52 protein-coding genes, 2 tRNA genes, 1 pseudogene and 1 riboswitch are annotated in these 50260 nt (G+C 47.6%); of the genes and pseudogenes, 4 read left to right on the top strand and 51 right to left on the bottom strand.

Going from position 1 to position 50260, the window contains the following annotated elements; translation table 11 throughout:
• The 6 genes from BLQ59_RS11520 to lepA form a co-directional block, all read right to left on the bottom strand.
• The coding region (locus BLQ59_RS11520) for a sugar transferase (protein WP_143005348.1) at positions 1 to 1067 on the bottom strand (1067 nt) is incomplete at its 3' end.
• Between the two features lie 93 nt (positions 1068 to 1160).
• On the bottom strand, positions 1161 to 1328 hold the full coding sequence (locus BLQ59_RS11515) for an Arc family DNA-binding protein (protein WP_074572016.1): 168 nt from the start codon (positions 1326 to 1328) through the stop codon (positions 1161 to 1163).
• A 201-nt stretch (positions 1329 to 1529) separates the two neighbouring features.
• On the bottom strand, positions 1530 to 2495 hold the full coding sequence (locus BLQ59_RS11510) for a serine hydrolase (RefSeq protein WP_081342550.1): 966 nt from the start codon (positions 2493 to 2495) through the stop codon (positions 1530 to 1532).
• A gap of 20 nt (positions 2496 to 2515) precedes the next feature.
• Entirely contained in the window at positions 2516 to 3430 is a 915-nt protein-coding gene (locus BLQ59_RS11505; protein WP_074573028.1) for a polysaccharide deacetylase family protein, read from the bottom strand.
• A gap of 74 nt (positions 3431 to 3504) precedes the next feature.
• Complete coding sequence (hemW, locus tag BLQ59_RS11500; RefSeq protein WP_074573027.1) at positions 3505 to 4644, bottom strand: radical SAM family heme chaperone HemW; 1140 nt, start codon at positions 4642 to 4644, stop codon at positions 3505 to 3507.
• A gap of 12 nt (positions 4645 to 4656) precedes the next feature.
• Positions 4657 to 6453: a translation elongation factor 4 gene (lepA, locus tag BLQ59_RS11495; RefSeq protein WP_041914535.1), complete on the bottom strand. Its 1797-nt coding sequence runs from the start codon at positions 6451 to 6453 to the stop codon at positions 4657 to 4659.
• 163 nt (positions 6454 to 6616) lie between these two features.
• On the opposite strand from lepA, the gene rpsT reads away from it, so the two are divergent.
• Both rpsT and BLQ59_RS11485 read left to right on the top strand, forming a co-directional pair.
• Complete coding sequence (rpsT, locus tag BLQ59_RS11490) at positions 6617 to 6883, top strand: 30S ribosomal protein S20 (RefSeq protein ID WP_026761325.1); 267 nt, start codon at positions 6617 to 6619, stop codon at positions 6881 to 6883.
• 129 nt (positions 6884 to 7012) lie between these two features.
• Positions 7013 to 7762 (top strand): DeoR/GlpR family DNA-binding transcription regulator, encoded by a 750-nt coding sequence (locus BLQ59_RS11485; RefSeq protein WP_074573026.1) that lies wholly within the window; start codon positions 7013 to 7015, stop codon positions 7760 to 7762.
• Positions 7763 to 7809: 47 nt separating this feature from the next.
• On the opposite strand, the gene rpmF is transcribed toward BLQ59_RS11485, so the two are convergent.
• The 7 genes and pseudogenes from rpmF to BLQ59_RS11450 form a co-directional block, all read right to left on the bottom strand.
• On the bottom strand, positions 7810 to 7989 hold the full coding sequence (rpmF, locus tag BLQ59_RS11480; RefSeq protein WP_014423332.1) for a 50S ribosomal protein L32: 180 nt from the start codon (positions 7987 to 7989) through the stop codon (positions 7810 to 7812).
• Between the two features lie 27 nt (positions 7990 to 8016).
• The gene (locus tag BLQ59_RS11475) at positions 8017 to 8517 is read right to left on the bottom strand and encodes a YceD family protein (RefSeq protein ID WP_074573025.1); all 501 of its coding nucleotides are present in this window, start codon (positions 8515 to 8517) and stop codon (positions 8017 to 8019) included.
• A 55-nt stretch (positions 8518 to 8572) separates the two neighbouring features.
• Positions 8573 to 9034 (bottom strand): RpiB/LacA/LacB family sugar-phosphate isomerase, encoded by a 462-nt coding sequence (locus BLQ59_RS11470; protein WP_074573024.1) that lies wholly within the window; start codon positions 9032 to 9034, stop codon positions 8573 to 8575.
• A 261-nt stretch (positions 9035 to 9295) separates the two neighbouring features.
• Positions 9296 to 9829 (bottom strand): annotated as a pseudogene (locus BLQ59_RS11465) (ATPase); the annotation flags it as partial.
• 4 nt (positions 9830 to 9833) lie between these two features.
• Positions 9834 to 10328, bottom strand: a complete 495-nt coding sequence (gene coaD / locus BLQ59_RS11460) for a pantetheine-phosphate adenylyltransferase (protein ID WP_074573023.1) — start codon at positions 10326 to 10328, stop codon at positions 9834 to 9836.
• Positions 10325 to 10909: a 16S rRNA (guanine(966)-N(2))-methyltransferase RsmD gene (rsmD, locus tag BLQ59_RS11455; protein ID WP_074573022.1), complete on the bottom strand. Its 585-nt coding sequence runs from the start codon at positions 10907 to 10909 to the stop codon at positions 10325 to 10327. Before rsmD ends, coaD begins: the two co-directional genes overlap by 4 nt.
• 69 nt (positions 10910 to 10978) lie before the next feature.
• On the bottom strand, positions 10979 to 11827 hold the full coding sequence (locus tag BLQ59_RS11450; RefSeq protein ID WP_074573021.1) for a MerR family transcriptional regulator: 849 nt from the start codon (positions 11825 to 11827) through the stop codon (positions 10979 to 10981).
• A gap of 96 nt (positions 11828 to 11923) precedes the next feature.
• On the opposite strand from BLQ59_RS11450, the gene BLQ59_RS11445 reads away from it, so the two are divergent.
• Complete coding sequence (locus BLQ59_RS11445; protein WP_256324665.1) at positions 11924 to 13324, top strand: MATE family efflux transporter; 1401 nt, start codon at positions 11924 to 11926, stop codon at positions 13322 to 13324.
• 60 nt (positions 13325 to 13384) lie between these two features.
• Here BLQ59_RS11445 and BLQ59_RS11440 read toward each other — a convergent pair.
• The 26 genes from BLQ59_RS11440 to pseG all read right to left on the bottom strand — a co-directional run bounded on the left by BLQ59_RS11440 (position 13385) and on the right by pseG (position 36235).
• Positions 13385 to 13459, bottom strand: a tRNA-Glu gene (locus BLQ59_RS11440).
• A 2-nt stretch (positions 13460 to 13461) separates the two neighbouring features.
• Positions 13462 to 13536, bottom strand: a tRNA-Glu gene (locus tag BLQ59_RS11435).
• A gap of 39 nt (positions 13537 to 13575) precedes the next feature.
• Positions 13576 to 15030 carry a glutamate--tRNA ligase gene (gene gltX, locus BLQ59_RS11430; protein WP_074573020.1) on the bottom strand — a complete coding sequence of 485 codons (1455 nt, stop codon included), beginning with the start codon at positions 15028 to 15030 and terminating at the stop codon, positions 13576 to 13578.
• A gap of 35 nt (positions 15031 to 15065) precedes the next feature.
• Positions 15066 to 15689, bottom strand: a complete 624-nt coding sequence (gene dhaL, locus BLQ59_RS11425) for a dihydroxyacetone kinase subunit DhaL (protein WP_074573019.1) — start codon at positions 15687 to 15689, stop codon at positions 15066 to 15068.
• Between the two features lie 166 nt (positions 15690 to 15855).
• A complete protein-coding gene (locus BLQ59_RS11420) occupies positions 15856 to 16767 on the bottom strand; it encodes a serine acetyltransferase (RefSeq protein ID WP_074573032.1) in 912 nt (303 codons plus the stop codon).
• Between the two features lie 97 nt (positions 16768 to 16864).
• The gene (locus BLQ59_RS11415; RefSeq protein ID WP_256324664.1) at positions 16865 to 17623 is read right to left on the bottom strand and encodes a HesA/MoeB/ThiF family protein; all 759 of its coding nucleotides are present in this window, start codon (positions 17621 to 17623) and stop codon (positions 16865 to 16867) included.
• 4 nt (positions 17624 to 17627) lie between these two features.
• A complete protein-coding gene (locus BLQ59_RS11410; protein ID WP_074573018.1) occupies positions 17628 to 18233 on the bottom strand; it encodes a thiamine phosphate synthase in 606 nt (201 codons plus the stop codon).
• On the bottom strand, positions 18214 to 19479 hold the full coding sequence (thiH, locus tag BLQ59_RS11405; RefSeq protein WP_074573017.1) for a 2-iminoacetate synthase ThiH: 1266 nt from the start codon (positions 19477 to 19479) through the stop codon (positions 18214 to 18216). Before thiH ends, BLQ59_RS11410 begins: the two co-directional genes overlap by 20 nt.
• Before the next feature lie 12 nt (positions 19480 to 19491).
• On the bottom strand, positions 19492 to 20271 hold the full coding sequence (locus tag BLQ59_RS11400; protein ID WP_074573016.1) for a thiazole synthase: 780 nt from the start codon (positions 20269 to 20271) through the stop codon (positions 19492 to 19494).
• A gap of 19 nt (positions 20272 to 20290) precedes the next feature.
• Positions 20291 to 20485 (bottom strand): sulfur carrier protein ThiS, encoded by a 195-nt coding sequence (thiS, locus tag BLQ59_RS11395; protein WP_074573015.1) that lies wholly within the window; start codon positions 20483 to 20485, stop codon positions 20291 to 20293.
• A gap of 60 nt (positions 20486 to 20545) precedes the next feature.
• A riboswitch (TPP riboswitch) is annotated at positions 20546 to 20660 on the bottom strand.
• Positions 20661 to 20710: 50 nt separating this feature from the next.
• Positions 20711 to 22486: a methyl-accepting chemotaxis protein gene (locus BLQ59_RS11390; RefSeq protein ID WP_074573014.1), complete on the bottom strand. Its 1776-nt coding sequence runs from the start codon at positions 22484 to 22486 to the stop codon at positions 20711 to 20713.
• A gap of 164 nt (positions 22487 to 22650) precedes the next feature.
• Entirely contained in the window at positions 22651 to 23874 is a 1224-nt protein-coding gene (locus BLQ59_RS11385) for a dicarboxylate/amino acid:cation symporter (protein ID WP_074573013.1), read from the bottom strand.
• Positions 23875 to 24029: 155 nt separating this feature from the next.
• A complete protein-coding gene (locus BLQ59_RS11380) occupies positions 24030 to 25751 on the bottom strand; it encodes a proline--tRNA ligase (protein ID WP_074573012.1) in 1722 nt (573 codons plus the stop codon).
• A complete protein-coding gene (gene ispG / locus BLQ59_RS11375; RefSeq protein WP_074573011.1) occupies positions 25738 to 26820 on the bottom strand; it encodes a flavodoxin-dependent (E)-4-hydroxy-3-methylbut-2-enyl-diphosphate synthase in 1083 nt (360 codons plus the stop codon). Before ispG ends, BLQ59_RS11380 begins: the two co-directional genes overlap by 14 nt.
• A gap of 3 nt (positions 26821 to 26823) precedes the next feature.
• Positions 26824 to 27861 (bottom strand): RIP metalloprotease RseP, encoded by a 1038-nt coding sequence (gene rseP / locus BLQ59_RS11370; protein WP_074573010.1) that lies wholly within the window; start codon positions 27859 to 27861, stop codon positions 26824 to 26826.
• A gap of 15 nt (positions 27862 to 27876) precedes the next feature.
• On the bottom strand, positions 27877 to 29028 hold the full coding sequence (locus tag BLQ59_RS11365) for a 1-deoxy-D-xylulose-5-phosphate reductoisomerase (RefSeq protein WP_074573009.1): 1152 nt from the start codon (positions 29026 to 29028) through the stop codon (positions 27877 to 27879).
• A 12-nt stretch (positions 29029 to 29040) separates the two neighbouring features.
• The gene (locus BLQ59_RS11360; RefSeq protein ID WP_074573008.1) at positions 29041 to 29868 is read right to left on the bottom strand and encodes a phosphatidate cytidylyltransferase; all 828 of its coding nucleotides are present in this window, start codon (positions 29866 to 29868) and stop codon (positions 29041 to 29043) included.
• A gap of 15 nt (positions 29869 to 29883) precedes the next feature.
• On the bottom strand, positions 29884 to 30693 hold the full coding sequence (locus BLQ59_RS11355; protein WP_074573007.1) for an isoprenyl transferase: 810 nt from the start codon (positions 30691 to 30693) through the stop codon (positions 29884 to 29886).
• Between the two features lie 84 nt (positions 30694 to 30777).
• Positions 30778 to 30948: a DUF362 domain-containing protein gene (locus tag BLQ59_RS11350; protein ID WP_014423751.1), complete on the bottom strand. Its 171-nt coding sequence runs from the start codon at positions 30946 to 30948 to the stop codon at positions 30778 to 30780.
• Positions 30949 to 30951: 3 nt separating this feature from the next.
• Positions 30952 to 31164 (bottom strand): aliphatic sulfonate ABC transporter, encoded by a 213-nt coding sequence (locus tag BLQ59_RS11345; RefSeq protein ID WP_074573006.1) that lies wholly within the window; start codon positions 31162 to 31164, stop codon positions 30952 to 30954.
• Complete coding sequence (frr, locus tag BLQ59_RS11340) at positions 31164 to 31721, bottom strand: ribosome recycling factor (RefSeq protein WP_014423749.1); 558 nt, start codon at positions 31719 to 31721, stop codon at positions 31164 to 31166. Before frr ends, BLQ59_RS11345 begins: the two co-directional genes overlap by 1 nt.
• The gene (gene pyrH / locus BLQ59_RS11335; protein ID WP_074573005.1) at positions 31721 to 32446 is read right to left on the bottom strand and encodes a UMP kinase; all 726 of its coding nucleotides are present in this window, start codon (positions 32444 to 32446) and stop codon (positions 31721 to 31723) included. Before pyrH ends, frr begins: the two co-directional genes overlap by 1 nt.
• A gap of 118 nt (positions 32447 to 32564) precedes the next feature.
• The gene (glf, locus tag BLQ59_RS11330) at positions 32565 to 33665 is read right to left on the bottom strand and encodes a UDP-galactopyranose mutase (RefSeq protein ID WP_371118305.1); all 1101 of its coding nucleotides are present in this window, start codon (positions 33663 to 33665) and stop codon (positions 32565 to 32567) included.
• A 9-nt stretch (positions 33666 to 33674) separates the two neighbouring features.
• Positions 33675 to 34703, bottom strand: coding sequence for a pseudaminic acid synthase (gene pseI / locus BLQ59_RS11325; RefSeq protein ID WP_074573004.1), 1029 nt, complete (start codon positions 34701 to 34703; stop codon positions 33675 to 33677).
• Entirely contained in the window at positions 34687 to 35184 is a 498-nt protein-coding gene (locus BLQ59_RS11320) for a GNAT family N-acetyltransferase (RefSeq protein WP_074573003.1), read from the bottom strand. The genes pseI and BLQ59_RS11320 overlap by 17 nt, the downstream gene beginning before the upstream one ends.
• Positions 35185 to 35194: 10 nt before the next feature.
• A complete protein-coding gene (gene pseG / locus BLQ59_RS11315; RefSeq protein WP_074573002.1) occupies positions 35195 to 36235 on the bottom strand; it encodes a UDP-2,4-diacetamido-2,4,6-trideoxy-beta-L-altropyranose hydrolase in 1041 nt (346 codons plus the stop codon).
• A 194-nt stretch (positions 36236 to 36429) separates the two neighbouring features.
• Between pseG and BLQ59_RS11310 the strand changes: the two genes are divergently transcribed.
• Complete coding sequence (locus tag BLQ59_RS11310; RefSeq protein ID WP_176756795.1) at positions 36430 to 36861, top strand: hypothetical protein; 432 nt, start codon at positions 36430 to 36432, stop codon at positions 36859 to 36861.
• Positions 36862 to 36916: 55 nt separating this feature from the next.
• Here BLQ59_RS11310 and pseF read toward each other — a convergent pair whose 3' ends face one another.
• The 12 genes from pseF to BLQ59_RS11250 all read right to left on the bottom strand — a co-directional run.
• On the bottom strand, positions 36917 to 37603 hold the full coding sequence (gene pseF / locus BLQ59_RS11305) for a pseudaminic acid cytidylyltransferase (RefSeq protein ID WP_074573000.1): 687 nt from the start codon (positions 37601 to 37603) through the stop codon (positions 36917 to 36919).
• A gap of 15 nt (positions 37604 to 37618) precedes the next feature.
• Positions 37619 to 38815: a UDP-4-amino-4,6-dideoxy-N-acetyl-beta-L-altrosamine transaminase gene (gene pseC / locus BLQ59_RS11300; RefSeq protein WP_081342549.1), complete on the bottom strand. Its 1197-nt coding sequence runs from the start codon at positions 38813 to 38815 to the stop codon at positions 37619 to 37621.
• A gap of 19 nt (positions 38816 to 38834) precedes the next feature.
• Positions 38835 to 39488: an LbetaH domain-containing protein gene (locus tag BLQ59_RS11295; protein ID WP_074572998.1), complete on the bottom strand. Its 654-nt coding sequence runs from the start codon at positions 39486 to 39488 to the stop codon at positions 38835 to 38837.
• A 15-nt stretch (positions 39489 to 39503) separates the two neighbouring features.
• On the bottom strand, positions 39504 to 40553 hold the full coding sequence (locus tag BLQ59_RS11290; protein ID WP_074572997.1) for a polysaccharide biosynthesis protein: 1050 nt from the start codon (positions 40551 to 40553) through the stop codon (positions 39504 to 39506).
• Positions 40554 to 40555: 2 nt separating this feature from the next.
• The gene (locus BLQ59_RS11285) at positions 40556 to 41980 is read right to left on the bottom strand and encodes a lipopolysaccharide biosynthesis protein (protein WP_074572996.1); all 1425 of its coding nucleotides are present in this window, start codon (positions 41978 to 41980) and stop codon (positions 40556 to 40558) included.
• Positions 41981 to 41992: 12 nt separating this feature from the next.
• Positions 41993 to 43642, bottom strand: coding sequence for an adenine nucleotide alpha hydrolase family protein (locus BLQ59_RS11280; RefSeq protein ID WP_074572995.1), 1650 nt, complete (start codon positions 43640 to 43642; stop codon positions 41993 to 41995).
• An 83-nt stretch (positions 43643 to 43725) separates the two neighbouring features.
• Positions 43726 to 44967, bottom strand: coding sequence for a CDP-glycerol glycerophosphotransferase family protein (locus BLQ59_RS11275; RefSeq protein WP_074572994.1), 1242 nt, complete (start codon positions 44965 to 44967; stop codon positions 43726 to 43728).
• Between the two features lie 76 nt (positions 44968 to 45043).
• Positions 45044 to 46042 (bottom strand): glycosyltransferase family 2 protein, encoded by a 999-nt coding sequence (locus tag BLQ59_RS11270; protein WP_074572993.1) that lies wholly within the window; start codon positions 46040 to 46042, stop codon positions 45044 to 45046.
• A 160-nt stretch (positions 46043 to 46202) separates the two neighbouring features.
• Positions 46203 to 47414 carry a DUF6418 domain-containing protein gene (locus tag BLQ59_RS11265; protein WP_143005344.1) on the bottom strand — a complete coding sequence of 404 codons (1212 nt, stop codon included), beginning with the start codon at positions 47412 to 47414 and terminating at the stop codon, positions 46203 to 46205.
• A gap of 145 nt (positions 47415 to 47559) precedes the next feature.
• Complete coding sequence (locus BLQ59_RS11260; RefSeq protein WP_074572991.1) at positions 47560 to 48903, bottom strand: GumC family protein; 1344 nt, start codon at positions 48901 to 48903, stop codon at positions 47560 to 47562.
• 32 nt (positions 48904 to 48935) lie between these two features.
• Positions 48936 to 49703, bottom strand: a complete 768-nt coding sequence (locus BLQ59_RS11255) for a DUF4422 domain-containing protein (RefSeq protein ID WP_074572990.1) — start codon at positions 49701 to 49703, stop codon at positions 48936 to 48938.
• A gap of 1 nt (position 49704) precedes the next feature.
• A partial coding sequence (locus tag BLQ59_RS11250) for a sugar transferase (protein ID WP_176756794.1) occupies positions 49705 to 50260 on the bottom strand: 556 nt, incomplete at its 5' end.

Raw genomic sequence — 50260 nt, 5'->3', positions numbered from 1 at the left:
TTTTTCCATTCTTCAGCGGCAACAGGATTCTTTGCCAGATAATCTCTGAGGATTTCATCGCCATTGACATGCATGGAACGGAATTTGTAGCATTTGAAATTCCTGCCATCTTTGCCAATACGATCTGCATTGTAGAATACACTGCCTTTGGAATCCAGCTTGATGCAAATCGCAAGCGCTAACAGAATCGGACTGATTGCCAATCCGCCGATAGTAGTCAAAATCAGGTCAAAGGCTCGCTTGTAAATCCGATTACGACGCAGGGCCAGATTATTCTTCATATGCAGCATCAGGATTTCTTCGCTGAACAGAGACTGTGCTTCTACATCGGCCATTGGGGTACCAATGAGATCCGGCACATAGGACAGATGCCTTACATGCGGCTGGACTGTGGTGATCAGATGCTGGAGTTTATCCCGTTCCATACCTGGTGCTGTGATGATCACCGTTTTGGCATTAATGTTTTTTATGATCTGCTCCGCCTCAGCCACAGTTCCCAACAAGTTGTAGCGCTGGGGAATTTTATCCGAAACGGGATGATCGTCAATGAAACCGGCGATATGATAGCGATAGCCCAAGTCATCCTTGAAGAAATGCAGGGCGCGTTCGGCGGTTTTGCCGGCACCAATCATGATTACGTCCTCGTAAAGATGATGACGGTGTTTCAGATAAAAGCTGACGGCCAGTCGTTCGCAGTAAATCGTGATTAGCATTAATAGCCAGAAAACTATGAAAAAAGAGCGCGGCGCCTGCCAACTCGTGAAGAAATACAGCGCTGCCACACAGGCCAGCATGGCATAGGATATGCCGTAGAAGATGCTGCGCACGGTGTAGATAAATGGCTGCATGGTATTGTAGATTCTTGACTGGGCGAGAAATAACAGGAACGTCAAGGGCAGCCAAAAGTATAGATAAGCCCTGTGGATTGACAGGTCATAGATTGACGTTGACATTTGACCGGTCAGAATGACGGCCACATAATCAGTCAGCAGGAACAGAACCGGTGCCAGATAACGCCTCGCCTTTTGCCTTATGGAATTTTGGTTAGTATCTGCGGTCAATGTCATATAATTCCTTTCTGATATGATTGCCACCTCATCCACCGCTGAAGCGGTTCCCCTTCCCCTCAAGGGGAAGGCTTTTTTTTCAGCCTTGTTTGATTATTTCTCGGCTTTCATGTTGCTGAGGGCGTATTCGCAGCATTGGCGGACGAGGTTGTTTACCGATACGTGCTCGGACTCGGCCACTTTGGTGAGTTCCTCCAATAGGCTTTGCGGGAGGCGGAATGTTTTATTGATCATTTCTTCGGTCTGTCGGACTTGGAACATGGGATTAATTCTTCCTTTCATTTATTTCTTTTTACACACTCCATTATATTAGCACATATGCCCCCCCCCACAAGACATTATGTAAAAAAATATCAACTTAATCCACAAAACACACTTTTGTTGGATGTTTTTTACAAATAAAAAGACTTGCAACACTTTTCTACAGTGTTGCAAGTCTTTTTGCAATATTTATTTCATTATTCAGTTCTTTGTTGTCCCAGCATAATAGCGAGCCAGCTGCTGCATCTTGTCAATGGTATCGACACGGCCTTCCGTGCCGTTGTTGATGATGACGAGGATGAAATCTTCATCCTTGCCAATGAAGATACCGCCATCGGTATAGACGCCAGTGACTTCGCCAGTCTTGTGGGCAATCGTGTAGCCGTTCAGGGCTGACCCCAGACATTCCTTGTCATGCTGCTGCTTCAGGACGCTCAGCATGAATTCATCTTCCTCAGGGCCTACAAGCTGATGATAGTAGAGTTTGGTCAGCAGATGACCCAGATCCCTGACCGAGGACAGGTTTTTGCGCCCGCCGTTGCTGAGCATCATCTTATGCGCCAGCACGGTATCGCTGTAGCCGGACTGGGCGATGTATTGATTGATGTTCTTCATGCCCAGCTTGTCGATCAGGATATTGGTGGCGGTATTGTCGCTGTCGGTGATCATGACCGTCAGCAGCTGCCGTATCGTGCGCTGCTGGCCGATGTCATACCAGGTTGTGACACCAGCGCCGCCCACCACGTCATTCTTCCTGATGGTTACCTTGTCCTCCAGGGACAGTCTGCCGTCATGGACATCCTGCATGGTCTTGGCCATGACAAAGAGCTTGATGATGCTGGCCGGAGACATCTGCCTCTGGTTGTAAAGGAAAGGCTCGATCTCCCGGTCCGGGCGCAGGAAATAAACCGACATCTGATTTTTGCTCGTGCCGATGATGCGGGCCGTATTGGCCTGCAGATCCCCCTCGTCAGCCGCCCGGTCCGTACGTATGCTTTTTTTCTCACCCATAGCGAAATTAGCAGCCGCCTGGGCTGCCAATTTCCCATCGCCATGATGCATCCATAGAGCAGCGGACACTATGCCGCCCACTTCTAAAGTCGCCACCACTGCGAAAAAAGTAAAAATCCGTTTGAATGTCACGGAATGACGAACCTTCCTTTTCATTGTATATACCTAAAGTTTATTTACCATGGCTGTGGCGTGATTGGCGTCACCACACCAAAACGATAGCCCTTCGCCGCAAGATTTTCGATGATTCCCGGCAAGGCATTCACGGTTTCTTCCTTGCCACCGTTGCAGTGCATGAGGATCAACGCCATATTGTCCTTGAGATGCCCCTGTGTCCTTCTATCCACATATTGGAGCTGCTGATAAGCATTGGGCTTTTTCGGCGTAGCATCTTCCGTCAGCACATTCCAGTCATGCTCCACATAGCCTAAGAGATTCAAGGCCTCATAATAATCGTTGGCAAACATGCCCACAGTACCGCCCGGGGCACGGATGATAAAGGGACGCACGCCGATGGTATTCATGATGATGTCATCAGTATGCTCCATCTCCTCGATAAATCTCTCTTTATTGGCATAGAGATTATGATAATCATGGTCATAGCTGTGATTGCCGATGGCATGGCCTTCGGCAAAGATCCGCTTCAATACGTCCGGATGCTTCTCCACCATGCCGCCCAGCACATAGAAGGTACCATGGACACCATAATTCTTCAGGATATCCAGGATGGCCGGCGTATTCTTGCCATCAGGACCATCGTCAAAGGTCAGATAGGCCACCTTTTCCGCCGTATAACGCGGCAGGGCCGGCAGCATCGTGGGCAGGCCTTTCTCCTGCCGCTGCTTTAGGGTATAACGGTCATAGACCGGCTTATCCAAATGGATATTGTCATAGGTCAGATTGCTATAATCCCCTTTGGCCAGGGTATAGGCCGGGGACTCCACTCCCGGTTCCTCCACGGCCTCCGAAGCCGCCGTAACTGCCGGCTCCGTTGCCTTGACCTTCGCCAGCCAGGCCGCTCCTGCTATACCGCCTAATACGGCTATTCCCACCAAGACACCGATTATCCTGGTAAAACTCTTGCTTTTCACCTTACAGCGCCCCCAAATCAAATTCCCAATTCATAATTCTCGAATACCTTCCCATTATACCCCCTAAACAGCAATCAGTCCAATATGAATTCCGCAAAGACCACATTGCCATATTTAAATCCCTGATTTGTCAGACGGCAGCCATTGTCATCGACCTGCAGCAATCCCTGCTGTGCCAGTTTTGCCATAGTCTCACCATAGATTTCCTGCAGGGAAACCTGAAACTTTTGCGCAAAATCCCGGGCCGCAAGGCCTTCGACCGTGCGCAAAGCCAAAAAGGCAAATTCTTCCATGGCGTGCTGGCGGGTTGGCTCTTCCTCCAGCTTCCAGATCTCATCCCCCGCCTTTATCCCGGCGATATATTCCTGGATATCCGCAACAGCCGCATAGCGTTTCCCCTCCAGATAGGAATGGGCCGCCGCGCCGAGGCCTAAATAGGGCACATCATGCCAATAGCTGCGGTTATGGCAGCTTTCATAGCCGCGCTGAGCAAAGTTGGACACTTCATAGCGCAAATAGCCATGCTGTGGCAGGACATTGGTCATATAGTCATACATGGCTTCGGCCTCTTCCTCGGCAGGCAGGTCCAATTTACCCAATTCCTGCTGGCGGGCAAAGACCGTGCCTTCCTCCACCTGCAGGCCATAGATGGAAATATGCTGGACACCCAGGTTCAGCGCCTGCCCGACACTGGCCTGCAGCTGTTCCATCGTTTGCTCCGGCAGGCCGTATATCAAGTCCAGGCTGATATTAGCAAAACCTGCTTCCTGCGCCAACCGGATTGCTTCTAGAGCTTCCGCACTATTATGGATGCGCCCGATCCGCCTGAGCAGCCCGTCGTCAAAACTCTGTACGCCAAAACTCAGCCGATTGACGCCATTTGCCTTCAGCATCTGCAGATACTGCGCATCGACTGTGCCGGGATTGCATTCCACCGTAAACTCCGCAATCTCCGCACCGATGAAATTTTCCACAGTCTGCAGGATCTGCGCCATATTTTCCAAGGGCAGTGCCGTAGGCGTACCGCCGCCGATATAAACAGTCGCAGGCCTGCCCCACTTTTGCCGATAGGAAAAGCCCTGTATCTTGATCTGCTGACACAGGGCTTCCACATAGGCTTCCATCAGATTTTCCCGCCCGGCATAGGAGGGAAAATCACAATAGAAACACTTCTGCCGGCAAAAGGGAATATGGATATAAACTCCCCATTGCATAACGATCTTCCTTTAATCTATCTTCAAAATGGCCATAAAGGCTTCCTGCGGCACTTCTACCGAGCCAACCGCCTTCATGCGCTTCTTGCCTTCCTTCTGTTTCTCCAAAAGCTTGCGCTTACGGGAGATATCGCCGCCATAGCACTTGGCCAGCACGTCCTTGCGCCGTGCCCGCACGTTCTCACGCGCAATGACCTTGGAACCGATGGCTGCCTGAATCGGAATCTCAAACATCTGCTGCGGGATGATTTCCTTGAGCTTGGAGGCCAACTGGCGGCCGCGGCTCTGGGCTCTGTCCTTATGCACGATGGTCGAAAGCGCATCCACGGGATCACCGTTCAGCAGGATATCCACCTTCACGAGCTTGGACTCCTGATAATCTGCCAGTTCATAGTCCAGCGAAGCATAGCCCTTGGTCGCGGACTTCAGGCGGTCAAAATAGTCGAAGATGATCTCGTTGAGCGGGATATGATAGGTAATCATGACGCGGTTGGTGTCGAGATAATCCATATTCTTGAACACGCCGCGCTTGTCCTGCGAAATCTCCATGACCGCGCCGACGAAATCATTGGGCACGATCACCGTAGCCTTGACGAATGGTTCCTCGATATGCTCGATTTCCGTCTGCGGCGGCAGTTCGGCCGGGTTGCTGACGTTGAGTACCGAACCATCCGTCTTGAACACATGGTAGATAACGGAAGGCGCCGTGGTGATGAGCTTCAGATGATATTCACGCTCCAAGCGCTCCTGAATGACATCCATATGCAGGAGCCCCAAGAAGCCGCAGCGGAAACCAAAGCCCAGGGCCACGGAAGTTTCCGGCTCGAACACCAAAGCTGCATCATTGATCTGCATCTTTTCGAGCGCGTCCTTGAGGTTGTCATAGTCGGAGCTTTCCACGGGGTACAGGCCGCAGTAAACCATCGGCGTCACACCGCGGTAGCCGGGCAGCGGCTCGGCCGCCGGCTTGTCGGCAAAGGTGATGGTGTCGCCCACCCGCACATCGCGGACATCTTTGAGAGAGCCTGCCACAAAGCCAACCTCACCCATATTGAGCTCGCCCACATCCACAGGCTGGGGCTTGAAGCAGCCCACATCCGTGACTTCAAAGGTCTTGCCCGTAGCCATCATCTTGAGTCGCATGCCCTTCTTGATCTTGCCCTGCTTGACGCGCACATGGGCGATAACGCCCTTGTAGGAATCAAAGAAGGAGTCAAAGATCAGCGCCTGCAGCGGAGCATTCTCATCCCCTTCCGGTGCCGGAATGCGTTCTACAATAGCATCGAGGATCTCTTCAATGCCGATGCCCGTCTTGGCCGAAGCCAGTACCGCATCCGTGGCATCCAGGCCGATGGAGTTTTCAATCTCTTCCTTCACGCGGTCGGGATCAGCGCTGGGCAGATCAATCTTGTTGATGACCGGCACGATTTCCAGATCGTTTTCGAGGGCCATATAGACGTTGGCCAAGGTCTGCGCCTCAACGCCTTGCGCCGCATCCACGACAAGCAATGCTCCTTCGCAGGCAGCCAGGCTGCGGGAAACCTCATAGGTGAAGTCCACATGGCCCGGGGTGTCGATGAGGTTGAGCTGATACATCTCCCCGTCCTTGCCCTTGTAGTCAAGGCGCACGGTCTGAGCCTTGATCGTGATGCCGCGTTCCCGCTCGAGGTCCATATTGTCGAGGACCTGCGCTTCCATTTCACGCTGTGTCAGCGTTCCGGTATATTCAATCAAGCGGTCCGCAATGGTGGATTTGCCGTGGTCGATATGGGCAATGATCGAGAAATTGCGGATATTCTTGTTCTGCATGGTCATTTTCCTTTCGCACTTCTTTCCATATAACAGTCATTATAACGCATTTTCCCCCTCCCCTGCAAGAAATATAGTCAGCACAACGCAAAAAACTATTGCTTTTTGGCAAAGGGCGTGCTAAAATAGCTAGGTAACGAATCATTTGAGGGGGGTGAACTACTTGCCGAATATTAAAGCATCTATTCTTAGTGTAAAATCTGACGCTAAGCGCCGTGCGAAGAACGCTGCTGAGAAGTCCCGTGTACGCACTGCTTCCCGTCGTGTTCTCGACGCTGTTGAGGCTGGAAACGTTGATGAAGCGAAATCCCTCCTCACAGCTGCTTGCAAGACCATTGACATGGCTGCAGCTAACCACGTGTTCCACAAGAACTGTGCAGCTCGCAAAAAGTCCCGTCTGGCTCGCAAAGTGAACGCACTCGCTAAGTAATTTTCTCAGATGAGATAGAAAAAAACCGTCCCTCGGGGCGGTTTTTTTGTGCGCTTTTATCGCTTTCATTTGAAATGCCTGCCGATTATGTTATACTTACGTTAGAGAAAACGACAGGGGATGATTTTTATGCATATTCGTCATAGCAAACTGCTGAGCCTCGTGAACCAGCACAACCGCATTGCGGTGACGGAACTGGCCAAGGCTTTGGATGTTTCGGAAGTGACCATCCGCAAGGACTTGAATATATTGGAAAAAAAGGGACTGCTGCGCCGGGAACACGGCTATGCCCGGCTGACCACCAGCGACGATGTGGGCAACCACCTTTCCTTCAACTACGAAGCGAAGCTGCGCATTGCCCGCCGGGCGGCCGAAAGCGTGCACAATGGGGAAACCATCATGATCGAGTCCGGCAGCTGCTGTGCGCTGCTGGCCGAGGAAATCGCCGCCAACCGCCGCGATGTGACCATCATCACCAACTCGGCCTTTATCGCCGATTACATCCGCAAATACCCGCAGGTGCGCGTAATCCTTTTGGGCGGGGAATACCAGAAGGAATCGCAGGTCATGGTCGGCCCCATGATCCGCAGCTGCGTGCGGGATTTCTACGTCAGCAAGTTCTTTGTGGGCACGGACGGTCTCAATGACCTCGGCTTTATGTCCAACGACCTCATGCGGGCCGAAGCCACCCGCGTCATGGCCGAGCGGGCCGAACAGACCATCGTGCTGACCGAATCGGCCAAATTCAAGACGCATGGCACGGTGAAGCTGCTGCCCTTTGAACAAGTCTCGGCCCTCTACACGGACGACCTGGCAGACAGTGAAACCATGAGCCAGCTGCATGGCAAGGGAATTCATGTGTATCCGGTTGGGGAATAAAAAAGCAGTGAGAAAGTATCTACCTTTCTCACTGCTTTATTTATCGCTTATTCAGCTGCAGCAACGACTTCTTTGCCGTCATAGTAGCCGCATTCCGGGCATACATGATGGGGCATCTTCGGTTCGTGGCACTGCGGGCAGGCTACGAAGCCAGGAGCCTCCAGCTTCCAATTAGCACGACGCTGGTCGCGGCGGGCCTTGGACATTTTTCTCTTTGGAACTGCCATTTCGGATACACCTCCTTGAAACTTTCTTTAGTCTTTGTTCAATAACTGCTGTAATGCTGCCATGCGCGGATCAGGTACGAAACGGTCACAGCCGCAGTCCCCTTCATTCAGGTTATGTCCGCACTTTGGGCAAAGCCCCTTACAATCGGGCTTGCATATATTACTGAGGGACTGGGCTGCCAGCAGGGTGTCATGCACCAGGTCCTCGATATCGAGCAAATCCCCGCTGAAGACATTGATGGAGTCATCCTCGCCTTCATCACGCGTGAAGTCCTCGGAAAACTCGTGCACCTGTTCTTCACGGCAATCTGCCAGACAACGATTGCAGACAAAGGTCTTGACCACTTCGATCCTGCCGCTGACGCGCCAGCGCATCCCCGTGTAGACCACCGTTCCCGTCACCTTGATGGGACCTGCGAACTGATAGTCATCACTTTCGGCATCAATCTCTGCCGCCGTCACGGAAAAATCAAATGGCAGCTCCCTGCCTAAATCAGTTTGTAATTCAGCAATATTAATATTCATCATTTCAGCATCAACCTCACATAATTATAGCGACCGTATGGGGCTTTGTCAATGCTTATTACTTTACTGCCACCGTAAACTCGGCATCAATTTTCTTGACCTTCTCCACGCGGCGCACATATTTCTCAGCCGTCAGCGGATCTGTATGCATCCAGGTCTTCACCGTCTCCATGGCGATAGCGCCGCCGATGATCTTGCCGCCCAGGCACAGCACATTGGAGTCGTTGTGCTGGCGGGCCAGCGCTGCACAGAACGGATCCTGGCAGACCACAGCGAAAATCCCGCGCAGTTTGTTGGCAATCATGGCACTGCCATAGCCGACGCCATCCACAAAGATGCCACGGTCACATTCGCCCTTGGCTACTGCCGCAGCTGCCGGCAGAACGAAATCCGACAGGTCGCAGGATTCCTCATCATAGGTACCGAAATCCTTGACCTCATGGCCTTCACTCTCCAAATAAGCCTTGATCTCCTCTTTAAGCCGCGTCCCGGCATGGTCGTTAGCCATTGCAATTTTCATAATAAAACCTCCCGTTACAATCCTAAACGATATTATGATTGTAACGAGAGGAATTTTATTTGTCAATATTTTTACAAAACATCAGCCGCATCCCCGGCCTCTATGCCTCTATCACTCGGACTTGGCGGAGATGAATCGCTGCTGTTGCTGCTGCAGCTGGTGTGGCTCCTGCTCCTGCAACTGCTCCTGCATCTGTTGCTGCATCTGTTGCTGCATCTGCTGCTGTCTCTGCAACAATTGCTGCTGCTGTTGCTGCTGTTCCTGCTGCTGGCGGGCAGCCTGCTGATTCATCTGCGCTTTGGCCTGCTGCAGGACATTGAGTGCCTGCTGGAGGCCGGCCTCAGCCTGACGTACGCCCTGGAAGGTACCGTTCACATGGCTGATGAGCTGGTCGAACACCTGATTGGCATAGGCATCGGCATTGTTCTGAAGCTGCGTGGCATTGGCCTGGGTGCGTTCCATGATCTCGCGCTCCTGATCCTGGGCCTGCTGCACGATAGCCCGGGCCTTTTCCCGTGCCTGCTTGACGATCTCGCTTTCCTCGATGACGCTTGCCGCATATTCCTTGGCCTTATTGCGGATATCCTCCGCATCTTCCTCAGCGGATTTCAGGATCTGGTCGCGGTCGCGCATGATCTCATCAGCGCGGTTCAGCTCCTTGGGCAGGTCATTGCGGAGTTCCTCCACATAATGCACCAATTCGTTGTCGTTGATTAAAGTCTTTTCCGTAAAGGGCACCCGGGAGGCGCCCACCACCATATTCTCGATTCTATCCAAAGTCTCGCGTACTGACATACTGTTACTTCCTTTCCCCATCTGCTTTTTTTCTATCTAACATCGCCTGTTCCACACAGGCAGGTACCAAACCATTTATACTGCCGCCAAAGCGGAAAACCTCCCGCACACCGGAAGAACTCACATAAGACAGGTCCGGCCGCGTCAGCAGGAACACGGTATCGATTTCAGGATTCAGATGCTTGATCATATAAGCTTCGTTCTCCTCGTATTCCAGATCCTTCACCGACCGCACGCCCCGCACGATAATCTTTGCATCCTGCGCCGCCATGAAGTCGGTGATCAAGCTGTCAAAGGCCATCACCCGCACATTAGGCAAGTGCGCAACAGCCTCCTCTATCAGCTGCACCCGCTGTTCCACCGGGAAAAATCCCCTCTTTTCCACATTGCGGAACACACAGATGATGAGCTCATCAAACATGGTGCTGGCCCGTTCAAAGACATCCAGATGCCCCATGGTCACCGGATCGAAACTGCCCGAACATACCGCCCGCTTCATACTTCGTCCTCCTCTGCTTCCATATAGGAACGCCATTGGAAAAAACTGATCTGCGTGGTATGCCCATAACGGCGGTTATGCACCAACTGCAGCCGGGATAATTCCGGATAGTCATTTTCATCAGCGCCATGTTCCACCACGAGGATTCCCTCTTCTGCCATCAGGCCATCAGAACCATCAATCTGTACCAAAGCCCGCTGCCAAAGCCCCTGATGATAGGGAGGATCGCAGAAAACCAGCGTGAAACCAGCCTGCGCTGCGGACTGCCGGGATAATTCTGCAAAGACATCCCCGCTGCGGACCGTGCCCTTGTCAGACAGCCTCGTAAGTTCCAGATTCTCCCGGATCAGACCGGCGGTAGCTTTGTCCACAAATACTGCCGACGCTGCGCCCCGGGAAAGTGCTTCCAAGCCCAGGTTGCCGGTACCGGCAAAAATGTCCAGCACCTTCCGTTCCTGTACCAGATTCCCTAAGATATTGAACAGGGATTCTTTCACCCTGTCCGCCGTAGGCCTTGTCACCTCGGCCCCCTTAGGCGTCTTCAAGCGGCAGCCCCGGGCCGAACCGGTAATTATGCGCATTCACTCACTCCCTACTAACGAAACATTATCATTTTAGCATATTTTTCTGTAATAGTGAACTATGCACCGTTAAATTTTCCCTTGCACGGGCACAGCTATGCGAGTGATGAATTCTGCCGGATTGGCCGTGCTCATATCCTCGCGCAGGCTCTCTTCAAAGGAAGGACCAGCTGCCTCGAGATCATGTGCCTGCATATATTGGCGCAATCTTTCATAGGAAGCTGTCGTATCCATATAATCTCCGGCGAAACAGGTCACGACATACCGCCCTGCCGGCCTTAGGCAGCGCTGCGCCTTGGGCAGCCTGCGCCATTTCCTATCCGTTGCCACATAGAAATGACTAACCACCTGTTCAAAGCCTGGCCGCATGAAATCCTCCCTGGCCACCATAGCCCCAAAGGTATACCCGATTAAAAGGCCGGCTTCCATCGCATCCCGCATATGCGTGGCAAATTTCTGCTCCACGCCTTCCCAATCTTCCTGCAGATAAAGCTGCCGCAAATCGTCTGAAATCATCAGTCTTTGCTCAGGCAGTTCCTGTTCTGTCACGATATCCAGCTGCACCTGTCGGGCCTGCTCCAAGACCTGCCGCTGATTGGCGACAATCTGTTTCATGCGCCGGAGTTTGGCAATTTCCTGATTCAGCCATGCTTCCTGCTCTGCCAGCAGCCGGGCAAATCTTTCCGGCGTACGCCCTTCCATATACTCTTTGATTTCTGCAAGTTCCAGCCCCATATCCCGGAACATGCGTATCATATAGAAGGGATAGAACTGCCGTGAGGAATAAGCCCGATAGCCATTGGCCTCCACCGAGTCCGGACTGAAGATGCCCTCGCTGTCATAATAATGCAGCGTCCGTTTGTTCACCCCGGTCATCCGAGCGAATTCACCGATATGGAATGTCATATGCCGTGCCATGAAAAATCCCCCTTGACATTACAGTTACTGTATCCTTTATGCTTAATATACAAGATGCGAATCCAGTATTCAAGCAGATTATTATGAGAAAGGAAAATGTTTATGCGTAAGAATACCCGTAATCCATTATCTTATCACCACAGTATGTGGTCACTGCTGAAGTTCGCGGCCCCCTCCATCGGCATGATGATCGTGATCTCTCTCTACACCGTCACCGATGGCATCTTCATTGGCCGCTACGTTGGCAGTGACGCTCTGGCGGCATCGAATATCGTCTATCCGGCGTTCAATCTCGTATTGGGGCTGGCCATTATGCTCGCCGCGGGCGGTTCGGCACTGGTTGCCAAAACCCTGGGCGAGGGTAATCGCGAGCTCGCCAGCCGGCGGTTCACCCTGATTACCATCAGCGGCGTGGTACTGAGCCTCATATTGGCACTTACGCTCTGGCTCTTCATGGAGCCTCTGCTCGCCTTCCTTGGGGCCAGTCCTGCCCTCTATGATGAATGTGTGAACTACATCGTGACGCTGCTGCCCTTCTTCCCGGCAGCAGCCATGATGATGATATTCAACGCCCTCTTCATCGCTGATGGTCGCCCCATCCAAGGCTTTGCCGTCTCGGTCGTATCCGGTATCCTCAATGCCTGCCTCGACTATCTCTTCATGGCCAAAATGGGACTGGGCATCGCGGGAGCTGCGCTGGGTACAGGCCTTGGCGAAACAGCTGCGGCCATCATAGGCCTTCACTACTTCGCCCGCCGCAGCCGCATGATCCGGTTCATGAAACCCACACTGGAATGGCGCATGTTATTGCAGGCCATGTACAATGGCTCCTCGGAACTGGTCACGGAACTTTCCGTAGGTGTGACCACCTACCTCTTCAACATCATCACCTTTTCCTGGGCTGGCGCCGATGGCGTAGCCGCAATCTCTGTGATCCTCTATGCAGAAATGCTGCTGACCTCTATCCTCGTCGGTTTCAATAACGGCATTGCGCCCATCTTCTCCTATCAGTACGGCGCGAAAAATTACCGCGAACTATTGCGGCTGATGCGTCTGGCCCTTCTGAGCATCGGCATCTTCTCCCTGATTTCCTTTGCCGGCTCCCGCCTCCTGGCCGAACCGCTGATCCAGCTCTTCCTGCCAGACGGTGGCTCAGCCTACAGCATCACCGTCAATGGCTTCCTGCTCTTTGGCTTCAGCTTCCTGCTGTCGGGGTTCAATATCTTCACCTCGGGTTTCTTCACGGCCATTGCCGATGGCAGGACCTCCGCCATTGCCTCCTTTGCCCGCAACTTTGCTGGCATCGTGATCTTCCTGCTGCTCCTGCCAAAGCTTATCGGCTTCAGCGGCGTCTGGCTGGCTGTACCGGCGGCAGATCTTACAGCAGTCCTGCTCTCAGCCTTCCTGCTCTACGAGCAGCGGCATAGTTTCCTGACCTTGCAGCAGAAAGCCCAGCGACGCCAGTCTCTGCAGCGCCAGCGTCAGCTGAGCTGCTGATCCTCACAAATATATAGCCAAAAAGCCCCATCCTTTCGGATGGGGCTGATTCTATGCAATTGGTGACACCTACGGGATTCGAACCCGTGAACCCGGCGTGAGAGGCCGGTGTCTTAACCACTTGACGAAGGTGCCGCTGGTGACGCCTACGGGATTCGAACCCGTGAACCCGGCGTGAGAGGCCGGTGTCTTAACCGCTTGACGAAGGCGCCATGGTCAGTCGATTATCGCTGACTCAAATTATTATAGCACTATGCCGTAAGGTTGGCAAGACTTTTTTTGAGACGGTCCAAAGAATTTTCTTTGCCGAGCACGGAGAGGATTTCCGTAGCGCCGCCCGGCGTTACGGATTTGCCGGCTACACCGATGCGCAGCACCCACATCACGAGGCCCTTCTTGAGTTCCTGGGCAGCAATGTATTCTTCGAGTTTTGCGTAAAGGCTGTCATTATGCCAATCAGCTTCGCTGACATTTTCCAGCAGCTCGATGAGTTTTGGCATCAGTTCTGCTGCCTTCTCCGGATTGACCTTGTTGCGCTTATTGTTGTAAAGGTTAGCATCGAATGCCGGCATCTCCACGAGGAAGTCAATCTCATCCTTGACGTCGCTAAAACGCTGTACGCGGGTTTTCAGCAGGGCTGCAACCGTCTGCCAGTTTGCCTCAAGGTAATCCGGCAGGTCTTCCACGAAATCGTGAGCACGGTTAGCGAATTCTTCGTCGCTCATCGCCTTGAAGTATTCGCCATTGATCCAGCCCAGCTTGTCATAGTCGAACACAGCCGGGGATTTGGACAGGCCATCGAGACCGAAATGGGCAATCAGTTCTTCCATGGAGAAGATTTCCTGATTGGTGGTCTTGGGGTTCCAGCCCAAGAGTGCCACATAGTTGGTGATAGCTTCGGGCAGGTAGCCGAGTTTCACGAGATCATCGAAGCTCGTAGCACCATGACGCTTGGAGAGCTTGGACACGGAACCGTCTTCATTCTTGCCCATAACCGGTGCCAGATGGATAAAGGTCGGCACTTCCCAGCCATAAGCTTCATAGAGCAGGATGTACTTCGGCGTGGACGTGATGAACTCCGCACCGCGCATGATATGGCTGATGCTCATGAGATGGTCATCGATGACGTTGGCGAAATTATAGGTCGGCATGCCATCGCGCTTCAGCAGCACCTGATCCTCAAGTTCCGAGTTAGGGATCGTGATATTGCCATGGAGCACATCAAAGAACGTCGTGGAACCGTCCAGTGGCATCTTCTGGCGGATAACATAGGGATCGCCATTCTTGAGATGCTCTTCAATCACAGCCGCATCGAGATCGCGGCAGGTACGGTCATAACCGCCGAATTCGCCAGCGGAATGATCCTCATCCGGATTGCAGAAGCAGTAGTAAGCATGACCGGTCTTCACGAGCTCTTCGGCATACTTCTTGTAGATATCCATGCGCTCACTCTGCACATAGGGACCGCAATCGCCGCCAATATCCGGGCCTTCGTCCGGCACGATATGGGCCATTTCCAAAGTACGGTTGATGAAATCCACAGCGTCGGCCACATAACGGGTACGGTCGGTGTCTTCGATACGCAGGATAAAATCACCCTTCTGCGCTTTAGCGTAGAGATAACCATAGAGCGCCGTGCGCAGATTGCCAATATGCATATATCCCGTCGGGCTAGGTGCAAAACGGGTACGAACCTTCTGACTCAATGAAACTTCCTCCTAAAAAATAACTATGATAAAGCTTAACGCTTCAGGAACTGATACAGGGCACGGTACATCAGCATGGTGCTGACAGCACCGGGATCTTCGACGCCAATGCTGCGCTCACCCACGAGACTCGCGCGGCCTTTTTTTGCCGGGATTTCTTTCGTGTAGTTCACGCCATCACCAGCGGCCTTGGAAGCTTCCTGCAGCACTTCAAAGAGATTCTTGTCCTCGACATTTTCCGGCAGGAAGCAGTCATGGATGGGAATCAGGGCATCGAGGATGGTCTTGTCGCCCTGCTCTGCACGGCCCCGCTCCTGGATGGCGGCAATGGCTGCAGCCAGCAATTTTTCAAAGCTCTTGATGTTCATGCGGGTTTCTTCGTCGCAGACTTCGCTGGCTTTGACAAAGGCAGCGCCATAGAGCGGGCCGGCTGCGCCGCCCACGTTCTGGATCAGGCTCTTGCCAATCTTTTTCAGCACGGGGCCAATCTGCGTCGTATCATCCATATCATCCAAAGCTTCCTTGGCAGCCCGGAAGCCGCGGGCCATATTCAGGCCATGGTCGCCATCGCCGGCCTTGGCGTCAATATCCGATAAATAATCTTTCTGCGCAATAATCGCTTCAGCTACGGCATCAAAGGCGTCTTTAATTCTCGACATAACACACATACTCCTTGCATAAAGTAAATTAGAATAAAAATTAAAAAACTCATTGATGGGGAAACAATGAGTTTATAAATACACACCTAACCATTATAACACGCTGAGAACAAAGCGCAAGTGTGAATTGACAGAAATATAGGAAGAAAATCTATTTATTTGTATATCACAAATCACAGCTGCCCATATTATAGCGCAGCTCCTGATTCTTCACGCTGACACGGGTTTCCGGCGGCACCGAATGCGTCAGGAACACGTTGCCCCCGATGACCGAGCCCTTGCCGATCACCGTGTCACCGCCGAGGATTGAAGCCCCGGAATAGATGGTCACGTTGTCCTCGATGGTCGGATGGCGCTTCTTGTTGAAGAGCTTGCGGCCGCCGGAGGTCGAAAGCGCGCCCAAGGTCACGCCCTGATAGACCTTCACATGCTCGCCGATTTCCGTCGTCTCTCCAATCACGATGCCCGTACCATGGTCAATCATGAAGTATTTGCCGATGGTCGCCCCGGGATTGATATCTATGCCCGTCTTGCTATGCGCCAGCTCCGTCATGATGCGGGGAATCACCGGTACACCCAGTTTATAGAGCTCATGGGCAAAGCGGAATACCGTCACCGCATAGAGACCAGGATAAGCAAAGATGATCTCATCGGCACTCTCTGCTGCCGGATCTCCATCGAACAGGGCCTCCACGTCCGTAGCCAGGTATTCGCGGATCTTGGGAATCTGCCGTAAAAATTCCAGTGTAATACGCTGAGACTCTGACCGCGTAGCATCCAGCGTCTCTTCATCCAGTTTCATGCCATAACGCAGGGCAATGGCAATCTGCTTGTTCAGACGGAAGGCGATATCCTCAATGACCATGGACAGGTTATTGCGGATATCGTAGATGCGGTAGTGCGGATCTTTCACATAGCCGGGATAAGCCACCCGGTTCATCTCCCCAATCAGCTCATAGATCACCTTCGTATCCGGCTGGTTGAATACATCCAGTTTGTCGATATGGCGCGCCTTGTCATAGTCTGCCAATATGTCCTGCGTAATATCCTTGATATCCTGACCGATAATATCCTGCATAAAGTTCTCCTTTTTGTTGCCATGCATATACGAAAATGGCTTCAAACACTGCCGCAGCAGAATTTGAAACCATCCTGTTTTCTCTCATATTATCGTATCATTCCCGCCCTGACCTGTCAATATCCTGACAGACACAATGAACACGCTGCGGGACCATTATCGTACGAAATGACATCGCCAGAGAATCATAAGTCACAAGACGCCCGGTCAAAAGTTCTCCGATCCCGAGCAGGAACTTGATAACCTCCGTGGCCTGCAGGCTGCCAATCACGCCGGGCACCGATCCTAAAACGCCGTTCTTGCCGCCATTTGTTTTGGGTGCCTCCGGGAACAGACAGCGCAGGCAGGGACTTCCCGGCACATAGGTCATAAGCTGTCCCTGATACCGCAGGATTCCCCCATGGACAAAGGGCACCTGCATTCTTACGCAGGCATCATTGATGGCAAATTTCGTCAGCGGATCATCCACGGCGTCCACCACCATATCGAAATGTTCGCTTTGCAAAAGATGCTGCAGGGATTCCTGCGTTATTCTTTCTGCATAGACAGGCACCTGTACCGCAGGATTAAGTGCCTGCAGACTTTCCCTGCCGCTGTCGATCTTGCGCCGCCCCAGATCTGCCGTCGTATGCAAAAGCTGACGTTGCAGATTGGACAGCTCCACCTGATCAAAGTCCGCCAAAGCCACCGTGCCAATCCCGGCCGCAGCCAGATAAAAGGCCGCGGGCGACCCCAGGCCGCCCGCACCGACCACGAGCACCCGGGCAGCTTTTAATTTCGCCTGTCCCGCTTCGCCAAAATCCGGCAGCATGATCTGCCGCGCATAGCGTTCCTTTTCTTCTGTATTCAACTGCACAGACTCACCTCCACCAATCCGATTCCTTCATCATACCACTCATCACACAGGCTCCGGCAGCACCTGCTGCCAACACCTCCGGCAAGCGTTCCGGCGTGATGCCGCCAATCGCATAGACCGGCATATTTCCTGCCGTCTGGCAGGCCGACCGCAGGAAGTCCAAACCTCTGCCCGGCAGCCCCCGCTTGCAATCCGTTGCGTAGATATGGCCGGCTACGATATAGGAACAGCCTAAAGCAATTGCCTCCTGCACCTCCACCACGCTATGACAGGAAGTTCCCAGCACGCGCCAATCCTTCCGCTGGCCGGCGGATAACTGTCGTAGCTGCGGCAGGGGAAGGTGCAGGCCAGCCGCATGCAGCTCCATTGCCACCTGCGGGAAACTATGCAGGTACAATGGCACTGCATGCGGGCGGCAGATTTCCTGCACCGCCTGCGCCAGTTCCCGGTATTCCCTGGCACTTAGATCCTTTTCCCGCAGGATTATGGCCCGGGGCTGGCGGCTGGCCACCGACTCTATCTGCCGCAAAAAATCTCCCGCACAAAGCCGGCGATTGGTCACGGCAATAATCCTGTGCCAATCCATCTGCTCATACATAGACATAATCATTGAGCACCGGCTGGAGCCCCTCGCTGCTCATATCTGCATACATCGTGTCGATGCTGCGGTTATCGGCAATCTCAAACTGCTCATCACCATGTGTTCCCTCCTGATGGCCTTCATACTTCTCCTCATGGTCGCCAATACCCGTGGACACCCCGGCAGAAATCTTCGTGGCGCAGATTTTGGCGATGCCGTTGCGGAATGCAGCCGACTCGCGCGAAGACACCGTGATGCCCACATAGGGCAGGAAGATGCGGTAGGCGCAGAGCACCTGACAGAGTTCCCGCTCGCCTACGCCCTGCGGTGTGATCTTGTCATTGTTGACAATGGGCCGCAGGCGCGGGCAGGACAGGGAAAATTCCGCCCATGGATAACGCCTTTGCAGATGCCAGACATGCAGCGCCGTAGCCAGCGCATCCTTGCGGAAATCTGCCAACCCCAACAGCGCCGAAAAGCCCACGCCCCGCATGCCGCCGCGCAAAGCCCGTTCCTGCGCCGCAAAGCGGTAGGGGAACACGCGCTTATGTCCCAGGAGATGCAGTTTCTCATACTGCTCGAGATCATAAGTTTCCTGAAAGACCGTCACATAATCGGCACCACATTCGTGCAGGTAACGGTAATCTTCCGTATTGACCGGATAGATTTCCAGCCCCACATTGCGGAAATACTTCCGCGCCAGCTGGCAGGCCTTGCCGATATATTCAATGCTGCTCTTGACCTTGCTCTCCCCAGTCAGGATCAGGATTTCCTCCATGCCGCTTTCAGCAATCACCTGCATCTCATGCTCAATCTGCTGTTCATCAAGCTGCAGGCGCTGGATATCGTTATAGCAGTTGAAGCCGCAGTACACGCAGTAATTCTCGCAGTAATTGGCAATATAGAGCGGCGTAAAAAGATAGACCGTATTGCCAAAGTGACGGCTGGTCTCCTGCCGGGCACGCCTTGCCATCTCCTCCAGGAATGGCGCTGCCGCCGGTGACAGCAAAGCCTTGAAATCCTCCTGCGAGCAGGTCGTATGGTCAAGTGCCCTCCGCACATCAATTGCCGTATAGCGGTTGTAATCATAAGCCTCCATTTCCGCGAGGACTTCTGCCTCTACCGTGGAATCGAGCTGCTCCATTTCCGGGAAATAAGCCAGGGGACTCTTGCGGCTCGCCGGATTGTTCTCCAATTCATGCTTACGCTCTAGAGCCTTTTCGCTCAGCCGCGCCGAATCCACCAGAAAACTGTTTGCTTCCTTCGCTTCTGTCATCGTAATCCCCCCTTAATCATGCAGGAACCCGGTCAGGGGATCGGAAGCCTCAGCCCCGCGCACGAGCACCCGTCCTAATCCGGACAGATATGCTTTACGCCCAGCGGCAATGGCCTCCTTGAACGCCGCCGCCATCAGGGGCAGATTGCCCGCCGTGGCCAGCGCCGTATTGGCCATGATGGCCGCCGCTCCCATCTCCATCGCTTCACAGGCCTGGGACGGCGCTCCAATGCCCGCGTCCACGATAATGGGCAGGTCGATTTCATCGATCAAGATCTGAATGAATTCCTTCGTGGCCAGTCCCTTGTTGGAGCCAATCGGCGCCGCGAGCGGCATCACGGCAGCCGCCCCGGCACTGACCAAATCCCGGGCCACATTGAGATCCGGATACATATAGGGCAGCACAACAAAACCCTCCTTGGCCAAAATTTCCGTGGCCTTGATGGTTTCACTGTTATCCGGCAGCAGATACTTGCTGTCCCGCATGATTTCGATCTTGACAAAATCCCCACAGCCCATGGCCCGGGCCAGCCTAGCAATGCGCACGGCCTCTTCGGCATTGCGTGCTCCGGACGTATTCGGCAGAAGCGTCACCTGCTTCGGTATGTAGTCCAGGATATTTTCCTTATCCTGCGTGTTGGCCCGGCGCACGGCTAGTGTCACAATCTCGGTCCCAGCATCTTTTACGGCCGCCTCAATAAGTTTCAGCGAATACTTGCCCGATCCTAAGATAAAACGGGAGTGAAATTTATGTCCTGCTAATTCCCAACAGTCTTCCATATTATTTTCCATCGTATCAGCCTCCATAAGATCAGCCACCGCCCATAAAGCAGACGATTTCCACTACATCACCATCATGCAATATAACCTGCGGATATTGCGCTGCGGAGATAATCTCCCCATTATACTCCACAGCGATCATCCGCCCGCCATAGCCTGCCGCCTCCAGCCATGCCGCAATACTCCTGCCGGCAGCCTGCTCCGCTTTGCCATTGATTGTCACCATATATTCGCCCCCTTTTGCACCACAAAAAAGGACTGCCCGTTCCGGACAGTCCCTAAAAAACACAGTTCACTTGCACATCCCTACGTTGGCATTATCCAAATCAGGTTATGGGTCGGGACCTTGAGCCCCCTCTCAGCCTGCTGTGCTCTCGCCGCAAGCTCCCCTTGCTATGAAGTTCTACCTCCATTATACGCCCTAAAGCAGAAAATGCAAGTTCCAATACGCTTAAATCTTGAATCTCTCCACGGAGGACTCCATGCCATTGGCCATTTCCGTAAGACGGCGGCTGGCGCTGGCAATCTCGTTCATCGTGGCCGTCTGCTCTTCCGTAGCCGCCGATACTGTTTCCGCCTCGGAAGCCACATTGCGGCTCATCTCACTGATCTTGTTGACCGCTTCATGGATGGTCGTGGTATTGCGGGCCAAACCTGCCACCGTACGCTCCATCTCCGCCGTCTCTTCCACAACCTGCTCGACCATACCGGCAATATCTTTGAAGCTGTTACCTGCACCATTCACGGCACCCACACCATTTTGTACCTGGGAAACGCCATCCTGCATGACCGATACGGCATTGCGGGCCTTATCCTGAATGGAACCGATCAGGCCGGAAATCTCTCCGGCCGAAGAGCTCGACTGCTCGGCCAGTTTCCGGACTTCATCGGCCACGACCGCGAAGCCACGGCCATGCTCGCCAGCACGGGCAGCTTCAATCGCCGCATTGAGCGCCAACAGGTTCGTCTGCTCAGCAATCTCGGAGATCGCATCCACAATGGCGCCGATCTTATCGGACTCTCTGCCCAATTCCTCAATAACCTGTGCCGACTGGCTCACGGACTGCTCAATGAGTTCCATCTGCCGCACAGCACCGGTCACAGCCTTTTCCCCGCTATCAGCCTGGCCTTTGGCTTCAGCTACCACTTTCCCGGCATGTTCGATGGTCTTCTTGAAGCGTTCCATGCTCTCAGACAGGCTCTCGATATTGGTGCTGGCATTCTCAACTTCCGTGAACTGCTCACTGCAGGAGCCCGCCACGTTGACAATGCTGTCCGCTACAGAACCGCTGACTTCTGCCGACTGTTCCGAACTGTTGGTAAGCTGCTGGCTGGAAGCTGCCACCTGCTGGCTGGAATCGATGATCTGCCGCATCATCTCGCTGACATGGGACTGCAATGTATGCAGGGCCCGGCTCATTTCCCCGATCTCGTCCGTACGATGGAATACTTCCTCCAGGGAGTTGTCTTCGCGCAAATCACCGGTGGCCATGACGCCGAGGCGTTCGGTAACGATATGCAATGGCCCGACGATGGATTTAGCCGCCAGCATCCCTAATGCCGAGAAAATCACCAACAGGATAAGATTGACGATCACCGTATTGATCAGCGTAGATTTGAAAGCTTCATCTGCCGCAGCCTGTTCCTCGGCTACCCGGCTGTCAATATAGTCAATCCAGACGCCCGTCCCCAACACCCACTGGTAGGGCGCAAAGGTGGCCGTATAATTGCGTTTGGGCAAAGGTGTGGTTTCATTAGGCTTAGCAAACATCAGGTCCGTATAACCACCACCATCCTTGCGGCCATTTTCAATCATTTCCTTGATAAACTGTTTGCCGGAAGGATCCGTAAGATTGATACGGGATTTTCCCTCAGTGTCACGCCCTAAGAGCACCACGTTGACACCTTCATATGTATCAATCCAAAAGTAACCCTTGCCATCATCATAACGCAGGTTACGCACCAGATCAGCCGCTTCTTTTCGTGCCTGCTCTTCCGTCAGTTCCCCCTTTTGCTGCCGGTCATACACCTGTTTGATCAAGGATATAGCGGTCTCGGTTTCAATCTTGAGCTCCCGTTCCACATCTTCGATCATCGTCTGCTTCACCGCAGCGACCTGCCGTTCTGACTCGGATTTCAGGTTCATGATAAACGCCGCACTGACACAGATGGTAGTCAGCACTGCGATGCCTATGACCATTATCACGAACCGTCCCTTTAGCGACATGCCTATCCCTCCAAACCATTCCTTATCCGATTATTAAGATTCTTCTTTCTAATTCTGCTTATTCGACATGAGCATCCCTATTCCTGCTAAAAATTTATGCTATAAACAAAAAAGCATCTGACCGGTCAACGAACCAGTCAGATGCTTTTTGCACGTTATTCAGTTTATGCCTGTGCGCCAACTACATTTCTATCATGCTTCTTTTCTTCCTGATCCATGACAATGGTCACAGCACCATCACCCGTGATATTCAGGCAAGTACGGAACATATCGAGCACACGGTCGATACCAGCTACCAAGGCCAGACCTTCCAACGGCAGGCCAGCGGTCTGCAGTACCATCGCCAGCATGATCAGGCCTGCGCCCGGAACACCAGCGGTACCAATGGAGGCCAGCGTACCCGTCAGGATGATCATGAGCATCTGCCCCATGGTCAGATCAATACCAAACACATTCGCGATGAAGAGCGAGCAGACACCCATATAGAGAGCCGTACCATCCATATTGATGGTAGCCCCCAGCGGCAGAACGAAGGAGGAAACCTCGCGGGATACCCCCAGCTTCTCCTGACAGTTCTTCATGTTGATAGGCAAAGCTGCTGCACTGGAACAGGTCGTGAAAGCAATCATCATGGCCTCACTCATGCCCCGGAAGAATTCCATTGGCGTATGACCGCCCCAGACACGGGCCAGAGACGAATACACCACTACGGCATGAATCAGGCAGCCAATGGCTACGCAGCCAATAACAGACATCAGCGGCAACAGGACTGCCGGACCATTCTTCGCTACAACCGGCAAAAGCAGAGCAAATACACCAATCGGTGCAAACTGCATCACGATACCGATAATCTTATAGGAGACTTCAGCAGCTGCGTCAAAGAACTTCATCAAAAGCTGTGCCCGCTCGCCGCCCACATGGACAATACCAATACCAACGAACAAGGAGAACACAATAACCGGCAGAATCTGAGCCTTAGCCATCGCATCAATGGGATTAGCAGGAATCATCGCTACCAGAACCTGCATGAGCCCCGGAGCTTCCTTGACCTTCACCGCTGCATCACTGGTCAGCGACAACCCCGTCCCCGGGCTGAAAATACCAGCAACACTGAAACCAATCAGAATTGCTACCGCCGTAGTCATCAAGTACAGGACTACAGTCTTGGCACCAATACGTCCTAATTTCTTGGTATCCCCCAGGCTGGTCATCCCCACCACTAGTGAGAAGAAGACGACCGGCACGATCATCATCTTGATCAGATTGATGAACATGGTACCAATCGGGGCAATCCACCAATTGATAAATGGCAGAGCCGGTTCCCCAGCAATCAGTCCCACCACGACGGAGAGTACCAGAGCGATAAAGATTTTGATGGAAAGATTCATACTATCACTCCCTTTACTATAAATTATAAATGCGCTTCCATCTGTCTCCATTATACGAATTTATGTAAAGAGTGTCTATATTCTCCGGCCATGTGTATTGTATACATAATTTTCTAAAAAAATAAGTCTTCCCCAAAAGGGAAGACTTACCTGCATTATAACGCTGCCAGCAGCTCTTTTACCTTATCCAGGTATTCCTCGCGGCTCACCGTGAACATCTCACCGGTCTTGCGCACCTTGATCTCGATCTGGCCTTCTTCGACGGCCTTGGGACCAACTACCACACGCAGCGGATAGCCGATCAGATCGCAGTCCTTGAACTTGACGCCTGCGCGTTCCTTGCGGTCATCGAGCAGGGTGTCGAAGCCAGCAGCCTTGCATTCCTTATAGATTTCCTCGGAATAAGCCAGCTGGTCTTCCTTCTTGGCATTGACGGCTACGACCACCACTTCGAACGGAGCAATAGCACGCGGCCAGATAATGCCGTTCTCATCGTTGTTCTGCTCGATGGCAGCAGCCATGGTACGGCCTACACCGATACCGTAGCAGCCCATGTAGAGTGGCTGCTGCTTGCCCTGCTCGTCGAGGAACATCGCGCCCATAGCCTGGCTGTATTTCGTGCCCAGCGTGAAGACCTGACCGGCTTCAATGCCGCGCGTCATCTTCAATTCTGCGCCGCAATGCGGGCAGGCGTCGCCCTCTTTGACCATGCGCAGGTCAGTCACGATAATGCCCTCGGCATTGAAGTCGCGTTTCGGATTCACATTCTTGTAATGGGCATCCACAACGTTTGCCCCAGCCACGGCATTATGCATGTTCATAACCGTGGGATCAACAAGAACAATCACATCTTCACTGGGCGTAATACCGATAGCACTCATGAAGCCCGGGCAGCCGCCAGCATTCTTGATGGCTTCATCTTCGGCCATCGTGAGTTCCAGCGCGCCTTCCACCTGATTGATTACCTTGACTTCGTTGACATCATGGTCGCCGCGGACAAAAGCGAGAACCAACTTGCCATTATCGGACTGATAAGCCACTGCCTTAATAGTCTTTTCCACAGGAATGTTCAGGAACTGAGCCAAAGCTTCAATCGTATTGGCCCCCGGCGTAGCCACCTTTTCGAGCGGCAGTTCATCTTCTGCCGGTGCTTCGATGGGGCTCAGCGCTGCTTTCTCATCGCTGGCCGCATAGTCGCACTTCGTGCAGTAGGCGATATTGGATTCGCCAGCTTCGGCCAGCACCGTGAACTCGTGGGAATGGCCGCCGCCAATGGCGCCGTTGTCGGCCTCTACCGGACGGAACTCCAGCCCCATGCGGGTGTAGATATTCGTGTAAGCATCGTACATCTTCTGATAGGACTCATTCATGCCCTCGATATCCTTATCGAAAGAATAGAGGTCTTTCATGATGAACTCACGGCTGCGCATCAGGCCGAAGCGTGGACGGCGTTCATCGCGGAACTTATCCTGAATCTGATAGAGCATCAGGGGCAGCTGCTTGTAGGAGCTGACCTCATCCCGCACGAGATCCGTAATCATTTCCTCATGCGTCGGGCCAAGGCAGAAGTTGCGGCCATGGCGGTCCTTGATGCGCATCATCTCATCGCCGTAAGCAGCCCAGCGGCCGCTTTCTTCCCAAAGCTCGGAAGGCTGCAGGATCGGCATGCCGATTTCCTGACCGCCGGCGGCGTCCATCTCCTCACGGATGATTTCCTCAATCTTGCGAATGACACGCCAGCCCAAAGGCAGGTAGGTGTACATACCACCGGCCACCTTGCGGATCATCCCCGCACGGTACATGAGCTGATGGCTCGCAATCTCGGCTTCTGCCGGCGTATTGCGCAGCGTGGGTGCATATAAATTACTTGCTCGCATTGTTCTTACGTTCCTCCAATATCGCGTCAATTTCTTTAAAGAGTTCTTCTACTAAATTTTCTTCCGGCACCTTGCGGATGATTTCGCCCTTGCGGAAGATCAGTCCTTCGCCATTGCCGCCCGCAATGCCCACATCCGCGCCACGGGCCTCGCCCGGGCCATTGACCACGCAGCCCATGACTGCTACGTCAATAGGATCTTGGATGCCTTCGAGTTTCTTTTCGACCTGCGCAGCAATGGCGGGCAGGTCAATGCTCGTACGGCCACAGGTGGGGCAGGCCACGAGTGTCGGCCCATATTCCTTGAGGCCCAAGGATTTCAGGATCTCATTGGCTACTTTCACTTCCACCACGGGATCACCGGTCAGGGAAATACGGAAAGTATCGCCAATGCCTTCGGAAAGCAGGGCACCGATCCCCACCGCCGACTTGATGATCCCCGTGTTAACCGTGCCGGCTTCCGTAATGCCCAGATGCAGCGGATAATCCACCGTCTTACTCATGAGGCGATAAGCCGCGAGCGTCAAAGGCACATCATGGGCCTTGAGCGAAATCTTGAGGTCATGGAAATCCAGGTCCTCAAGGATCTTCACATGCTGCATGGCAGATTCCACCAAAGCTTCCGGGGTAATGGCCCCGTACTTGGCCAGAATCTTCTTATCCAACGAACCGGCATTCACTCCGATGCGGATGGGGATATGGGCTTCCTTGGCCGCCTTGACCACGGCGCGCACCTTTTCCTCCCCACCGATATTGCCTGGGTTCAGGCGCAAGGCGGAAATCCCCTGCTTGATGGCCTCAAGGGCCAGTTTGTAGTCAAAATGAATATCGGCCACCAAGGGAATATTGATCTCCCGGATGATATTGCCGAGGTTCTGCGCCGCTTCCATATCCGGCACAGCCACCCGCACGATATCACAGCCGGCATTCTGCAGGGCTTTGATCTGCGCAACCGTAGCTTTCGTATCCGTGGTCTTGGTATTGCACATGGACTGCACGGAAATCGGTGCCCCGCCGCCGATGGCGACGCCGCCGATATGGATCTGCCGGGTTTTCTTGCGTTCAAACATATCTTAGCCTCCCGTAAAGACACGTACAATGTCGTTTTTCGTGGCCAGCACCATCAACAGGATGAGCAGCACAATGCCCACCTTCTGGGTGTATTCCAAAGCCTTGGGACTCATGGGTTTTCCCCGTACAGCCTCCACGCACAGCGTCACAAAATGGCCGCCGTCAAGCGCCGGAATCGGGAACAGATTCACGATGCCAAGGTTCAGGCTCAGGAACGCCGCAAAATTCAGCAGCGGCACAAAGCCCATCTGCGCAACTTCGCCAGCCATCTGGGCTACGCCAATGGGACCAGCCAGTTCCGAACCGGAGAGCTTCAGGATGATCTGCAGGAGCGCATCCACCATCATGACCACGATCATATAGGTCTTCTCTAACGCCAGTCCTGCGGCCTCGAACAGCCCCGGATGCTTGGTGTCCACAGAACTCATAACCCCCACCATAGCCTTTTTTGCCTGAGCATCATAGACTGGTGTCATCGTGGTTTCAATGGTCTCATCACCACGCTGAGCTACCACCTTTATCGGCGTGCCCTCATTATCCTTGACCGTATCGACAAAATCCGTCCAAGTTGCAATGGCCTTGCCATCAAGGCTGACAATCCGGTCACCGTCCTGCAGCCCTGCCTGAGCAGCAGCCTTATCCGCCAGCACGGTTCCAAACACCGGCTCAGGGCTGGGCGTACTGACACCGACAAAAAAGAAGATCCCAAAGAAAATCACAATGGGCAGGATAAAATTCATAATGGAACCGGCTAAAATCACAATCATGCGGGAAAAGACCGGCTTTTCACAGTAACCGCGCTCCCCGGCTTCATTATTGCTGGGGTCCATGCCCGCAATATCATTGAAGCCGCCCAAAGGAATCGCCCGCAGGCTGTAAACCGTTTCCCCTCTGGTGAAGCTGATGAGCTTGGGCCCAAAACCAATGGCAAATTCATCCACCCGCATACCCGTAAGCTTAGCGGTGATGAAATGCCCCAGCTCATGCACCAATACCAACAAACCAAAAACAAAGATAGCCGCTGCAATGGTCAATACCATAGTGTCACCATCCTTTTATTTCTTGCGTAATACTTCCGTGGCAAACTCTCTTGCCCAACGGTCTTCCTCGAACAGTTCCTCCAACGTCGGCTCCATGATGCACTCACGCCTCATCATCGTTTCCTCGATGATATCGTAGATATCGAGGAACTTGATCTCGTCTTTGAGGAAGGCTCCTACGGCCACTTCATTGGCCGCATTGAAGACACAGGGCATGCTGCCGCCCATCGCACCGGCCTCGTAGGCAAATTTCAAGCCCTTGAAGGTATCCGTATCCGGCCTCCCAAAGGTCAGATCCCGCATCTGCCAAAAATCCAGACGATCAAATTCCGACTGCACGCGGTCAGGATAAGTCAGGGCATACTGAATCGGTAATTTCATATCCGTGGAACCCAGCTGGGCAATCACCGCACCGTCGCGGAACTGCACCATGGAATGGACGATGCTCTGCGGATGCACGACAACCTGAATCTGGTCATAGCTCACATCATAAAGCCATTTGGCTTCGATGACTTCGAGCCCCTTATTCACCAGGCTGGCCGAATCAACGGTAATCTTCTGCCCCATATTCCATGTGGGATGTGCCAAAACCTGTGCCTTAGTTGCATCCAGCAGTTCTTCCCGCTTTTTGCCACGGAACGGACCGCCAGAACAGGTCAGCAGGAGTTTTTCAATGCTTTCCATCTTCTCGCCCTGCAGGCACTGGAAGAAGGCACAATGCTCGCTGTCCACCGGCAGGATCTTGACGCCCTGCTCCTTGGCGCGGCGGGTGACGATTTCACCGGCCACCACGAGGGTTTCCTTATTGGCCAGCGCGATATTCTTCTTCGCATCCAGCGCTTTCATCGTGGGTTCGAGGCCCGCAAAGCCCATCATGGACGTGACCACGGTATCGACACCGTCAAACGCTGCCGCATCGATAAAGGCCTGACGGCCGCCAGCCAACTGTGTCTTGCCGCTGTAACGGCTCTTCAGCCGATTATAGGCATCTTCATTTGCCAATACCGCCAGTTCCGGCTCAAACTCACGAATCTGCTGCTCGAAGAGTTCATCGCTGGAATTTGCTGCCAGCACGCTGATATGGAAAAGCTCCGGATTGCGGCGCACGACTTCCAAAGTCTGCGTGCCAATGGAACCCGTAGAGCCCAATACTGCAATATTCTTCATCATCCAATCTCCTTACTTGCCCAAGAGATTCACAAACTGTACGAAATAGTAGACCAGCGGTGCCGTAAAGAGCACGCTGTCAAAGCGATCCCAGACACCGCCATGGCCCGGGATGATATTGCCGGAATCCTTAATGCCCACATAGCGCTTGGCCACAGATTCCACCAGATCTCCCAGCGTAGCCAGGATGGCAATCAGCAAACCTAAGACAGCCATCGCCTGCAGCGGCAGATTCAGGAAATAGCCCAGTCCGGCCACTACGGCCGTGGTACCAACCAGAGAGCCCATAAATCCCTCAATGGTCTTATTCGGGCTGATGGAAGGACAGAGCTTATGACGGCCAATTGCCGTGCCCGTAAAGTAAGCAAAGGTATCGCTGGCCCATGTGCCGATGAACATGATCCAGACAAAGGCATTACCAAAGCTGAAATTGCCGATTTCCGTAGCGAATACCGTATCCGGCAGGAAATTGCGCAAGAGCAGCAGGCAGGCAAACGGGAAGCCGATATAGATAAGCCCCGCGCCGGAAGCCAAAGCATCCATAATGCTCGTAGAAGCACGCAGCAGCACACTTTCCAGCAAAGTCACCATGATGATCAGCGGGCAAGCCAAAGCCAAAAATTCCGGCTTCTGCCAGGCTGCATACCACATAAAGCCTAAAGCGATGAACCCCGTAACGAGGGACAGCCCCATGCCGCGCTCAGAAAAGGCCCGCGCATACTCAAACCAGGCCAGAAACATCAGTAAGAGGGTAAAGCCGGCAAAGACCACGCCGCCTGTCTGAATCACAAAAGCAGCTGCGGCAATGCCGATAATCCCAGTTATAATTCGTAGTAACAAAAAGCAACGCTCCTATTATTTATTGGTCAGACCGCCAAAACGGCGGTCACGGCTGGCAAAATCCTTCATGGCATCCACAAAGCATTCCGGCGAAAATTCCGGCCAGGGCACATCTGTGAAATAGAATTCTGCATACGCCGCCTGCCAAAGCAGGAAATTGGACAGACGCTTATCCCCGCTGGTGCGGATCATCAGGTCAACCGGCAGATTCCCCACCGTGTCCAGATTTTTTTCAATCAACGCCTCGTCGATAGCGGACGGATCAAGCTGCCCATTCTTCACAGCCAGCGCAATCTGCTGCACGGCACGCAAGAGTTCATCCTGCCCGCCATAGTTAGCTGCAACATTGAACTTGACACCGGTATTGTTCTGCATGAGTTCTTCCGCCTCGCGCATCTGCTTCTGCAAGGAAGGCGGCAAACCATCCAAACGGCCGATAAAATGAATCTGCACATTATCCTCATGCATTTCCTGCAATTCTTTCTTCAGATACTCGGAAAAAAGATTCATCAGAAAATCGACTTCCGCCTCCGGCCGCTTCCAGTTTTCTGTGGAAAACGCATAGACTGTCAAGGCATCCAGCTGCAATCCGATGGCCGTTTTGAGGATATTCTTGAGCGTCTTGACACCGGCACTATGACCGGCCGTGCGCAGCATTCCCTGCCCTTTGGCCCAGCGCCCGTTGCCATCCATGATCACCGCCACATGACGCGGCAGTCTGTCCCAGTCAATACCTGCAAACAGTGGTGAATCATGCTCCGGGATAGCGAAATCATCACGGCCAGCCAAAGTCGTGACTGCTTTTCCCAATATTTTCTTCAGCATATATAATCCCTCACTAGGAAAATTATCTCAATAATGAAAACAAGCCCCTCCGCCAAAAGCACCAGAGGGGCTTGCAATTTCGCGTCAGGGAGCCTCGATAGCAGATACCGGGCAGCCAGCAGCGCAAGCGCCGCACTCTACGCACTTATCCGGGTCGATTTCATAACGCTCTGCACCCTCGCTGATTGCCTCTACCGGGCAAGTAGCAGCGCAGGAACCGCAAGAAATGCAATCCTCACCAATTTTGTAAGCCATATATTACACCTCCTTTACAGGCAGTTGTTTGGCCGCCAATGTCAGAAGCAGCTTGCCGTCTGCTCTCAGGCACTGGCGCACAACATAAAATCTATGCTCGTCCACCGGGAAAAAATCCCGGGTGGGACGGGATATCTCTGTTTCATAGGAGATCTTTGCCTCCTGAAGCCGCTTTTCCGCGACTTCCCAAGGAAGGGCCATAACGTCCAAAGCCATCAGACTTCCATTACTTCCTTTTCCTTACCGGCACGGGCAGTATCTACTACCTTGACGTATTTGTCAGCCAGCTTCTGCATGGATTCCTGTGCCTTCTTGGACTCATCCTCGGTGATTTCCTTGCCTTTTTCCAACTTCTTGATGGCATCATTGCCGTCACGGCGGATATTGCGGATAGCAACTTTGGCTTCCTCAGCCTTTTTGTTGACAGTCTTCACGAGTTCCTGGCGGCGTTCCTGCGTCAGCGCCGGAATAGCCAGACGGATTGCCGTACCATCGGAGTTCGGGGACAGGCCCAAGTCCGACTTCATGATAGCCACTTCCACTTCATGGAGCATGGATTTTTCATAGGGCTGAATCATGATCATGCGCGGTTCCGGCACAGCGACTTTCGCAATCTGATTGACCGGCGTCGGCGTGCCATAGTAGTCGACCATCACCTTGTCCAGCAGGGACGGCGTAGCACGGCCAGCCCGCAGGGAGCCGAATTCACGTTTCAGGGCATCGATGGATTTCTGCATACGCTCTTCGTGAGAGCTAAGAATGTCTTTTACCATTATTTATTACCTCCTACCGTGGTGCCGATCTCTTCGCCGAGAGCTGCCCGCACGATGTTCTCATGATTGTCGATATTGAAGACAACGAGAGGAATCTTGTTGTCCATGCACAGGCTCGTAGCCGTGGTATCCATAACCTGCAAGCCCTTGCTGATGATTTCCAGATAGGTCAGTTCATCGAACTTCTTGGCGTTGGGGTTCTTGTTGGGATCGGAATCGTAGATGCCATCCGTGCCCTTCTTGGCCATCAGAATTACATCCGCTTCAATCTCTGCTGCGCGCAGAGCTGCCGTCGTATCCGTAGAGAAATACGGATTACCTGTACCAGCGCCGAAGATTACCACACGGCCCTTTTCCATATGGCGGATAGCCTTGCGGCGGATATAGAGTTCAGCGACCTGACGCATCTCAATAGCTGTCTGTACGCGGGTGTCCACATCCATCTTCTCCAGCGCATCCTGCAACGCCAAAGCATTCATCACGGTAGCCATCATGCCCATATAATCTGCCTGCGCACGATCCATGCCCTTGGCCGAACCAGCCAGACCACGCCAGATATTGCCACCGCCGACAACTACGGCCACATCCACGCCATGTTCCCGGATAGCCTTGATCTGCTTGGCGATATCTTCCACGATGGGCGGATTGATGCCAAAGCCCTGTTCACCAGCCAGGGACTCACCGGACAACTTCAGGACAACCCGTTTATATTTCGCTGTTTCCAAAACTAATACCCTCCATATCAAGCATCTCTGTACTTGCTTCTTACTCACACTAATTTACATTATACATGAAAATAGCCGAGAACACAAAAGTTTTGTGCTCCCGGCTGGAGATTTTTCCTTATTTCAATTCTCTGCCCACACACTCCAAGGCGCTCTTAATGACATCATCCATATCATAGTATTTGTATTCAGCCAACCGGCCGCCGAAGATAACGTAATTCTCCTGCGCGGCCAGGTCTGCGTATTGCTGATACAGTTTCTGATTGCGCTCATTGTTGACCGGATAGTAAGCTTCCTCCCCCGGCTGCCAGTCCGCAGGATACTCCTTCGTCACATAGGTGACCGACTGCGTGCCGAATTCAAAATGCTTATGCTCAATCACGCGAGTATAGGGAACTTCCCGTTCCGTATAGTTCATAACAGCCACGCCCTGATGGTTGACTTCCTTCAAACGCTCCGTCTCAAAGCGCAGGCCACGATATTCCAGCTGCCCCAGCTTATAGTCAAAATAAGCATCCACCGGGCCGGTGTAGATGACTTTCTTCGCCAGTCCCTCAGATTCAGCGCGGGATTCGTTATAATCCACACCAGTCCGGACTTCAATACCGTCTAGTAAGGCTTCAATCAGCTTGTTATAGCCACCGACCGGAATCCCCTGATAACGGTCATTGAAATAGTTGTTATCGAAGGTATAACGCACTGGCAGACGCTTGATGATAAAAGCTGGCAGCTCCGTGCAGCTGCGCCCCCATTGCTTTTCCGTGTAGCCTTTGATCAGCTTCGTATAAATATCCGTGCCGACCAAAGAAATCGCCTGCTCCTCCAGATTCTGCGGTTCTCCCTTGATTGCCGTGCGCTGCTCCGCTATCTTCGCCGCTGCCTCAGCCGGCGTCACAATCCCCCAAAGCCTCGCAAACGTGTTCATATTAAAGGGCAGATTGTAAAGCTCCCCCTTGTAATTCGCTACGGGCGAATTCACATAGTTGTTGAACTCCACAAACTGATTCACGTAATCCCAAACGTCCTGATAAGACGTATGGAAAATATGCGCACCATACTTATGGATATTGATGCCATCCTTTTCCTCGCAATAGATATTACCGCCCACATGCTCTCGGCGCTCCAGCACCAGCACACGCTTCCCCGCCTGCTTCGCCTCATGGGCAAACACAGCACCGAACAGGCCGCTGCCTACTATTAAATAGTCATACATAAACATTACCATTCCTCACATAATCAAATCCCATGTAAGTTTTGTCCCTTTCTCAACATCTGTAGCTATCTTTTTCCCCAGCAAAGCATCATAATATTTCGGATGAAGTCCCCATCCAGGACGAATGCGGCGCATATTTTGCTCAGTAATAATATCACCAGCCTTCATATCTTCGACAATATACAAGCTACGACGGAACTGCAACGACTTTTTTTCCTGAGCCTGCGTATTGTAACGGATTTCGCCTAAGGCCTGATAAGCCGCGTTACATTCCCGTACCAATAACTTCATTTCCTCCGGTTCTAAAGAGAACGCACTATCCACTCCCCCCTCTGCACGGGACAGAGTAAAATGCTTTTCAATCACCGTAGCCCCCAAGGCAATACTAGCTACAGCCGCACCAATCCCCAAAGTATGGTCAGACAAACCGACCTTGCAATTAAACAGTTCCTTCATATGGGGAATCGTCCGCAGATTCGTCCCCTCTGGCGTTGCAGGATAACTGCTGGTGCATTTAAGCAGTGTTAAATCATCGCAACCGCTTTCCTTAGCTGTCCGCACCATTTCATCCAGTTCTGCCACACTAGCCATGCCCGTAGAGGCAATGATAGGTTTGCCTGTCTTTGCAACTTTACGAATAAGCGGCAAATCAATATTTTCAAAGGAAGCAATCTTATAAATCGGACAATCAATACCTTCGAGAAAGTCAACCGATGTATCATCAAAGGGAGTACTGAAGCAGATAAGCCCTAATTTCTCAGCATGCCGGAATATTTTCTCCTGCCAATCCCAAGGGGTATACGCCTTCTTGTATAGGTTATACAAAGATTCCCCCTGCCAAAGGCTGTCCTTATCAGCGATAAAAAATTCATCTATATCCTTATCAATCGTCATTGTATCTGCCGTATAGGTCTGCAGTTTTATCGCATCCACACCAGATTCTGCCGCCGCTTCCACGATTTTCATTGCCCTATCAAGCGACTGATTATGATTACCGCTCATCTCTGCAATGATAAATGGTTTATCATTATTGATTTGTAACATTTGCCCTCTCCTTTGCTTCAACCACTTTTATATATGCATAAGCATCAGTATGCTCACTCGCCGCTTCCTGATAGCCTAATTTGATAAAAATTCGCTGCGATGCAACATTATCCGCCTTGACCTCAGCAAAAAGAGTTTCCCCCACTAGACCATCATAAATCAATTTGTTTTCAACCAATTGTAAAATGACTTTTCCATATCCCTGCCCGCGGTACGACGAGGCAATGCTATAACTTATCTGCCATTTGCTATCTTCAAGAGCCAAACGAACCTGCCCGATAGGATTATCATTCTTCATCAATACATAGATACGAATGTCCTCATCTGCCAGTACTTTCTCAAACCATGCTTGATGATTTTCCCAAGGGATAGGCTCTGTATTAAATGAATTTTTTCTGACAGCAGGTTCATTCACCCACTGGAAAAAAAGTTCCATATCATCTCTATCTGCCTGTCGCAGATAAGTTTTATTTTCTAACATATATCATCACCTACCCCATCAACTGGCTCATTTTTCTTTGCATGGCTATCCTTTTAGATGTTGCTGACATTTCCCTTATCGCCTGCGATATATTCTCCTGGCTCACCTCATCCCAGTGACCCAGATAATAAATCAGCCCTACCTCTGCACAGTCCTCGCAAATTTGAAACTGATTCTCCGCAATAGCTGTAACAATGGCAGGAAGCTGCAGGAAGCACCGCTCCCATGTCGTACTCCCTCCGGCTCCCAACATAAAATCAGCCTCTGCCATCAACTCTGCCATATTGCTGACTTGGCACAAATATGTAAAACCTGCAATATGGCAAAGCTCGGCAATATTATCCTTCCGGCCATTGCTCGCGCCTACCACAGCAGTAACCTGCACATCAGCCAGTTCACCTGCCTCCTTTAAAGAAATCAGTGCCTTTATAGCCTTGGTGGTTTCATCCGTTGCATCAACACCACCGTAAAACACCAAAATATTATGTATCTGTCCATCGCAGGTTCGCATAGCATCCTTGACACGGTAGAATTCTTCCCTCAACAAAGCATGCTCCGGTCCTAAGAGCATTTGACAATGCTCGGGAACCAAGCCCTGATACCGCGACTCTATGTCCAAATAAAAATTCTGATCAAGTAAAATATCACAGTCATGCTCTCGGTTGGCCAAATCATCAATGACCATAATCTCACCCACATGATGTCGCAATAGCCTTTCCCAGACAATATCTAGCGCATAGCTGTCCACTACCAGACGATCAACCTTGCCCAGCCCCTTCAAAACCTCAATTGTATCTTCCGCATCCTGTGCCTGCGTAACCGTCAGCCACTTAGCATAACCTGACAAGTTCATGCTGTCTTCAGCCTTAGGCAGCATTTCCAGCACAAAACGATTCTGCTGAACCAATCCGGCAATATTGCCCGCTAAATCCCGGCAGACAAAGATTACCTCATGTCCTTCCCTGCTATAGCGCTGAGCTAATGTCAGACACCGCATAAGATGGCCACTGCCGATTAGAACAGACGAATCTACCCTTATTACAATTTTCATTCTATTGAAAACACCTCTTCAAAACGGTATAATATTGGTATAGATACGGAGGTGATAATTTTGAAAAAAACACACAGTCAAAATCTCCCTCACGGCACCATTTTTGATGATGTGTACCTGTTATCAAAGTTCAGCAATATTCATTAGAGAAAATCTTCAATAAACATCTATGGCTATTCATTCCTTACTATATAATGCGCTATGAAGATCAATTTGCAGCTATGGAAGAAAATCCAACAAAACGCTCTGCTATGTTGAAAGAACTAAAGGATATGGTAGCAAGATTTGAATCCTATGCAACAAATACGAAGCAAGCCAACATCTATACCGATACAATGCAACTTGCAAAACGAATTGCAGAATATATGTTAAAAGACAAAAAGAATACCAAAAAGGAGGTTAATCACATCATGGGTGGTAAAATACTCGAACTCCATTCCGAAAAAATGTTAAAAAAAGGCAAAAAGCAGGGACGTGTTTTAGGCCGCCTTGAAATGCTAACTGAACTTGTCATAAGTAATCTCAAGAAAAACAAGCCGATTCCCGAAATTGCCGATTCCTTCAGTATTTCCGTTGACGAAGTTATCCGCATTGGAAAAGAACACGGAATAAATGTTGCCCGATAATTGATTCTTAAAGCACTGTGAAGCCCTATCTTTCACAGTGCTTTTCCATTCTTTCTTATTTTTCCATCAATCGATACTTCATCTCTGCCAATTTCCAATCTGTAAGATTATCAATATCCTGCACTTCAGTTTCCGGCAGTTCAAATGGCACAATCCTTACAGACAGTCTATCTTCCTGCTTCATAAAAGACTCTATCCGATGAAAATAAAACTGTCCCGCATCATGGTACCATCTTTCCAAATCCTGCGAACGGGTGTTGGCATGTTCCGAATAGCGATAAGCCAGCAGCCCATCACGAACTACAAACGCCCTTTGCGGCGGGAAAGAAAACGCCACCACTGATTCCAGCATATCCGCCTCAAAAGCAATGAATTTATCATACGACTGCCGCAGTTTATCCCCGGTCACAAAAGGTGCCGTGGGATAAATACAGCACATCGTATCAAATTTCTGCCCACGCTTCCCGTATTCCGTAATTACTTCCTGCAACACATCAGCCGTAGTTGCAAAGTCATCACTGGTTTTCTCACTGCGCATGAAGGGAACTTTTGCTCCGTAATAACGTGCCACAGAAGCGATTTCCTCGCTGTCCGTGGACACCATTACTTCATCAAAGAGTTTTGACGCCAAAGCAGCCTCAATGGAATATGCTATTATAGGTTTGCCGCAAAATTCCTTGATATTCTTCTTAGGAATCCGCTTGCTACCGCCCCGCGCTGTAATTATAGCTAATGCACTCATAAGACGCTCCCAATTTTATTTTCTATAATATTCAATCAGCTTTTTCACAGCTTTGATAACATCATCTACTTCCTGATCTGTCATAGCTGGATATAGTGGAATACTCATCACAGAGCGATACATCTTTTCTGCCTCCGGACATAAGCCTTTCTTATATCCCATATCCTCATAATAAGGGAACCAATACACCGGAACATAATGAACTTGACACTGAACATTTTCCGCTGCCATGGCATCAAAGAATTCTCTTCTGGAGCAACTGAGTTTGTCTAACACCAATTGAATAATATACAAATGTCTTGTAGTATCCGATTCTGGAATTTCCTTCTGCACAAAAATTTCCGGAATCTCTTCGAATGCCTTGTTATATCTATCTACAATCTCTTTCCTGCGTTTTGAGAACCGATCCAGCTTTTTCAACTGACTAAGCAACAATGCCGCTTGAAAATCAGTCATGCGATAGTTATACCCCAAAGCAATCTCCTCATAGTACCATGGACCTTCAGGATTTTTATCGCGCATTTCTTCCACCTCATGCGTTATACCATGATGTGATGCCAAAACTATCTTCTTATATAGTTCATAGTCATTAGTAAGGACAGCACCACCTTCTCCTGAAGTAACGGTCTTTACAGGATGAAAACTAAACGTCGTAATATCAGCCAATGTTCCTACGGAGCGACCTTTATACTTAGTACCAATCGAATGCGCAGCATCCTCAATAAAAATCAGACCATTATCATGACATATTTCAGCAATGTCATCAGCTTCTACAGCCTGACCTGTAAAATCTACCGCAACCACAGCCTTAGTCCTTGCATTTATTTTTTCTTTGATTTTAGCCGGATCAATATTATACGTTTCCGGATTTATATCTGCAAAAACAGGTTTCGCACCACAATACGCTGCACAGTTAGCTGAAGCTGCAAAAGTTATAGGTGTAGTGATTACTTCATCACCAGCGGTTACACCAACAGCCATACAAGCTACATGCAAAGCAGCCGTTCCATTACTTACTACGACTGCATATTTAGCACCGGTAATTTCGCAAAGTTTTTGTTCTAACTCATCAATCTTGGGACCACAAGTTAAATAATCACTTTTTAAGACATCCGATACTGCACGAATATCATCATCTTCAATCAACTGGTGACCATAAAAAATCTTTTTTTCTCTGACAGGTTTTCCACCAAACAATGCAATTTTATCCACGTTAACAACCTCTCTTATATCAAATAGCCTTTACTGTTAAATTATTACCAGAACCTGAAACAATAGAATTAGCTGGTATATCTCTATTCATGATTACAGTGTCGTGTCTGATAATACAATTATCACCTATATGAGAATTACCCACAATTTTGCTATTTGACTGCATCGTAACATGTTCTCCAATTACAGGATATATATCATTATCACATTCTACCGAACATCCTTGCGTAAAGGAAAAAAAATTTCCATACTTTGCTCGTCCCATAAATGATCCAGTAGGATGATCAAACGAGAATATATCCGGCATATCTACTTCATAATAAATATCACAAGCCGACACATTTTTCGCTTGGATATAAATCTTATCACAAACCGTCCTGGCAGCTTTAATCTTTTCATGTTCTTGCTTATAAATCGTATTAGCTGTCAAATAGAGGAATAATAACCAATGGCAAGAATGCAACTGATTAAAGTACGGTTCTCTCTCGCCTTTATCATTAATTGTATAATAGTATTTATTACTGTTATGAGAAATATTCTTTTCAAGACGTTCCAGCACCATGGGTAGATGCTTAGTAATCAGCATTTCATCATCAATAGACTGAAAAAAGTTGTTACGAATTTGATTCAAGAGCATATCTTTTACATTACGCAAAGGAAATCTATAAATCATTTCTATCCACTCCTTTTATATAATATGCCTAATTCCAGCCAATTCTTCCTTAACATAATCAGTTGTCATAATTTTATCAACTGTTTCATCAACATCAAGTCTTGTGGTATTATGACTCGTATAGGATTCATCTGCCATTGTTTTTACTTCGCCTTCAACAACGGACGTATCATAATTAAGATCCCTGCCATCTGTAGCAATACGGAAATAGTTCCCCATATCTTGTGCTCTAAGACTTTCTTCTTTGGTCATAAGCGTCTCATAAAGCTTTTCACCATGTCTCGTCCCAATAATATTCGTTCCAGTATCTCCAAAAAGTTTCTGTACAGCCTTAGCCAAATCACCGATTGTCGAAGCATCTGCCTTTTGAATAAACAAATCGCCGGGGTCAGCATGTTCAAAAGCAAACTTAACAAGCTCAACTGCTTCATCAAGATTCATCAAGAAACGTGTCATATTCGGATCCGTTATAGTTATAGGATTTCCTGCATGTATCTGATCAATAAACAGTGGAATTACAGAGCCACGACTGCACATTACATTCCCATATCGTGTACAGCAGATAACAGTACCTCCTTTTTCTGCCGCCATTCTGGCATTGGCATAAATTACATGTTCCATCATTGCTTTTGATATCCCCATTGAATTTATAGGATATGCAGCCTTATCCGTAGAAAGACATACCACTCTTTTAACACCAGCGTCTATGGCAGCATGTAACATATTGTCTGTACCAATTATATTGGTTCTAACTGCTTCCATCGGAAAGAACTCACAAGATGGCACCTGTTTTAATGCAGCTGCATGAAAAATATAATCCACACCATACATTGCATCTCTAATACTTTGTGCATTTCTCACATCACCGATGTAAAATCTCACTTTATTAGCATATTCAGGATACTTTATCTGCAAAAGATGGCGCATATCATCCTGTTTCTTCTCATCACGAGAGAAAATGCGAATCTCACCTATGTCTGTTGATAAAAAGTTTTTTAATACTGTGTTACCAAATGACCCAGTTCCTCCAGTTATCATCAAAGTAGCTCCATTAAATGCTGACAAGATTATTGCCTCCCAACCTTCGTTAATCCAAACATGATCAAATCTTTTATATAAGAACGATATATCAATCCCATAATTAGTAAGCAAAAGATAACCAAAAACATTTCTATCAAATATTTATCGTTAAATAAATAGTTAGATACTGCTAAAAACCAAATCAATAGGACGCCCAAAGATGTTCTCCAAGCATTACTTATAGTCGAATAATATTTTTGTCCTCTCCAAGACAATAATCCGAAGCGTAAAGTTGCAGAGAAAGCTGCCATAACAGCTGCTCCTACCAAGCCAAAGTATGGAAGTATCATCCAAGTCCCAACCAGTTTTATGACAATTGAAATAGCAAATATCAACGTGGTTTGATAAACTTTTTTTGATATAGATATCCCATATTGAGTTGACTCCCCTAGAAAAAGAAATAAAGTCTCTAATATCACAAACGTGAAAAATAATCGTCCATCATGAAATTCAGCACCAATAAACATATATGCTACATGTTGAAAGATAAGTAACAGTGATATAATGCATATCGTTGAAAACATTACACAGTCGTGAACTTTTTTTATAAATTTCTGTTCCGTTTTATAGTTTTTATAAATAAACACTGCCCAATATGACAAAAAACCGCTAGTCAAAACATTGATCGCAGATGCAAATAAATTTGTTGATGTATAAATACCTACTGCGGATGCATCCAACCGCAAGGTGATAATTAAAGGTGTTGCCAAATTTGCAAATAAATACATAATAGACGTTGGCCATGTAATAATAGAAAATCTACGAACATCTCCAAAGTCATAATCTTTGTTTTTTACGTCATTTCCGAATATCAAACTTCTATAAGAAACAACCATTATAAGCATAAAACAAAATAATCCTACAGTGTTATAAAATAGCACATGCGAAATAGATATAACACCTAGGCAGCTAACAACCACAAATAATTTAGCAAGAATATTGGAGACAATTTGTTGAAAATTATATAGAAATGTTTGATTCGTTATGCGATGATAATTAAGCATATAACGATATAATACAACATACGACAATGTATTTAATATCAAAAATATTATTATTTCAAAATTCTCTTCATGAAATAATGAATTAGAAATTTCCCGATAAAAGAAGATTATGATTATTGAAAAGAAGATCCAAGAAACAATAGACCTAGACAGACAATAGCGAAACAGCCCTCCATTTCCTAGCGCATTTATTTTTTCATGGTAAAATCGTAAAAAACCTTCATTAAATCCAAGACATGAAATCCCCATAAGAACATTTGTTACCATATTAAACATACTGATTACGCCAAAAATTGTAGGGTTAAAAACCCGTGTTGTGACATAAACAGCAAATATCCCGACAAAAAAATTTACAAACGGAGATATATAAAATTTAGCGATAGATTTTATAAATATATTTGGCTTCATTAATCAAGTTCCTCATTTTGATACAATCACCCCATAATCTTCTTTTAGTTTATTTATAATGGTTTGAATCCAAAAACTTGATAATCCTGCTTGGAGTCGTGTTGGACTCCTATCATCTATTAAGCCATCTTCAACTTTTTCCAATGCTTTTTTTAAACCATTTCCAAATACTGTCCTATCGAGCAAATATACTATCCATTCATTTATACCTAAAGCTTCATGATCTTTAGCAAATATTTTTTTATCATGTTTCGTGGCAGTGAACTGAGTAATTTCTTTACCATACTTCGGAATAAATTCCGATATATAACGATAGACATATCTCTTAGGATAAAGCACATCTTTCATAGTCAAATGTAAGCCAGAAAAAAAATCTATCATTCTCATATCAGTATACGGAAATATAGCATTTATTCCATATTTGTATGCCAAAAAATCAATTACTTTTGCATCGCCAGAATTAAAATAGTTAATTTTATTTTTATATAATTTTTGCTTTACTTCAAACGGATTTCTCCTAATTAATTTTTTATTATTAACCTCTCGTCCAGTAAAAGAAAGAGGCCAATAATCTGGTGAATGAGCAAAATTATCTATCAATTTATCCGAAGAATTTGGTAAATTTATTTTTGTATTTTTTCTAGCAATACGTAACATACATTTTCCAAGAGATCCAACCAAACTTGTAATTTTACTTGGGGTACCTTCAACATCTTCTAACGTTAGAAAGAATTCTTCTGATAAATAAAATCGTTTAAGCGCCTCTCCTAATCCTGCTTTAGATAAAGAAAATTGACCTGTTGGACCTAAATTGTATAAATTATCCATATTCTGCCCAGTCCATATACTATCGAATCTTAGCTTAGATACAGTATGTATCATTTCATCAAAACCAATGGATAAATGCGTACAATTAGGCATAATTCCTGCAACATCATATAATGTGTCAAGTTCCTTCTCTCCAAATCCAACACACACTTTATGCAGTTTACATCCTACAACTTTAGACATTTTTTCTGCAAGAATTATATCATTCAAGTTGTTAGTCATAGATAGAGCATATTGCATATTTATTGCTTGAAGGTCCTTAATTCGCTCTTTTAGTAACAATAATAGCAACCGACTATCGGCTCCACCACTGAGCAACAAGCACGGTGTAGCACTTAACTTTCTATCTACTATTTCATTTAGTACATCTTTAAACTTTTGATATTGCTTTTCATCTTCGGTATCTACAGTTTTTGTAAATGGAATTTCATATTTCCTAAAATTCCCTGCAAGAATACCATACACTGAAAAATTACTAAATCTGTGAATTTCATTAAACAATGTATCCTCCGAAGAGAAATATCCTTTTAATATAAATCTTTCGTAGTTACTTTTATTTATAGTCAACTTCCCTAATCGTGCTGCTAGTTTATATAAATTATCTGATATAATTATTTCATTTCCATTTTGTATATAAAAAATTTCTCCATGAAACGATGCTGGCAAAGCAATGTAGCGAAATTCTTCGTTATATATGCAAATGCATACTCGATCTTCATTACGAATGATTTCCATTATATTTTCTTGATTCAAATCTTCATTTATTATTCTTATTTTTTTATCATCCAAAGAATACTTGTTTCCCAATCTAAAATCATTTAATTCAATGTACATTTAAACTCACCTCATCCATCAAAAATTCTTTAATATTTACCAAATATGAGTGCATCACCATGTACACATTTCCCCAGCATTCCTTATAAATTTCCCTTCTTATAAGGAATATCTCTAATGCGTAAATATGATGTATTAGGATAATGTAAATGCTGTAAAATATTCAATTTAACAAAAACACGAGTTATAATTTCATAGATGCGTTCTTTCCACAATCTATATTTGCGAATACCAATATAATTAACTTTATAATTTTGTGGAGGCAATTCAATTAAATCTATAACTTTTTCTGCTACATTCCTTACAGATTTCCCATCACATTCCCCCAAATATTTCTTATATGTCATTTTTCTATTTTGACTGCTTTTTGCAGATTCAATATTCACATGAATCAAATCAGATAAATCAATTATTTTAGGATATTCCACCAAGCCTCTAACCCTAAATCTATCCTCACGATTCACGGGCTCATGTAAGAAAGAAACAACCCCCATCAAATCACTTTCGAAAATAGAAGTACTTTGCCAAGTCACATATAATTCAGCTACATTAAGCCACTCATAAATAGAATAATCCGTAATCACATGAACACGTTGATCAATGGATGCATTTGCTCTATGCCCCGGATGTGGCCGATAAATAATTTCATATTCATCAAAAAATTCATCAGGCAAGCAATGCAACTGTTCTATTGTTTTTTTTAATGATTCTACATCATATTTAACCGCTTGATTATATACAGCTTCAGTAATTCCTAACCCCAATAAATCTCTCTTATTTGAGGCTAAAAGCTTTGGGGAAGCATCTCTAGTTTCCGCATAAAGTATCCATTTTTTATCCACATTTAACTTATACTCTTGAGATAAATCTAATCGCGTTTTATTCACAGTGCGACCTTCATCACATCTAGGATTCCCGATGACGAATATATTTTCTTTCTTCACTCCACATAATCGCAATGACTCTGCAAACGTACCAGTCCATACAAAATGGAGCATTGAATTTTTGGCATTTTCACTTTTAGGCAGCAATACGCTTTCATAAGCTGGAGAACTTATTTCTTCATGATGAAAATTCCCCAATTTTACGTTTGGATTATTTTCAATAAACGGTTGAACCAATTCATAATTATGGTCGGTATACATCCAAGGCATCAAAACAAAATCTATTTTTGTTTTCTTGGACAAAACAACTGCATCATACCATTCGAAAGTAATCGAGAATACATATGCCTCTCCGCCCATTTCTTCTATTTTTTTCTTTATTTTTCGACATACATCATACTCTCTTGAAATTAGCTCATAAAAAATAATTACTCTTCGCATCTAACACACTCCGCAATATTTACTAACGAAAGTATTTTCAATCCCTTTTTCGCCATCACTACTTAATCATCTCATTTTACATACACCTTAAATTACCTTTTAAAGCATTCCACATATATCCAATGAACCTTCTAGGAAAAACGACTAACAATAAAAGACATACTTTATATTTAAAATTCAATTCTTTTGCAAAAATTATATTTATCATTAACTCCCTTAATTCCCTTTTGCACTGTTGATATCTACGAGATTCATGTTTATCACAAGCTGATTTAACACAATATATCATAAGTGTTTTCCAATATCCTGCATCGCTATATATAATGGATTTTGATTGATATGTATAGGATCGTTTTTTTGCAACAGAAATTGCTTTAAATAAATCATTAGGCTTACTGGTATTTGTAATGCTAGACTCACGAAACACATAATAATATAAAGATTTATTTACTATATATATTTTATCAATCAACATTGACACCTTCGTTAGCAAGTCATAATCTTCATAAGTTTTTAGGCTGAAATCAATATCACATTTATCCAATATATCTTTCTTTATAATATGTATATACAAGTAGCTTTTTATCTTATCATCAGCAGATAATAAATATATATATTCCTGCTGACTCTGTATACCACGTATACTACAACAAAAATTCTTTTCTTTATCTTTATACTTTTTTACATAACCTATAACCACACCGTCAATATCATTATTTTTTAATATATTTACAACATTTTCATACCAGCATTCAGCAAAATAGTCATCAGCATCGCACCAAGCAACATATATACCATTGGCATTAGACAGACCAAATGCTCTAGCACGAGAAACGCCTTGATTCTCATTATGGTACACTCTAATATTTTTATATTTCAAAGCGTAACTATCACATATTTTCCCACTCTCATCATTAGATCCATCATCTACGCAAATGATTTCTATTTCATTTTCATATGCACTTTTCCGAATAACCGTCACCATTGATTCAAGACATGTTTGTATATATTTTTCCACATTATATACAGGTATAATAATACTAACCAACGGCTTTTCACCATATTTATTATCCATCACTGTTTAACATTCCCTAAAATATGCATATCCTGTTGATATCACACAACTCATCAACACACCAATAACTATCATCATTTTTTAAACTAGAGTTGTTTCTCAAAATAACTCTAGTTTAAGATTTCCCGATTAATCTGCTATATTTTATATAGTATTCATTTTAAAACCGCAAACTTCTTCTAAATTTACACCATAAATAATATATAGTCACCAGCAACACCGCTTTATAACTAAATAATTTCCATAAATTACCTCCTACCAATCCTACAATGAACAGCGAATGCAACTTTCCAATCATAGCACAACCTAATGCGTCACCCATACGCACAGACTTATAAAAGCAGATCGCACATTTACCATATAGGTAACCAATAAATAACTGAAAAACAACTAATCCAAAATAACCGAAATATATCAATCCTATTGCTGGATATCCTTCCGTAAATTCAACACCAAATTCGTAATAACGTAAAACCATATCCTGTGATATTATCATTCGCATTATTTTATACATTCCATAATAGTATGGATCAGTTGTTAAAGAAAATCCTGCTTTTATTTCGTCTATAATCCCCGCATTACCAATCAGGCCAGCATTATCACAAAGCATTATCTGATCTACCATCCACCACACTTGTCCCTGTTCAACCAATCTTGCTACAATTGCATCATTAACATTTACAGCCTTCGCTATTTCAGCATAATGATAATAAATCAGCTGAAGCAGCAGGAAGAAAATCAGTAATACACCACCAACAGCTTTCATGCAAAATTTTTTATCAAATTTTATATTTTCCCTTATCACTATAACTATTAATGCATATAATATAAAAACCATGAAAGGAGAAAATTTATCTCCACCTAAAGCTGTTAATATCACGAGAACGACTACCATCCATATCATTTTTTTACTTCGTTCATTAAATAGTAACATTAACAACAAAAAAACAATAAATGTATTACCTCTAGCAGCGGAAAATAATGGGTTCTCTACTTCTTTATTCCAAAAAACGAATCTATTAACTCCCTCCAACAACGGAATACCATATGTAACAAAACTGGTTATTAATAGTGACACAATCACAAAATATAATAAATATATGCCATAGCGATTTGCTTTTGATATCACCTCTATTGGCATTTTTACTTTTTTAAATGCAATATCAGCTCCAATAAACAATATGGAATTATATAGTATTAAACGCACCAATCCACCGGTAGCATAAGTTGTTTTCATTAACTCAGGCGTAAATGAAGGATATAATTCAAAATACAATTCAGAGAAAATCGCATAAGAATACAACCAGCTTAAAGGAAATAACAATGCGCAAAAACTTTTATCTACATTTTTTGTGTTATAAATAATAACCAACCAAACGAAAACTGCTAAGACGTTACATATGTTCGTTAAAGGCTCATATAATTGGCAAATTGCATTAAATAAAAACAGAAAAAAAATACATTTAAAACACAATAGGCAAAAATCATCGAAAACTATTTTCATTTTATTCACACCATTATTCTCTGTTTTTTACCATTCTTATTGAATATAAAATCGAACTCATGATTCCTAGCACAAAACCAAAAAGAACAATTATTTTTTTCTTAGGCCACACCGGCTGCTCTTTAAATGGCAAATTAGCCGGATCAACCACCTGTATATCCATGGAATCCATGGCCTGCTGAATCTTGTTCTGTTCAAATCGCTTGACCAAATCTGTATAGATGCCTTCCTTGATAGCTGTATCTCTCTGCAGATTCATATATTCCAGCACATCCTGCGGGAAATTCTGTAGTTTCTTTTCTTCATCATCACGGCGTTTGGCAATTGCTTCTTCACTAGCTTTTGCTACAGAAATAGCTACCTGAGCACCTATTTGTTCCTGAATAAGTCCAGCCTGGGTTGGATTCAGTGTGGTATATTTTGATGCCACTATTGTATTCACTTCACTATCCAAGCTCTGCTGTAATTGCTTAAGCTGTTCCTGTGCTTTAACTACGGCAGGATTTTCGTCAGTGTATTGCTGACGAAGCGTCACTATTTCTAACTGCTTACCAACAATTTTATTACGAAGGCCTAAAATATTTTCATTATCATTAATATTGAACTGCAAACTGCTAGCTTTGATATCCCCAAGTTTACCAGCTATACCTTCGGCCTTGGCCTGATTGGCTTTCTGCTGGACTTCCATTTTGGCAATAGCATCGTCAAAGGCGGTCATCTTTGCAACTGCCGCTTTAGCTTGTTCGTCCGGACTGTAGACCTTGTGCTCCTGCTGATAAGTAGCAAATTTCTGTCTTGCGTCTTCCGCTTCCTTCTTGGCATCCTGAATGCGTTCATCCAAGAACTGTACCAACAGGCTCTGGGTTTCCTTGTTCATTTTAGTCATCAAAACAAGGAAATTATCAACCACATGTTGGGAAATCATCTGGGCTTCTTCGGGTGTCTTCCCTTTAGCCGTAACCTTGATCAAGTTCGTTTGTTTGGTATTTTCAATTTTTAAATTCTTTTTAGCAAAATTTTCCGGAGTCAGGAATTCTTTTTCATCTTCATCCCACTCCAGTTCATCAATGATTGGCTGCAGAACAGTGCTAGACTTCATGAGCTCCACATAAGATAAAGTTGGCGATGACATAGAGCTGCCTAAGCCCAAAGCGGCTGCCGCCGCTGCAGCGCCACTTACTCCTACACCAGTTACCCGTGTCTGCACGGTCGTTGTAGATTCATATGTAGGTGGCCAGACAATTGCGACCAACAGTGAAATTGCTGTACAGCCACCAATTATTGCACTACAGACTTTTTTGCGATCTTTCATAATTTGCCATATTTTGCCAATGTCAATCTGTTCTTCTTTTTCCACAGGTTTCAACTCCCCATTTTTCTCAAATTGTTTTATGCGCGGCAGAGGCCCATCTTTCTGGCTATGAATTTACCGCCTTTTTTGATCCAGTTCTGCTTTTCCATAAAGGATACGTTCTGTTCGTGATATGGAATCTGATTTTTCTCCAACCAAATGTCCAGCATTAATTCGCTGACGAAACCATAGATACGTGCTTCATATGCAGAATAATTGCTGATATCTACGTTCTGTTCAATCTGAGCCAGGATATCAAACATCCATTCGCAATAAGCATCATAGTGCTTCCTGTCCATTACGAACATGTTGAACATATGTGCCCAGGTACGGTTCATCACCTTTTCCATGGAAATAACATAATCCGGATATTGCTTGCGAATGATCCGCTCCATTTCTTCCAAACCTTCAGCATGATGAGCATGGATATAGTGTGAACGGTTGGATTCAATGTAATATTTGCGTTTTCCTGCTACCACTACAGGTGTTTTTTGCAAAATACACGCCCACTCATTACCGCTTAATACCTGTGCCCGCTTCTTTTCTACACTACGAGCTTCTTTATGTGTGAAATAACGGCGATAGTGAACCAACCCGATATAGTCTGCATCCAAATTTTTCCAAGCCCAATACAGGGCAGTCAATTCACAGTAATGGGGATTTTTCTTGCTGATATTTTCCCCGGTATTATCGCCCTGATAGCCGATGTCGATTTTTCCTTCCTTGCCTACGTGAATGGGTAGATAAACGGAATCCTCTGGCATCCAATAGGGTTTATGGGTGGCGACTAGGATTTTTATATTCAAATTAGTATGCTCCTTTACCGAAAATTACCGCGGTGAAAGTTTTGGCCAGATACATGATGTCGAGCCATACGGACCAGTTTCTGACGTACCAGGTGTCCATTGTGACTCTTTCCTGAAAACTGACGTCGTTTCTGCCGCTGACCTGCCAATAGCCGGTAATGCCGGGCAGGCTCATTGTTATGGTGTTGAGGTCTTTGCCGATATCTGCTTTTTCTCTCGGCAGGTACGGCCTTGGACCGACGAGGCTCATATCACCTTTGATGACATTTAGTATCTGCGGCAGTTCGTCGAGACTGTATTTGCGCATCCATACGCCTGCCTTGGTGACTCTGGGATCGTAATCCCGGAGCTTTGCATATTTTTTCCATTCTTCAGCGGCAACAGGATTCTTTGCCAGATAATCTCTGAGGATTTCATCGCCATTGACATGCATGGAACGGAATTTGTAGCATTTGAAATTCCTGCCATCTTTGCCAATACGATCTGCATTGTAGAATACACTGCCTTTGGAATCCAGCTTGATGCAAATCGCAAGCGCTAACAGAATCGGACTGATT

It is taken from the genome of Pseudoselenomonas ruminantium, assembly GCF_900104055.1.
GTDB classification, from domain to species: domain Bacteria; phylum Bacillota; class Negativicutes; order Selenomonadales; family Selenomonadaceae; genus Selenomonas_A; species Selenomonas_A ruminantium_C.
Note: the sequence above shows the minus strand (reverse complement) of the source record. Positions and strands in the feature narration are given on the sequence as shown.

What these genes read in the sequence shown, in the direction of transcription:
- BLQ59_RS11515 (WP_074572016.1), bottom strand. Translation starts at nt 1,328, where the DNA reads ATGTTCCAAGTCCGACAGACCGAAGAAATGATCAATAAAACATTCCGC.
- BLQ59_RS11510 (WP_081342550.1), bottom strand. Translation starts at nt 2,495, where the DNA reads ATGAAAAGGAAGGTTCGTCATTCCGTGACATTCAAACGGATTTTTACT.
- hemW (WP_074573027.1), bottom strand. Translation starts at nt 4,644, where the DNA reads ATGCAATGGGGAGTTTATATCCATATTCCCTTTTGCCGGCAGAAGTGT.
- lepA (WP_041914535.1), bottom strand. Translation starts at nt 6,453, where the DNA reads ATGCAGAACAAGAATATCCGCAATTTCTCGATCATTGCCCATATCGAC.
- BLQ59_RS11485 (WP_074573026.1), top strand. Translation starts at nt 7,013, where the DNA reads ATGCATATTCGTCATAGCAAACTGCTGAGCCTCGTGAACCAGCACAAC.
- rpmF (WP_014423332.1), bottom strand. Translation starts at nt 7,989, where the DNA reads ATGGCAGTTCCAAAGAGAAAAATGTCCAAGGCCCGCCGCGACCAGCGT.
- BLQ59_RS11475 (WP_074573025.1), bottom strand. Translation starts at nt 8,517, where the DNA reads ATGATGAATATTAATATTGCTGAATTACAAACTGATTTAGGCAGGGAG.
- BLQ59_RS11470 (WP_074573024.1), bottom strand. Translation starts at nt 9,034, where the DNA reads ATGAAAATTGCAATGGCTAACGACCATGCCGGGACGCGGCTTAAAGAG.
- coaD (WP_074573023.1), bottom strand. Translation starts at nt 10,328, where the DNA reads ATGAAGCGGGCGGTATGTTCGGGCAGTTTCGATCCGGTGACCATGGGG.
- rsmD (WP_074573022.1), bottom strand. Translation starts at nt 10,909, where the DNA reads ATGCGCATAATTACCGGTTCGGCCCGGGGCTGCCGCTTGAAGACGCCT.
- BLQ59_RS11450 (WP_074573021.1), bottom strand. Translation starts at nt 11,827, where the DNA reads ATGGCACGGCATATGACATTCCATATCGGTGAATTCGCTCGGATGACC.
- BLQ59_RS11445 (WP_256324665.1), top strand. Translation starts at nt 11,924, where the DNA reads ATGTTTATGCGTAAGAATACCCGTAATCCATTATCTTATCACCACAGT.
- dhaL (WP_074573019.1), bottom strand. Translation starts at nt 15,689, where the DNA reads ATGTCGAGAATTAAAGACGCCTTTGATGCCGTAGCTGAAGCGATTATT.
- BLQ59_RS11420 (WP_074573032.1), bottom strand. Translation starts at nt 16,767, where the DNA reads ATGCAGGATATTATCGGTCAGGATATCAAGGATATTACGCAGGACATA.
- BLQ59_RS11410 (WP_074573018.1), bottom strand. Translation starts at nt 18,233, where the DNA reads ATGATTATGTCTATGTATGAGCAGATGGATTGGCACAGGATTATTGCC.
- thiH (WP_074573017.1), bottom strand. Translation starts at nt 19,479, where the DNA reads ATGACAGAAGCGAAGGAAGCAAACAGTTTTCTGGTGGATTCGGCGCGG.
- BLQ59_RS11400 (WP_074573016.1), bottom strand. Translation starts at nt 20,271, where the DNA reads ATGGAAAATAATATGGAAGACTGTTGGGAATTAGCAGGACATAAATTT.
- thiS (WP_074573015.1), bottom strand. Translation starts at nt 20,485, where the DNA reads ATGGTGACAATCAATGGCAAAGCGGAGCAGGCTGCCGGCAGGAGTATT.
- BLQ59_RS11390 (WP_074573014.1), bottom strand. Translation starts at nt 22,486, where the DNA reads ATGTCGCTAAAGGGACGGTTCGTGATAATGGTCATAGGCATCGCAGTG.
- BLQ59_RS11385 (WP_074573013.1), bottom strand. Translation starts at nt 23,874, where the DNA reads ATGAATCTTTCCATCAAAATCTTTATCGCTCTGGTACTCTCCGTCGTG.
- BLQ59_RS11380 (WP_074573012.1), bottom strand. Translation starts at nt 25,751, where the DNA reads ATGCGAGCAAGTAATTTATATGCACCCACGCTGCGCAATACGCCGGCA.
- ispG (WP_074573011.1), bottom strand. Translation starts at nt 26,820, where the DNA reads ATGTTTGAACGCAAGAAAACCCGGCAGATCCATATCGGCGGCGTCGCC.
- rseP (WP_074573010.1), bottom strand. Translation starts at nt 27,861, where the DNA reads ATGGTATTGACCATTGCAGCGGCTATCTTTGTTTTTGGTTTGTTGGTA.
- BLQ59_RS11365 (WP_074573009.1), bottom strand. Translation starts at nt 29,028, where the DNA reads ATGAAGAATATTGCAGTATTGGGCTCTACGGGTTCCATTGGCACGCAG.
- BLQ59_RS11355 (WP_074573007.1), bottom strand. Translation starts at nt 30,693, where the DNA reads ATGCTGAAGAAAATATTGGGAAAAGCAGTCACGACTTTGGCTGGCCGT.
- BLQ59_RS11350 (WP_014423751.1), bottom strand. Translation starts at nt 30,948, where the DNA reads ATGGCTTACAAAATTGGTGAGGATTGCATTTCTTGCGGTTCCTGCGCT.
- BLQ59_RS11345 (WP_074573006.1), bottom strand. Translation starts at nt 31,164, where the DNA reads ATGGCTTTGGACGTTATGGCCCTTCCTTGGGAAGTCGCGGAAAAGCGG.
- frr (WP_014423749.1), bottom strand. Translation starts at nt 31,721, where the DNA reads ATGGTAAAAGACATTCTTAGCTCTCACGAAGAGCGTATGCAGAAATCC.
- glf (WP_371118305.1), bottom strand. Translation starts at nt 33,665, where the DNA reads ATGTTTATGTATGACTATTTAATAGTAGGCAGCGGCCTGTTCGGTGCT.
- pseI (WP_074573004.1), bottom strand. Translation starts at nt 34,703, where the DNA reads ATGTTACAAATCAATAATGATAAACCATTTATCATTGCAGAGATGAGC.
- BLQ59_RS11320 (WP_074573003.1), bottom strand. Translation starts at nt 35,184, where the DNA reads ATGTTAGAAAATAAAACTTATCTGCGACAGGCAGATAGAGATGATATG.
- pseG (WP_074573002.1), bottom strand. Translation starts at nt 36,235, where the DNA reads ATGAAAATTGTAATAAGGGTAGATTCGTCTGTTCTAATCGGCAGTGGC.
- BLQ59_RS11310 (WP_176756795.1), top strand. Translation starts at nt 36,430, where the DNA reads ATGCGCTATGAAGATCAATTTGCAGCTATGGAAGAAAATCCAACAAAA.
- pseF (WP_074573000.1), bottom strand. Translation starts at nt 37,603, where the DNA reads ATGAGTGCATTAGCTATAATTACAGCGCGGGGCGGTAGCAAGCGGATT.
- BLQ59_RS11295 (WP_074572998.1), bottom strand. Translation starts at nt 39,488, where the DNA reads ATGATTTATAGATTTCCTTTGCGTAATGTAAAAGATATGCTCTTGAAT.
- BLQ59_RS11285 (WP_074572996.1), bottom strand. Translation starts at nt 41,980, where the DNA reads ATGAAGCCAAATATATTTATAAAATCTATCGCTAAATTTTATATATCT.
- BLQ59_RS11280 (WP_074572995.1), bottom strand. Translation starts at nt 43,642, where the DNA reads ATGTACATTGAATTAAATGATTTTAGATTGGGAAACAAGTATTCTTTG.
- BLQ59_RS11275 (WP_074572994.1), bottom strand. Translation starts at nt 44,967, where the DNA reads ATGCGAAGAGTAATTATTTTTTATGAGCTAATTTCAAGAGAGTATGAT.
- BLQ59_RS11270 (WP_074572993.1), bottom strand. Translation starts at nt 46,042, where the DNA reads ATGGATAATAAATATGGTGAAAAGCCGTTGGTTAGTATTATTATACCT.